General features: G+C 69.4%; 54 protein-coding genes and 1 tRNA gene (2 of these 55 only partly in view). 8 read left to right on the top strand and 47 right to left on the bottom strand.

Annotation, left to right across the window (positions count from 1 at the left end; translation table 11 throughout):
* The 18 genes from RUR49_RS12545 to RUR49_RS12460 all read right to left on the bottom strand — a co-directional run.
* Positions 1–541, bottom strand: the 5' portion of a protein-coding gene (locus RUR49_RS12545) for an ABC transporter ATP-binding protein (RefSeq protein WP_409146718.1). It extends 212 nt beyond the left edge of the window; the window shows 541 of its 753 coding nt (coding positions 1–541); its start codon is at positions 539–541; its stop codon lies off the left edge, out of view.
* A 10-nt stretch (positions 542–551) separates the two neighbouring features.
* Entirely contained in the window at positions 552–1,328 is a 777-nt protein-coding gene (locus RUR49_RS12540) for an ABC transporter ATP-binding protein (RefSeq protein ID WP_409146717.1), read from the bottom strand.
* A 76-nt stretch (positions 1,329–1,404) separates the two neighbouring features.
* Positions 1,405–2,604: an ABC transporter substrate-binding protein gene (locus RUR49_RS12535; RefSeq protein WP_409146716.1), complete on the bottom strand. Its 1,200-nt coding sequence runs from the start codon at positions 2,602–2,604 to the stop codon at positions 1,405–1,407.
* 172 nt (positions 2,605–2,776) lie between these two features.
* Positions 2,777–2,974, bottom strand: coding sequence for a hypothetical protein (locus RUR49_RS12530; protein WP_409146715.1), 198 nt, complete (start codon positions 2,972–2,974; stop codon positions 2,777–2,779).
* A complete protein-coding gene (locus RUR49_RS12525) occupies positions 2,971–3,738 on the bottom strand; it encodes a GntR family transcriptional regulator (RefSeq protein WP_409146714.1) in 768 nt (255 codons plus the stop codon). Before RUR49_RS12525 ends, RUR49_RS12530 begins: the two co-directional genes overlap by 4 nt.
* A 295-nt stretch (positions 3,739–4,033) precedes the next feature.
* Positions 4,034–6,025: a hydantoinase B/oxoprolinase family protein gene (locus tag RUR49_RS12520; RefSeq protein ID WP_409146713.1), complete on the bottom strand. Its 1,992-nt coding sequence runs from the start codon at positions 6,023–6,025 to the stop codon at positions 4,034–4,036.
* 6 nt (positions 6,026–6,031) lie between these two features.
* Positions 6,032–8,059, bottom strand: a complete 2,028-nt coding sequence (locus RUR49_RS12515; protein ID WP_409146712.1) for a hydantoinase/oxoprolinase family protein — start codon at positions 8,057–8,059, stop codon at positions 6,032–6,034.
* A 22-nt stretch (positions 8,060–8,081) separates the two neighbouring features.
* Positions 8,082–9,167 carry a helix-turn-helix domain-containing protein gene (locus RUR49_RS12510; protein WP_409146711.1) on the bottom strand — a complete coding sequence of 362 codons (1,086 nt, stop codon included), beginning with the start codon at positions 9,165–9,167 and terminating at the stop codon, positions 8,082–8,084.
* 162 nt (positions 9,168–9,329) lie between these two features.
* A complete protein-coding gene (locus tag RUR49_RS12505) occupies positions 9,330–10,298 on the bottom strand; it encodes a cyclase family protein (RefSeq protein WP_409146710.1) in 969 nt (322 codons plus the stop codon).
* A 283-nt stretch (positions 10,299–10,581) separates the two neighbouring features.
* Positions 10,582–11,151, bottom strand: a complete 570-nt coding sequence (locus RUR49_RS12500; RefSeq protein WP_409146709.1) for a chromate transporter — start codon at positions 11,149–11,151, stop codon at positions 10,582–10,584.
* Entirely contained in the window at positions 11,144–11,728 is a 585-nt protein-coding gene (locus RUR49_RS12495) for a chromate transporter (protein WP_409146708.1), read from the bottom strand. Before RUR49_RS12495 ends, RUR49_RS12500 begins: the two co-directional genes overlap by 8 nt.
* Before the next feature lie 215 nt (positions 11,729–11,943).
* Positions 11,944–12,726, bottom strand: coding sequence for an exodeoxyribonuclease III (gene xth / locus RUR49_RS12490; protein ID WP_409147136.1), 783 nt, complete (start codon positions 12,724–12,726; stop codon positions 11,944–11,946).
* Positions 12,727–12,739: 13 nt separating this feature from the next.
* Positions 12,740–12,916: a hypothetical protein gene (locus RUR49_RS12485; RefSeq protein WP_409146707.1), complete on the bottom strand. Its 177-nt coding sequence runs from the start codon at positions 12,914–12,916 to the stop codon at positions 12,740–12,742.
* Between the two features lie 151 nt (positions 12,917–13,067).
* Positions 13,068–14,804 carry a hydantoinase B/oxoprolinase family protein gene (locus RUR49_RS12480; protein WP_409146706.1) on the bottom strand — a complete coding sequence of 579 codons (1,737 nt, stop codon included), beginning with the start codon at positions 14,802–14,804 and terminating at the stop codon, positions 13,068–13,070.
* 11 nt (positions 14,805–14,815) lie between these two features.
* Entirely contained in the window at positions 14,816–16,900 is a 2,085-nt protein-coding gene (locus RUR49_RS12475) for a hydantoinase/oxoprolinase family protein (protein WP_409146705.1), read from the bottom strand.
* Positions 16,901–16,937: 37 nt separating this feature from the next.
* Entirely contained in the window at positions 16,938–18,581 is a 1,644-nt protein-coding gene (locus RUR49_RS12470; RefSeq protein ID WP_409146704.1) for an ATP-binding cassette domain-containing protein, read from the bottom strand.
* Positions 18,581–20,458 carry an ABC transporter permease gene (locus RUR49_RS12465; protein ID WP_409146703.1) on the bottom strand — a complete coding sequence of 626 codons (1,878 nt, stop codon included), beginning with the start codon at positions 20,456–20,458 and terminating at the stop codon, positions 18,581–18,583. Before RUR49_RS12465 ends, RUR49_RS12470 begins: the two co-directional genes overlap by 1 nt.
* Before the next feature lie 103 nt (positions 20,459–20,561).
* A complete protein-coding gene (locus RUR49_RS12460) occupies positions 20,562–21,695 on the bottom strand; it encodes an ABC transporter substrate-binding protein (protein ID WP_409146702.1) in 1,134 nt (377 codons plus the stop codon).
* Between the two features lie 314 nt (positions 21,696–22,009).
* Here RUR49_RS12460 and RUR49_RS12455 point away from each other — a divergent pair, with 314 nt between their 5' ends.
* The 3 genes from RUR49_RS12455 to RUR49_RS12445 are packed head-to-tail and all read left to right on the top strand — an operon-like array spanning position 22,010 to position 24,056.
* A complete protein-coding gene (locus RUR49_RS12455) occupies positions 22,010–22,558 on the top strand; it encodes a hypothetical protein (RefSeq protein ID WP_409146701.1) in 549 nt (182 codons plus the stop codon).
* Complete coding sequence (locus tag RUR49_RS12450; protein WP_409146700.1) at positions 22,555–23,331, top strand: DUF1028 domain-containing protein; 777 nt, start codon at positions 22,555–22,557, stop codon at positions 23,329–23,331. The genes RUR49_RS12455 and RUR49_RS12450 overlap by 4 nt, the downstream gene beginning before the upstream one ends.
* Positions 23,328–24,056, top strand: coding sequence for a DUF1028 domain-containing protein (locus RUR49_RS12445; protein ID WP_409146699.1), 729 nt, complete (start codon positions 23,328–23,330; stop codon positions 24,054–24,056). Before RUR49_RS12450 ends, RUR49_RS12445 begins: the two co-directional genes overlap by 4 nt.
* 367 nt (positions 24,057–24,423) lie before the next feature.
* Here RUR49_RS12445 and RUR49_RS12440 read toward each other — a convergent pair whose 3' ends face one another.
* From RUR49_RS12440 to RUR49_RS12355, 18 genes are all read right to left on the bottom strand, one after another.
* Entirely contained in the window at positions 24,424–25,653 is a 1,230-nt protein-coding gene (locus RUR49_RS12440) for a tyrosine-type recombinase/integrase (RefSeq protein ID WP_409146698.1), read from the bottom strand.
* A gap of 303 nt (positions 25,654–25,956) precedes the next feature.
* Positions 25,957–26,154 (bottom strand): hypothetical protein, encoded by a 198-nt coding sequence (locus tag RUR49_RS12435; RefSeq protein WP_409146697.1) that lies wholly within the window; start codon positions 26,152–26,154, stop codon positions 25,957–25,959.
* 50 nt (positions 26,155–26,204) lie between these two features.
* A complete protein-coding gene (locus RUR49_RS12430; protein ID WP_409146696.1) occupies positions 26,205–26,582 on the bottom strand; it encodes a hypothetical protein in 378 nt (125 codons plus the stop codon).
* Positions 26,583–27,182: 600 nt separating this feature from the next.
* The gene (locus RUR49_RS12425) at positions 27,183–27,479 is read right to left on the bottom strand and encodes a hypothetical protein (RefSeq protein WP_409146695.1); all 297 of its coding nucleotides are present in this window, start codon (positions 27,477–27,479) and stop codon (positions 27,183–27,185) included.
* Entirely contained in the window at positions 27,479–28,183 is a 705-nt protein-coding gene (locus RUR49_RS12420; RefSeq protein WP_409146694.1) for a hypothetical protein, read from the bottom strand. Before RUR49_RS12420 ends, RUR49_RS12425 begins: the two co-directional genes overlap by 1 nt.
* Before the next feature lie 13 nt (positions 28,184–28,196).
* Complete coding sequence (locus tag RUR49_RS12415; protein WP_409146693.1) at positions 28,197–28,406, bottom strand: hypothetical protein; 210 nt, start codon at positions 28,404–28,406, stop codon at positions 28,197–28,199.
* A complete protein-coding gene (locus RUR49_RS12410; RefSeq protein WP_409146692.1) occupies positions 28,406–28,738 on the bottom strand; it encodes a hypothetical protein in 333 nt (110 codons plus the stop codon). The genes RUR49_RS12415 and RUR49_RS12410 overlap by 1 nt, the downstream gene beginning before the upstream one ends.
* A 4-nt stretch (positions 28,739–28,742) precedes the next feature.
* Positions 28,743–29,798 (bottom strand): phage major capsid protein, encoded by a 1,056-nt coding sequence (locus RUR49_RS12405; protein ID WP_409146691.1) that lies wholly within the window; start codon positions 29,796–29,798, stop codon positions 28,743–28,745.
* Between the two features lie 58 nt (positions 29,799–29,856).
* Positions 29,857–30,075, bottom strand: a complete 219-nt coding sequence (locus RUR49_RS12400; protein ID WP_409146690.1) for a hypothetical protein — start codon at positions 30,073–30,075, stop codon at positions 29,857–29,859.
* A 447-nt stretch (positions 30,076–30,522) separates the two neighbouring features.
* A complete protein-coding gene (locus tag RUR49_RS12395; protein ID WP_409146689.1) occupies positions 30,523–30,891 on the bottom strand; it encodes a hypothetical protein in 369 nt (122 codons plus the stop codon).
* A gap of 2 nt (positions 30,892–30,893) precedes the next feature.
* On the bottom strand, positions 30,894–32,402 hold the full coding sequence (locus RUR49_RS12390) for a YfjI family protein (protein WP_409147135.1): 1,509 nt from the start codon (positions 32,400–32,402) through the stop codon (positions 30,894–30,896).
* 687 nt (positions 32,403–33,089) lie between these two features.
* Positions 33,090–33,398, bottom strand: a complete 309-nt coding sequence (locus RUR49_RS12385; protein WP_409146688.1) for a hypothetical protein — start codon at positions 33,396–33,398, stop codon at positions 33,090–33,092.
* Positions 33,399–33,403: 5 nt separating this feature from the next.
* Entirely contained in the window at positions 33,404–33,607 is a 204-nt protein-coding gene (locus RUR49_RS12380) for a hypothetical protein (protein WP_409146687.1), read from the bottom strand.
* A gap of 11 nt (positions 33,608–33,618) precedes the next feature.
* Entirely contained in the window at positions 33,619–34,182 is a 564-nt protein-coding gene (locus tag RUR49_RS12375) for a hypothetical protein (RefSeq protein WP_409146686.1), read from the bottom strand.
* Positions 34,183–34,327: 145 nt separating this feature from the next.
* Positions 34,328–34,403 (bottom strand) — tRNA-Phe (locus RUR49_RS12370).
* A gap of 327 nt (positions 34,404–34,730) precedes the next feature.
* Positions 34,731–36,296: a 4-hydroxyphenylacetate 3-hydroxylase family protein gene (locus tag RUR49_RS12365; RefSeq protein ID WP_409146685.1), complete on the bottom strand. Its 1,566-nt coding sequence runs from the start codon at positions 36,294–36,296 to the stop codon at positions 34,731–34,733.
* A 46-nt stretch (positions 36,297–36,342) separates the two neighbouring features.
* Positions 36,343–37,320, bottom strand: a complete 978-nt coding sequence (locus tag RUR49_RS12360) for an acetamidase/formamidase family protein (protein WP_409146684.1) — start codon at positions 37,318–37,320, stop codon at positions 36,343–36,345.
* Positions 37,321–37,451: 131 nt separating this feature from the next.
* Positions 37,452–38,942 carry a 4-hydroxyphenylacetate 3-hydroxylase family protein gene (locus tag RUR49_RS12355; RefSeq protein WP_409146683.1) on the bottom strand — a complete coding sequence of 497 codons (1,491 nt, stop codon included), beginning with the start codon at positions 38,940–38,942 and terminating at the stop codon, positions 37,452–37,454.
* A gap of 229 nt (positions 38,943–39,171) precedes the next feature.
* Here RUR49_RS12355 and RUR49_RS12350 point away from each other — a divergent pair, with 229 nt between their 5' ends.
* From RUR49_RS12350 to RUR49_RS12340, 3 genes are read left to right on the top strand one after another with little or no spacing between them, the layout of a single operon-like run.
* Positions 39,172–40,047, top strand: coding sequence for an FAD binding domain-containing protein (locus RUR49_RS12350; protein WP_409146682.1), 876 nt, complete (start codon positions 39,172–39,174; stop codon positions 40,045–40,047).
* Positions 40,044–40,526: a (2Fe-2S)-binding protein gene (locus tag RUR49_RS12345; RefSeq protein ID WP_409146681.1), complete on the top strand. Its 483-nt coding sequence runs from the start codon at positions 40,044–40,046 to the stop codon at positions 40,524–40,526. The genes RUR49_RS12350 and RUR49_RS12345 overlap by 4 nt, the downstream gene beginning before the upstream one ends.
* A 10-nt stretch (positions 40,527–40,536) precedes the next feature.
* A complete protein-coding gene (locus RUR49_RS12340) occupies positions 40,537–42,915 on the top strand; it encodes a xanthine dehydrogenase family protein molybdopterin-binding subunit (protein ID WP_409146680.1) in 2,379 nt (792 codons plus the stop codon).
* 42 nt (positions 42,916–42,957) lie between these two features.
* Here RUR49_RS12340 and RUR49_RS12335 read toward each other — a convergent pair whose 3' ends face one another.
* Positions 42,958–43,584: a cupin domain-containing protein gene (locus tag RUR49_RS12335; protein WP_409146679.1), complete on the bottom strand. Its 627-nt coding sequence runs from the start codon at positions 43,582–43,584 to the stop codon at positions 42,958–42,960.
* 240 nt (positions 43,585–43,824) lie between these two features.
* Between RUR49_RS12335 and RUR49_RS12330 the strand changes: the two genes are divergently transcribed.
* Entirely contained in the window at positions 43,825–45,180 is a 1,356-nt protein-coding gene (locus RUR49_RS12330; RefSeq protein ID WP_409146678.1) for a glycoside hydrolase family 5 protein, read from the top strand.
* Here the strand turns inward: RUR49_RS12330 and RUR49_RS12325 are convergent.
* The 10 genes from RUR49_RS12325 to RUR49_RS12280 form a co-directional block, all read right to left on the bottom strand.
* A complete protein-coding gene (locus RUR49_RS12325) occupies positions 45,149–45,847 on the bottom strand; it encodes a TetR/AcrR family transcriptional regulator (RefSeq protein WP_409147134.1) in 699 nt (232 codons plus the stop codon). The two genes, RUR49_RS12330 and RUR49_RS12325, sit on opposite strands and share 32 nt — an antisense overlap.
* The gene (locus RUR49_RS12320; RefSeq protein ID WP_409146677.1) at positions 45,834–47,357 is read right to left on the bottom strand and encodes a tripartite tricarboxylate transporter permease; all 1,524 of its coding nucleotides are present in this window, start codon (positions 47,355–47,357) and stop codon (positions 45,834–45,836) included. The genes RUR49_RS12325 and RUR49_RS12320 overlap by 14 nt, the downstream gene beginning before the upstream one ends.
* Positions 47,358–47,385: 28 nt before the next feature.
* Positions 47,386–47,874 carry a tripartite tricarboxylate transporter TctB family protein gene (locus RUR49_RS12315; RefSeq protein WP_409146676.1) on the bottom strand — a complete coding sequence of 163 codons (489 nt, stop codon included), beginning with the start codon at positions 47,872–47,874 and terminating at the stop codon, positions 47,386–47,388.
* A gap of 77 nt (positions 47,875–47,951) precedes the next feature.
* Positions 47,952–48,980: a Bug family tripartite tricarboxylate transporter substrate binding protein gene (locus RUR49_RS12310; RefSeq protein WP_409146675.1), complete on the bottom strand. Its 1,029-nt coding sequence runs from the start codon at positions 48,978–48,980 to the stop codon at positions 47,952–47,954.
* A gap of 141 nt (positions 48,981–49,121) precedes the next feature.
* Positions 49,122–49,961 (bottom strand): sugar phosphate isomerase/epimerase family protein, encoded by an 840-nt coding sequence (locus tag RUR49_RS12305; RefSeq protein WP_409146674.1) that lies wholly within the window; start codon positions 49,959–49,961, stop codon positions 49,122–49,124.
* Positions 49,958–51,121, bottom strand: coding sequence for a dihydrodipicolinate synthase family protein (locus RUR49_RS12300; RefSeq protein WP_409146673.1), 1,164 nt, complete (start codon positions 51,119–51,121; stop codon positions 49,958–49,960). Before RUR49_RS12300 ends, RUR49_RS12305 begins: the two co-directional genes overlap by 4 nt.
* 3 nt (positions 51,122–51,124) lie before the next feature.
* On the bottom strand, positions 51,125–52,276 hold the full coding sequence (locus RUR49_RS12295) for a Gfo/Idh/MocA family protein (RefSeq protein WP_409146672.1): 1,152 nt from the start codon (positions 52,274–52,276) through the stop codon (positions 51,125–51,127).
* A gap of 6 nt (positions 52,277–52,282) precedes the next feature.
* A complete protein-coding gene (locus RUR49_RS12290) occupies positions 52,283–53,713 on the bottom strand; it encodes an enolase C-terminal domain-like protein (RefSeq protein WP_409146671.1) in 1,431 nt (476 codons plus the stop codon).
* The gene (locus RUR49_RS12285; protein WP_409146670.1) at positions 53,710–54,546 is read right to left on the bottom strand and encodes a sugar phosphate isomerase/epimerase family protein; all 837 of its coding nucleotides are present in this window, start codon (positions 54,544–54,546) and stop codon (positions 53,710–53,712) included. The genes RUR49_RS12290 and RUR49_RS12285 overlap by 4 nt, the downstream gene beginning before the upstream one ends.
* 169 nt (positions 54,547–54,715) lie before the next feature.
* Entirely contained in the window at positions 54,716–55,471 is a 756-nt protein-coding gene (locus RUR49_RS12280; protein WP_409146669.1) for a hypothetical protein, read from the bottom strand.
* A 213-nt stretch (positions 55,472–55,684) separates the two neighbouring features.
* On the opposite strand from RUR49_RS12280, the gene RUR49_RS12275 reads away from it, so the two are divergent.
* Positions 55,685–56,003: the 5' end (the start) of a response regulator gene (locus tag RUR49_RS12275; RefSeq protein ID WP_409146668.1), read on the top strand. The gene runs 455 nt beyond the window's last position; the window shows 319 of its 774 coding nt (coding positions 1–319); it begins with the start codon at positions 55,685–55,687; the stop codon falls past the right edge of the window.

Raw genomic sequence — 56,003 nt, 5'->3', positions numbered from 1 at the left:
GCAGCATCTCGTAGATCTGGTCGACGATGCGCGGGGCGAGGCCGAGGGAGGGCTCGTCGACGAGGAGGAGCCGCGGCCGCGTCATCACGGCGCGCGCCACCACCAGCATCTGCTGCTCGCCGCCGGAGAGCCGGCCGGCGGGCATGTGGCGGCGCTCGGCGAGCCGCGGGAAGAGGGTGAGCATGCGCTCGAGGTCGGCCTTGGCGGCGGAGCGGTCGCCCTGCACGAAGCCGCCGATCTTGAGGTTCTCCTCGACCGTCAGCGTACCGAAGACGTGGCGGCCCTCGGGCACCAGCGACAGGCCGAGACGGGCGATCTGCTCGGGCTGCCGGCCGAGGATCGACTCGCCGGACAGGCGGATGTCGCCGGAGAAGGGGGTGACGCCGCCGGCGATGGCGGCGAGCGTCGTCGACTTGCCGGCACCGTTCGGGCCGATGATGCAGACGACTTCGCCCTCGGCGACGGTGAGGGAGACGTCGCGCAGCGCGACGAGGTTGCCGTAGCGGACGTTGATGCGATCGATCTCGAGGAGCGTGGTCATCGGGGCCGCCTCACGCGTCCATGCCGAGATAGGCGGCGAGCACCGCCTCGTGGCGCTGAATTTCCTCCGGCGTGCCCTCGGCGATGGTCTTGCCGCCGTCGAGCACATGGATGCGGTGGCTGATGCCCATGACGACGCGCATGTTGTGCTCGATGAGCAGCACGCCGCAGGTGAACAGCTGCGGAATGGCGGCGACGAGCTCGTTCAGATCCTCGCACTCGGCGTCGGACATGCCGGCGGCCGGCTCGTCGAGGAGGATGAAGGCGGGCGACAGTACGAGCGCCCGGGCGATGCCGAGGCGGCGCTGATCGGTGTAGGCGAGCGCGCCGGCGGGGAGCTGCATCTTGTCGGAGAGGCCGATCCAGTCGAGCAGGGCACGGGCGTGCTCGCGCGCCGAGCGCAGACCGAGCCCGAGGCCGGTGCCGGTGACCTCGACGTTCTCCGAGACTGTCATGTCCTTGAACAGGCGGCCGGCCTGGAAGGTGCGGGCGACGCCGCGCTCGCGAAAGCGGGCGGCGGGCCAGCCGGAGGTGTCCTCGCCGCCAATCAGAATCCGGCCGGAGGTCGGGCGCTGGAAGCCGGTGAGGCAGTTGACGAGGGTGGTCTTGCCGGCGCCGTTCGGGCCGATCAGGCCGAAGACCTCGTGCCGGTTGACGGTGAGGCTGACGTCGGAGATGGCGGCGAGGCCCTGGAAGAGCACCGAGACGCCTTCCACCGCCAGCGTCGCGGCATTGGTGCGGCTGCGGTCGATGGAGTGGGCTGCGGGCTCGACGTAGGACTGGATCATCGCGCGCCTTTCGGCCAGGAACGGGAGCACAGGCGAGGCGCCGGCCGGGCGGTCTGCCCGGCCGGCGCCGTTTCGGCTACTGCTTCAGGCGGTAGAGGACGGCCTCGGGGATCGTCTCCTTGATCCGCCACTCCTCGACCGGCAGGCGCTTGTCGTCGCCATAGGAGACGACGATCATCGGCATGTCGGTCTGCACGTGCAGCTTCGGCGAGAAGGTGCGCGGGCCGAGGATGGTGGGGGCGTTGGTGTAGGTGTTGAGCTCCGCCACGACCGGGCCCGCGTCGGTGGTGCCGGCCTTGGTGACGGCCTGCGCCCAGAGCTGCAGGAAGGCGTAGATCGGGTAGGCGTACTGGGTGGTCGGCGGCTTGCCGAACTTCTTCTCGAAGGCGGCGGTGAGCTCGTTCACCTCCGCGCGCGTGTCGTCGACGGTCAGCGCCTGGACGGGCAGGTAGAAGTCCTTCAGGCCGGGGGTGGAGTTCAGCCAGTAGGTCCCGTCCATGGCGGTGGCGGCGAAGACCGGCAGATCGATGCCGGCGGCGCGCAGCTGGCGCAAAGAGCTGGCAGCGCCCGGATTGGTCGAGCACAGCATGATGTGATCGACGCCACCGGTGCGGATCGCGTCGCTCAGGCGCGTGATCTGCGAGGAGATGGTCGGATCGAGACCCTTGAAGGTGTCCTTGCCGACGATCTCGCCGCCCTTGATCGGGAAGATCCACTCGTAGCCAGCGCAGACCGACTTGTTGTATTCGATCGTCTCGTCGAGAAGAACGTAGCCCTTGCGAACGCCCTTCTTCTCGTAGCCCCAGTCGCCCATCGTGGCGCCTTCGAGCTGGCCGGCGTTGTTGGCGGTGAACGACAACGGCCCGACGCCGAGCACGCCCGCCTTCGGATCCGAGGCGCCGAGGAAGACGGAGACGACGCCCGCCTTCTGGGCCTGCAGCGCCGCCGGCGCGCCGTAGTCGTAGTCGGCGGAGACGAGCAGGAGGTTGGCACCCTCGTCGATCAGCTGCTTGCCCGCCTTGGCGCCCTCGACGCGGTCCGTCTTGGTGTCGGCGGTGATGACCTTGATCTGCTTGCCGAGCAGGCCGCCGGCGGCGTTGGTCTGCTCGATCCACAGCTCGGCCATCTTCGCGGCCTCGCCGTCATAGGCCTCCATCCAGCCGGAATAGGCGACCGCCATGCCGATGGTGATGTCGTCCGCGGCCGTTGCCGCCCGCGGTGCGCCGAGGGCCAGGGCCCCGCACAGCATGGCACTGAGGAATAGGCTCTTCTTCACGGTCCCCTCCAGATCGAAGCACGCAGGTCGCCCGATTGCGGCCTGCGGCGGTGGTCCTCCGGCGCCCGGCCACCATCGGTCGGACGCACCTCACCTGTCGCGGACATGGCACGCCACGCCGCGCATCGGCCGGATCCTGCACGTAGCTCGCGGCGGCCGAGGCCGCCGGTCTTCAGGAGGCGGTCGCCCCGAGACCGCGCCGTGCCGCGCGATCCACCTCCCAGTCAACGCACCACTGCGAACAGTAGGTCTTGCCGTTGAACTGAACAGTTTCCGACGTCGCGTTCGCAGGCTTCTCGTAAAGGAGAATCCCGCAGTTCGGGCACTTGTTGTAGGCCTCGATATACATGCGGTTCGGCGCGAACTTCATGAGGTGACCTTCCCCTGAGCGGCGGCGGCCGAAGAGGACCGGGCGCGGCTCGAAACGGCGGTGATGGCAGCGACAGAGCCGGCGAGGCCGCGTTCGGCCTGTCCGGCGGCGGCGGCGAGGCCGCTGTCCTCATAGAGGGCGAGCACGCGGGCCCAGGTCTGGCGCGAATGCTGCTCGATTGCCCGGGCGGCCCGCTCGACATCGCGCGCGGCGATCGCCTCGATGATCGGCTCATGGGAGAGCGCGGCGGCCATCGGCGTCTCCTGGTCGAGGTCCACGAAGGCCACCAGCATCTGCACCTCGGTGTCGATCCCCGCGTGGGCGCGCAGCGTCTGCCGGTTGCCCGAAAGCTCGCAGATGCGCCGGTGCAGAGCCATGTCCGCCTGGCGCAGCTCCGAAAGGCGCTCGGCCCGGGCCGCTGCGATCATCTGATCCACCAGGTCGATCAACCCGGCGACATCCGATCGCGTCATCTGCGCCATCGCCTGCCGGACCGCGAAGGTCTCGACGCAGATGCGAAACGAGAACACGTCGTTGACGTCGTCCGGCGTGAACACCCGCATGAAGTGCCCACGCCGTGGCGCCGCCACCAGAAACCCCTGCTGCGCCAGCCCCGAGATCGCTTCTCGGATCGGGTTGCGGCTGATGCCGAGCATACGCGCGAGCTCGGCCTCGTTGATCCTGTCGCCCGGTCGGAGCCGCCCGGATGTCAGGCCCTCCAGCAAGTAGTCCCGAACCTGGTCTGCGAGGCTGACGGTCTCCAAAAGCCGCTCCCCCGCCGTTCTTCTGCGGCCGCCACGCGTGACCGGCTGACGGTCAGTAAAAGTGCGGCGACGGCCCGAGAACGGGACCTCTATTGCAGACAGTAGACAGTTTAGCGGTCCCCCAAGGCCTGTCAATGCGGGCTGTGCGTAAAGATTGTCCAGAAAGCTGCACGATTCTTGGGCGCTGCTCCGAAATTGACGTCTCCCTGCGACAGGTGCAACTGCGACGAGAGTCGATTTATCGCGCGGGATCACGGCCGCCCCGTCCGGCTTGCGATCGGGGCGCCGCGTCGGGTCATTGTGCGGCGTTCAGGCCGGCGTCCGCCGCCGTGCCCGCCCAGTGCGCCGCGGCCCGCTTCCAGAACATCTCGCGGAACTGTCCCGTCGACTTCGGCAGCAGTTCGCCGGTGTCCCAGTCGAGGATGACGGCGTAGCGGCGCACGACGTCGTGGGTGTCGATCTCGCCGGCGCGGTAGCGGGCGGCGACCGTCTCGGGGTCCTCGCCGAGCCAGCCCAGTCGCTCCGAGCGGATCTTCTGCCGAGCCACCTCGGTTGCCGCCGTGTCGATCTCGTAGGCGCAGATATCGGGATCGACCGGCGTGATGACGACGCCGTAGTCCTTCGCCGCGCGCTCGACCGAGACGTAGTCGTCGATGACGTCCTCCAGCACCGCCTTCGGGTCGCGCTCCAGCGGATCGCCGAAGCCGCCGCCGCCGGCGGTCGGGCGCGAGAACACGTCGCCTTCTCCCATCGCCACGTCGGAGAAGATCGCGCCGAGCCACTCGGGACGCTCGGCGCCGGCGCGGGTGAGCGTCAGTCCGTGCGGGATCGACGGCAGGCCGCCCTCGATGCCCCAGACCAGCGCCCGCTCGCGGTCGCAGATGTAGGAGATCACCGTCTTCTCGGCTTCGAGCAGCAGCGAGGTCTTGCGGACGCCGGCGCCGCCCCGCCATTTGCCCGGCCCGGCGGAGTCCTTGAGGATCTCGAACTCGGTGGTGAGGATCGGGTTGGAGCGCTCCTGGCCCTCCACCGGCTGGGACATCAGGCCGGTGCCGAAGCAGGCGGTGGTGACGTTGCAGCCGTCCTTGCCGTTGCGCCCGCCCCAGCCGCCCGGCAGCCAGTCGTAGAACATGAAGATCGGCTTTTCCTCGCGCCGTGCGTCGAGGCCGCCGGTCAGCAGGTATTCGAGGTTGAAGGCGCAGGCGATCGCCCGATGTGGCATGATCTTCGACCACATCTCGTAGATGGCGTTCATGATCTTTTCGAACGGCATCAGGAAGCCGGTGACGGCGACCGGCCAGCGCGCATCGACGATCGAGTCCTTCGGCGCAATGATCTCGAACGGTCGGTAGAAGCCGCTGTTGAGCGGCAGGTCCGGGAAGAAGGTCTTCATCCCGGCGGCGACCGCCGAGAAGGTGGCGCCGAAGGCCGAGTTGTAGATCGAGGCGATGGTCGGATGGCTGCCGGTGAAGTCGTAGATCGCCCGGTCGCCCTTGATCGTCAGCTTGACCTTGATCGGGATCAGGCCCTCGCCGCCGGCCGGATCGCAGTCGATGAAGTCCTGCGTCTCCCACTCGCCGTCGGGCAGCGCGGCGAGGCGCTGGCGGACGGCACGCTCGACATAGTCCTGCACGGCGGTGAGGCCGGTCGTGACGGTATCGCGGCCGTACTTGTCGACGAGGCGCAGGATCTCGCGCTCGCAGACCTGCGTCGCCTGCGCCTGGGCGTGGATGTCGCCGATGATGGAGACGGGATCGCGGGTGTTGGAGGCGATCAGGTGGGCGACGTCCTTGCAGAAGCGCCCCTTGTCGAAGAGGCGCACCGGCGTGATGCGAAGGCCTTCGCGGAACATGTCGCGGGCGGCGACGTCGAAGGAGCCCGGCACGCTGCCGCCGACGTCCGACCAGTGGCCGTTCGACTGGCTGAAGGCGATGATCTTGCCGTCGGAGAAGATCGGCCGGATCAGGCGCACGTCGGAGAAGTGGGTGCCGCCGGCGTAGGGGTCGTTGATCGCGTAGACGTCGCCGGGATGCATGTCGCCCTCGAAGGCGCGCATCACGTCCTTGCAGGTGAAGTGCAGTGTGCCGACGTGGACGGCGATATCCTGGTTGCCCTGCGCGGCGGAATTGCCCTCCGCGTCGTGCAGCGCGCTCGAGAAGTCGCGGTTGTAGATGACGAAGGAATAGCAGGTCCGGAGGATCTGCTCGCCCATCTGGTCGACGCTGGTGATGAAGGCGTTCTTCAGGACCTCGAAGGTCACCGGATCGAGCGCGGGTTTCTCGGCCATGGGTGATTACTCCGAGACGCGGATGATGATGTTGAGGAAGCGGTCGACCTCGGCGGTCGTGCCGGGCGGCACGACGACGGTGGAGTCGACCTGTTCGACGATCGCCGGCCCGGCGAAGCGGAAGCCGGCTGGGAGGTCGGTGCGGGTGTAGACGGGGGTGTCGACCGGGGCGCCGGCCTCGAACCACACCGGCCTGCGGCTGGTCGGCTCCGGCGTCACGCCCGTCGGCTCGTGGGAGGCGAGCGTCGCCTTCGGCACCATGCCGACGGCCTTGAGGTTGAGGCGGAACAGGCCGACGGGCTGTTCGTCGCGGCGGAAGTTGTATTCGCGCTTGTGGCTCGCGTGGAACGCCTCGACGAGCTCGTCGACGGAGGTCAGCGGGCGGGGCGCCGGCACGGCGAGCGAGCGCCACTGGCCCTGGTACATCATGTCGACGGTGCGCTGCAGGACGATGTCCTCGCTCGCCACGCCCTCGTGGGCGAGGCGCTCCATCGCCTCCGCCTCGAGGCGGACGAAGGCGGACTCGATCTTCGCCGGGTCGCAGTCGGCGGCGGCTGCGAGGAAGCTCTCGGAGAAGTCGTGCTGGATGTCGACGAGCAGGCAGCCGAGCGCGGAGGTGACGCCGGGGTTCGGCGGCACGATCACCGCGGGGATCGCGAGTTCGCGGGCGACGGCGGCCCCATGCAGGGCGCCGGCGCCGCCGAAGGCGACGAGGGCGAAGTCGCGCGGGTCGTAGCCGCGGCTGATCGAGATCAGCCGCACGGCGTCGGCCATGTTGGCGTTGGCGACGCGGATGATGGCGTCGGCGGCGGCGTGCAGCTCGAGGCCGAAGGGTTCGGCGACGGCGGTGCGTACCGCCTCGGCGGCGAGCGCCGGGTCGAGCGTGACCTTGCCGCCGGCGAGGCTGGTGCCGAGGCGGCCGAGCACGACGTTGGCGTCGGTGTTGGTCGGCTGGGTGCCACCGGTGCCGTAGCAGGCGGGGCCGGGGATGGCGCCGGCCGACTGCGGGCCGTTGCGCAGCGAGCCGGCCTCGTCGGTCCAGGCGAGCGAGCCGCCGCCGGCGCCGATCGTCATCACCTCGATCGAGGCGAAGCGGATCGGGTAGCCGAACTCGATGTGCCAGTCCTTGGTGACGCGCGACTGGCCGTCATAGGCGAGCGAGACGTCGGTCGACGTGCCGCCGATGTCGAGGCCGATCGAATTGCGGTAGCCGCACAGCATGGCGATGTGGCGGCTGGCGATGGCGCCGGCGGCGATGCCGGAGCCGGCGAGGCGGGCGGCGAAGTCCTTGACGCTCGCTGGCGTCATCACGCCGCCGCCGGTGTGCAGCAGCAGCAGGTCGCGGGTGTAGCCGTCGCGGCGAAGCCGGTCGCCGAGGCGCGTGGTGTAGTCGACCACCACCGGTGACAGCGCGGCGTTCACCACCGTCGTCGAGAAGCGCTCGTGCTCGAAGATCTCGGGCAGCACGGCCGACGAGGTCGAGATCGGGATGCCCGGGAGCTCCTCCATCAGGATCTCCTTCATCCGCCGCTCGTTCTCGCCGTTGACGTAGGCGTTCATGAAGCAGACGGCGACGGCGGCGACACCGCGGCGGGCGAGGATGCGGGCCACCTTGCGGGCCTCGTCCTCGTCGAGCGGCGTCAGCACGGTGCCGGAGGCGTCGATGCGCTCGGGCACCGTCAGCCGGTCACGGCGGGGGATGTAGGGACGGACGACGTCCTTGTAGGTGTCCCAGAGTTCTTCCTTGTTGGCGCGGCGGATCTCGATGACGTCGCGGAAGCCCTGCGTGCACACCATCGCCGTGCGCGGCAGGCGGCGGGTGATCAGCGCATTGGTGGCGATCGTCGTGCCGTGGGAGAACAGGCCGACCTTGGCGAGGTCGATGCCGGCGCGCTCGACGCCGTACATGATGCCGTCGATCGGATCGGCGGACGAGGCCGTCTTCTCGATTCGGATGAGGCCGGTCTCCTCGTCCATGATGCAGATGTCGGTGAAGGTGCCGCCGACATCGACGGCTACGCGCAAGGTTTGCAAGGAGGCGGTCTCCACTTCGGTCTCAGGCGGGGCCGCTGCCGCGGCCGCGACCGGCGGTCGTGGCGGCGCGGGCCGGCGGCGGGGTATCGGGGGTGGCGGTCGGATGGCCGGGGCGAATGGCGCCCCGCCGCAGCGGCGCCTCGGCGCGAAGCGGGCCGGCGGTGAAGGCGGCGGCGCGTGTGTCGCTCGGTGTGCGGCCGAAATGGGCGCGGTAGCTGCGGCTGAACTGCGCCTGATCGCCGAAGCCCCACTGGTAGGCGATCTCGGTGATCGAGCGGCGGTCGGCGACGTTGCGCAGCGCCTCGTCGCACATCAGCAGACGCTGGTGGCGGATCCAGCCGCAGACGGTGCGCTCCTGGCTCTCGAACAGCTGGTGCAGGTAGCGCACCGAGACGCCGCAGCCCTCGGCGATCATCTGCGGGGCGAGGTGCAGGTCGGCGAGATGGGCACGGATGAACTGCTCGACGCGGCGAAGGTGGGCGTCGCGGACGGAGGAGGCCGACCCCGCGAGGATGCGGTCGTCGGCCTCGATGGCGAGCGCAAGCAGGTCGACCAGCTGGCGGCCGACGAGCTCGCGGCCGGCGTTGTCGAGTTCATCGAGCCGACCGGCGCTGAGGCGGATCATGTCGACGAAGAGGGCGCCGATGCCGCGGCTCGAATCGAAGCGCAGCGTCGCCAGCCGCTCAGGCTCGCCGACGCGCGCCCGGAGCACCGCGCTCGGCACCTTCAGCACCCACAGGGCGTTGGTCTCGGCGTAGCTGAACTCGTAGGGCAGGTGGCTGCGCTCGACGAGGAAGGCGCCGGGGTGGCAGCTGACGTCCTTTCCGTCCTGCACGAAGCGGATGTCCGAGAGCTCCGGCACGGTGATGAGATAGCTCTCCTCGCGCTCCTGCACGAGGTCGCGCTCGCGGCGGCGATAGCGCATGCCGTCGGAGGCGTTGCGCGACAGCGAGACGTGACCGAGCGACCAGACGTCGAGTTCGCCGGAGAAGTCGGGGGCGCTGCGGAAGGTGATGTCGAGCGGGAAATAGGTGCGCGCGACGGCCTCACTCCAGACGCGCTTGCGGGCGGCCGGGGCGGCTTGGGCTGTCGTGTAGCGGACACGCACGGCTTCACCCTCCGAGTCTACGGACCGTCCGCCGGCGCGGAGCGAGGCTCCCGCCGGAGGGCCGTTCCACCCGGCGCCGCGAAGACCCGCGGCGCCTCCCCCAACCTCGTCGCCCTTGTTCTCCCTGGGGCCGTCGGCGTCTCCCGCGCCGGCGGCCGGATTTCAGTTGAGCGGCATCGCCACCGGGCGCATCGGCGCCCCGGTGGCGCCGCGCAGCTTGATGCACGCGCCGAAGAAGGCGAACTCGTGGACGCCCTCCGCGGCGAGTTCCTCGAGCCAGGCCATCTCCAGGATCGGCACGCCCGCCTCGGCGAGGAGGTAGGTGTGCACCGGAAAGAAGTTCAGCGGCTCCGCCGCCGGCGTCTGTTCCAGCGTCAGGTTGTCGGCACCGATCATGATGGCACCGGACTTGGCGAGGAACTCGGCACCCGCGCGGTTGAGGCCGGGGGTGTTGTTGACGAAGGCGATGTCCGGCCACAGCCGCATCTGGCCGGTGCGGATCAGCACGACGTCGCCGAGGCGGACCTCGAGGCCCTGCCGCTTCAGGCAGCCCTGCAGGTCGGCGGGCCCGATCGCGTGGCTCGGCGGCAGCGTGTCGACGCCGTGCAGCGCGGCGACGTCGAGCAGGATGCCGCGGGCGAAGATCGGCGGGTGCTTCTCCGCGCCACACTTGTCCCAGGCGCGGCTGCCGAGATGTTCGGCTGCCGAGAAGTCGTTGAAGATACGGCCGTTGTAGCCGAAGTGATTGAAGGTATCGATGTGTGTTCCACAGTGAGTGTACATCGAGATGGCGTCGCCGGAATAGGCGACCAGCGTGTTCGCCTCGAGGTTGACGCCCATGGTGTTGGCGACGATCTCGCCCGCCGGGGTGTGCGTCATCCAGATCTGGTAGGGCTGGTCACCGGCACCGAACCATCCGGGCATGCCGACGAAGTGGTCGACCGAGAGGTCGAAGACCTTCGATGGGTCGGCGCGGGACAGGATGGCGGCGCGGGACTGCGCGTCGATCACCGACAGCATGCCGATCTCGTCGTCGCTTCCGAACGGGCTCTTGGTGACGCGGTGGAACTCCGCCCGGTAGGCGATGATCCGGTCCTTGGTCTGTTCGTCGACGACACAGGCCATGCACATGCCGACCTCCAGGGTCCGGAATAGCGGTCCGTCCGATCGTGACGCCGCCGCTCGCGGACGGACCGATCGATCCGCCGCCGGGAGGGTCCGACGGGGACAGTAAAGCCCCTCCGGGACAACCGCACTTGTCTCAGAGTGCATCAATCCATGCGCGACAGCGCGAATCGGTTGGCGTAGCTGCCTCGGAATAGGGCTTGGCGAAAGAGTAGGCGTTTGCCGGCGAGGCGGGCCGGCATCCATGGTTGGAGTGGGGCCGTCCATGGCCGCTACCCGTGCTTCTCCGTCACAGTCCGAGGTCGGGGGCGCCGGCCGCCGCGAGCAGGAACAGCGCCCCGACGAAGATCACCGTGCCGACGGCGAGCAGCAGGATCTGGCTGACCCGGCTCCTGAACGCGACGATCCCCACGCCGGCGGCGACCAGCCAGGCGACAGGGTGGGCGCCCGGATAGGCGAGGAGGCGGAAGACGCTCGCGATGATGAGGCCGGCGGCAATCGGCGCGAGGCCGCGACTGAGCGCCTTCTGCCAGCGGGTGCGCCGGCCGGAGTGCCAGACGTGCGCGAGCGCGTAGATCAGCACGGACGACGGCAGGATGATCGCCATCGTCGAGACCACGGCGCCGAGCCAGCCGGCGACGTGCCATCCGATCAGCGTCACGATCAGGATGCCCGGTCCCGGCGACACCCGCGAGATGGCGAAGGCCTCCTGGAACTCCTGCGCCGTCATCCAGCCGTAGTGGACGACGACCTGCTGCTGGATGTCGCCGAGCAGGCTGCCGCCGCCGCCGATCGCCAGCAGAGAGAGCGGCGCGAAGACCAGCACCAGGGCGACGAGGGGGCTGGTGTCGTCATTCATCCGGGGTGTTCCGGTAGGCGAGCACGATGCTCACCGGCGCGAGGATGGCGACCAGCAGGACGATCGAGCCGAAAACGGCGGCGCCGATCAGCGCGATGGCGAAGATGACGAGGCTCGTACGGTCGACCAGCGCGAACTTGGCGGTGCGCAGTCCCATCGCCAGCGTCAGCCCGAGCGCCGCTGCGGCGACGCCGGCGAGTGCGCTCGCGCCGAGCGGCGTCTTCGCCAGCTCGTGCAGCAGCGCGCCGACGCCGATGATCAGGAGCGCCGCCGGCACCAGAGCCCCGAGGCAGGCGACGACGGCCCCGGCGGGGCCGCGCAACTGGCTGCCGAGCCAGATCGCCAGGTTGGTGACGTTCACGCCCGGCATCGCCTGCGCCAGAGCGAGGCCGGACATGAAGTCGCCCTCCGCGACCCAGCGCCGGCCGATGACGAACTCGCGGTACATCAGCGCCGTGACGCCGCCGCCGAAGCTGACGAGGCTGATCTTGCCGAAGGCGAGGAAGAGCTGCAGCAGGCTGGGGGGAGTGGGCGGCGGCGGCTCGAGGTCGACGACGACGGGCTGCGGCGCCGTCATCGCGGTTGCCACATCGTCGATCGGGCCGAGCACCGCAATAGGACAAACGGGGGAAGACGCGACGCTCCGGGCTCGGACATCACTTGCTCCCGAGGGATCGCTTCAAGCGATTCTCGTTTGGTTTCAGCAGGGCTGGAGGATAGGCGAACGCGCAAAGGTCGCAACGGGTGGCAGCGATGTGGAGAGGTGCGGCCCGAGCCACACACATCCCCCGCTCAGCCATCGGGCGCCTCCACCATGACCCACGTCGGCGCATGGTCGCTCGCCTTCTCCCAACCCCGGACGTGGCGGTCCACGCCGGCGTCGAGAAGGCGGCCGGAGAGGTGCCGGCCGAGCAGCAGATGGTCGAGGCGCAGGCCGGCGTCGCGGCCGAAGGCATTCCGGAAATAGTCCCAGAACGTATAGAGGCGCTCGTCCGGGTGCAGCGTGCGCAAGGCGTCCGTCCAGCCGGCGGCGGTGAGGCGCTGGAAGGCGTCGCGGACCTCCGGGCGGAATAGCGCGTCATCCCGCCACCGCTCGGGCTTGTAGACGTCGAGGTCGGTCGGGATGACATTGTAGTCGCCGACGAGCGCGACCGGCACGTCGTGGGCGGCGAGGTCGGCGGCGTAGGCGAGGAAGCGCTCGAACCAAGCGAGCTTGGCGTCGAACTTCGGCCCCGGCGCCGGGTTGCCGTTCGGGGCATAGAGGCAGCCGACGAGGACGCCCTGGACGGCGGCCTCGATGTAGCGGCTCGGCGCATCGGCCGCTTCACCCGGGAGCCCGCGTCGCGTCTCGATCGGCTGGCGGCCCCGGGCGAGGATCGCGACGCCGTTCCAGCTCTTCTGCCCATGCCAGACGGCGCCGTATCCCGCCGCCTCGATGGCGTCGAGCGGGAACCGGCAGTCCTCGGCCTTCAATTCCTGCAGACAGACGATGTCCGGCGCGCGCTCGGCGAGCCAGCGCAGCAGCACCGCAAGCCGACCGTTGACGCCGTTGACGTTGAAGGTGGCGATCGTCAGGGAGGCGGGCGACTTACTTCTTCTGGTCACCCTTGTCGCCCTGCCCGGACTTCACCGTCGTCTTCGCCGACTTGCGCACGTCCTGCGCGAGCGAGCGGCCGACGTCGTCGGACTCCTTGAAGCGGCCGGCCTCGTCGCGGCGCACATAGCGCTTGTCGGTGCCGGTATCGATGAGCTCACGCTTGGCCATCACGGTTCCTCCTCGCGCCCGGACCAGACGCCCGGCGAGCGTCACCCCACAACGAGGGCCGATCGGAAGAGTTGCAGCGGTTGCCTTCACGATCGCCGGCGTTCGAGTTGAGCCCTTCGGGCGGCTTGACCGCTGCGCCGCTCCGATCTGCCTACGAGACGGGCGTGAGGGTCCCGGCGCGCTCGCGCACCGTTGCCTCGACGTCCACCGCGAGGGGGCGCTCGCGCACGACGACGCCGTAGAGCTCGCGGGCGGCGAGCACCGAGACGAGGCCGGCGCGCACGTCGTCCAGCACCCGCTGCGGGTCGCGGGCCCGCGGGTCGCCGTAGCCGCCTCCGGAGGCGGTCTGCATGCTCAGAACGTCGCCCTTCTTCAGGTCGTAGGTGCCCTTCGATTCGAGCTCGCGCTCGCCCGCCGTGCCCGGGTTGAGGATCGCCCTGGCGCGGATGCCCGGCAGGCCGTCGTCGAGGCCGTAGGGCACGCTCTTCTGGCGGTCGCCGAGATTGGTGACGCGGCCGACGTCGGCGACGAGCCGGACGTCCTTGCGCAGCGACATGCCGCCGCGGAACTTGCCGGCGCCGCCGGTGTCGGGGATCAGCTCCATGCATTCGACGAACACCGGCGCATTCATCTCCTGCACCTCTACCGGCGTGTTGGTGCCGTTCGTCGGCGAGGTCGTCACCTCGTTGCCGTCGCGGTGGAAGTGGGCCCCCATGCCGCCGACCGCCGACATCCAGGCGAGATAGGGCTTGCCGGTGAACGGGCTCGCGGCGCCGAAGATCTTCGGGTTGTGGAAGCCGGACGAGGCGGCGATGACGCGCTTCGGCACGATCTGCGCCATGCAGCCCATCACCACCTCGTAGATGCGGTTGGCGTTGACCGACCGTGCCCCGCTCGCCGCGCCCGGCCGCGGGTTGACGTAGGAGCCGAGCGGCGCGCGGATCTCGATGCACTTGATGATGCCGAAGTTCTGCGGCGCGCGCGGCAGCGTCACGCCCTTGATGGCGGCGATGCAGTAGGAGCGCGTGTACTGCATGTAGCAGTTGAGCCCCGCCTCGCGCTGCTCGCCGGTGCCGGTCCAGTCGCAGATGATCCTGTCGTCGGTGACGGTGAGGGCAAGCTTGAAGGGGACGGGGTCCGTGCCGGGGCCGACGTCGTCGAGCCGGTCCTCGAAGTGCCAGGTGCCGTTCGGCAGCGCCTGGATGGCGCTGATCATGCCCTCATGGCTCTTCTCGAGGATCTCCGCCATGACGTCGGCGAGCACGTCCGGACCGTACTGCTCGGCGAGCGCGCGCATCCGCGCGGCGCCGACGAGGTTCGCCGCATACTGCGCCCGGAGGTCGCCCAGCACGTCCTTGATGCGGACATTGCCCTCGATGATGCGCAAGATCTCCGCAACCGGCTCGCCCTTCCGGTAGAGCCGGACGGGGAGGAGACGGATGCCCTCCTGGCAGGTCTCGCGGACGCCGACGACCTCCTCCGACCCCGGAGCGGACCCGCCGACGTCGATGTGGTGGGCAATGTTGACGGCGTAGCCGATCAGGCGCTCGCCGAGAAACACCGGCATCACCATGAAGATGTCCGGCAGGTGGCCGGAGCCGATCGAGGGATCGTTGCAGATCACCGCGTCGCCGGGAGAGAGCGTCTCGGCGGGGTACCACTCCAGCATCTGGCGGACGGTGAAGGCCATCGAGCCGAGGTGGCCGGGACTGTAGTCGCCCTGGGCGATCATGTTGCCCTCGGCGTCGAAGACCCCGGTGGAGAAGTCGGAGCCCTCGCGGACCGTCATCGAATAGGCGGCGCGCAGCAGGGTAGAGCCCATCTCCGCCGCCGTGGAGATCAGGCCGCCCCAGATGACCGAGAGAGTGACGGGATCGATCGCAGGCATCGTTTCGCGCCTCAACGCAGTTCGGTGATCAGGTTGCCGTGGGTATCGGCGGTGGTGCGGCTGGCGGGCGGCAGGACGATGGTCGATTCCCGCTCCTCGACGATGGCCGGTCCCTCGATGACGTCGCCGGCGGCGAGCGCGTAGCGGTCGTAGACGGGGCAGTCGGCGAAGCCGTCCGTCTCGGGGAACCAGACCGGCCGCACGCCCTTGAAGGCCCGCCGGGGATCGCCGTCCCCCGCCTCGCTGATCGCCTCCATCTTCAGCACCGCACCGGCGGCGCTCGCGCGCAGGCGCCATTGCACGCCGACGATCGGCCAGTCCGGCTCGAAGGTGCGCTCGCCATAGGCGACGGTGTAGGCGGCGAAGAAGGCCTCGCGCAGCGCCGGCAGGTCGGCGGCGCGGTAGGGCGGCAGCGGCAGCTCTACGGCGATCTCGTAGCCCTGGCCGGCGAAGCGCATGTCGGCGCTGACGCTGAGGCGGTGCATCTCGGGCGGCACGTTGCTCTCCGCAAGCTGCTGTCGTGCGCGGGCCTCGAGATCGGCGAACACGGCGTTGATGATGCCGAGCGTCTCCTCGGTGAGGTCGACGACCTGCGTCCGGGCGAGGTCGAGCGAGGGCTCGGCCATCAGCAGCCCGACAGCGGATTCGACGCCGGCGGCGCGGGGGAACACGACCTTGGGGCATCCGAGCATGCGGGCGAGCCTGGCGCCGTGGACGGGCCCGGCGCCGCCGAACGGCACGAGGGCGAACAGCCGGGGGTCCTTGCCGGCGCTGATGGTGACGGCGCGGGCCGCCTGCGCCATCTGGGCCGTGACGATCTCGTGGATGCCCCAGGCGGCCGCCATTGCGTCGATGCCGAGCGGCTGGGCGACCTCGCGCTCGATGGCAGCCTTCGCGGCGGCCGTGTCGAGGGCCATCTCGCCGCCGAGGAAGTAGCCGGGATTGAGGTAGCCGAGCACGAGATCGGCGTCGGTGACGGTCGGCCGCGTGCCGCCGCGGCCGTAGCAGACGGGGCCTGGCTCCGAGCCGGCGCTCTGCGGGCCGACGACGATCGCGCCGAGCTCCGGACGGGCGATCGAGCCGCCGCCCGAGCCGATCTCGATGAGATCGACCGCCGGGATCGAGATCGGCAGGCCGCTGCCCTTCTTGAGATGCGTCATGTCGACTTCGAACTGGCTCGTCAGCATCGGCCGACCGTTCTCGACGAGGCAGAGCTTGGCCGTGGTGCCGCCCATGTCGAACGAGATGAGCTTGTCGGTGCCGGCGGCCGGGGCGAAGCGTGCGGCCGTCAGGGCGCCCGCCGCCGGACCGCTCTCGATGATGCGGATCGGAAAGCGCTTGACGAGGTCGGAGGTGGCGACGCCGCCGTTCGACTGCATGATGAGCATCGGCGAGACGGTGCCGAGCCGGCGCAGTTCGTTGTCCAGGCTTTCCACGTAGTGCGTTACGCTCGGCATCACGTAGGCGTTCATCACGGTGGTCGAGGCGCGCTCGAACTCGCGGTAGACCGGCGACACGTCCGAGGAGAGCGACACCAGCAGGTCCGGTGCCTCCTCGATGAGGATCTCCTCGATGCGCCGCTCGTGGGCCGGGTTGGCATAGGCGTGCAGCAGGCACACGGCCACGGCGACGATGCCTTCCGCCTTCATCTCCCGGGCGATCTGGCGAACCGCGGCCTCGTCGAGGGCGGTTTCCACGGAGCCGTCCCAGCGCATCCGCTCCGGCACGCCCCAGACGTGATGGCGCGGCACCAGCGGGGTGGGGCGGGTGGCCTCGTTGTCGTAGAGCTCGTAGCGCTTCTGCCGACCGATGATCAGCAGGTCCCGGAAGCCCGTCGTCGTCAGCAGCGCGGTTGGCTGGCCCTTGCGCTCCAGCACCGTGTTGGTGGCGATGGTGGTGGCATGGATCACCGCCTCGATCTCGCGCGACGCGAAACGCTCCGAGGCGAGCATCGCCGACAGGCCGTTCAGTACGGCCAAAGATGGATCCGCCGGCGTCGACAAGGTCTTGCCGATCTCGAACTGACCGGTCTCGCCATCGAACACGACGAAATCCGTGAAAGTGCCGCCGATATCAATGCCGACACGCAAACCCATGACGGGGGATCCTCCTGGTGATGGACGGGGCAGGCGCTCAGGCGCCGGCGGGCACCGGCTTCTGGCGGGCGCCGAGGTAGGCTTCCTGGATGGCGGGATCGCTCTTGAGGGCAGCAGCGGTGCCTTCGAGCATCAGCGTGCCGTTGCGCAGCACGTACGCCCGGTCGACGAGCTCCAGCGCCTGGTTGGCGCTCTGCTCGACCATCAGGATGGTAAGCCCCTGCGCCTTCCAGCGCTGGAGGATCTCGTAGACGCGCTCCACCATCATCGGCGACAGGCCCATCGACGGCTCGTCGATGCACAGGAGGCTCGGTTTCCTGAGCCAGGCGCGGCCGAGCGCGACCATCTGCTGCTCGCCGCCCGACAGCGTGCCCGCCAGCTGGTCCAGACGACCGGAGAGCCACGGGAACTCCGCCAGCACCTTGTCGAGGTCGCGGGCGAGCCCCGCCTTGTCCTCGCGCCGGCGGGCATAGGCGCCCATTAAGAGGTTGTCGCGGACCGTGAGCTCCGCGAACATCCGCCGGCCTTCGGGGATGGAGGCGACGCCCTTGCCGATGACGCCGGCGGTGCTGGTGGGCGGTGCCTCGCCGAACAGGCGGTATTCGCCGGCCTTGGGCGTGACGAGCCCGAGGACCGTCTTGACGGTTGTCGACTTGCCCGAGGCGTTGCCGCCGAGAACGGCAACGGCCTCGCCCTGCGCGACGTGCAAAGTGAGACCGAACAGCGCCTGCACGGGGCCGTAGAAGATGTCGACGCCCTTCATCTCCACGGCCGGCACCGCCGACGGCTTCAGCGTGGCGCCCTCGTGGTGGATGTGGCCGGCCGAGATCGTGGCGGGGGCGCCGTGCGCGCGGCCGAGATATGCGACGGCCACCTCCGGATCGGCGAAGGCGATGTCCGGCTTGTCGTCGACGATCACCCGGCCGGCGGCCATGACCACGGCGCGCTCGGCGAGGCGGCGGACGATGTCGAGCTTGTGCTCGATCATCACGATGCCCATCGCCGGGAAGCGCTGGCGCAGGTCGAGCAGGAGATCGGCGAGCTCGTGGCTCTCGGTCGGGTTCATGCCGGCCGTCGGCTCGTCCAGCAGCAGGAGATCCGGCTCGGCAACGAGGGCGCGGGCGATGTCGAGCCGCCGGCGGTTGGCGTAGGACAGGCTGTGCGCCGGCCGGTCGCGGCGCGAGGCGAGACGGTCGCCGAACAGCTTCAGCACCGCTTCCACCCGTTCCTGCGCCTCGTCCTGCGCCGCCCGGTAGGATTTCAGGCCGAGGAGGGCGGCCAAGGGCTCTCCCAGCGCCCCGAAACGGCTCGGCCGGCGTCCGCCGCCGATCAGGCCGCGCTGCAGCCCGACCTTGACGCTTTCCTCGATCGTCAGGGCCGGAAAGACACGGCTCGTCTGGAAGGTCCGCGCGATGCCGAGCGCGGCGACGCCCTCGGGAGGTCTGCCGTCGATGCGCTGGCCGCGGAAGCTGATCGTGCCGATGGTCGGCTTGACGAAGCCGGTGACGGTCTGGATCAGCGTCGACTTGCCGGCGCCGTTCGGTCCGACGATGCCGACGAACTCACCCCGGGCGATCTGCAGGGTGAGCCGGTCGAGCGCCTTCAGGCCGCCGAAGCCGACCGTCACGTCGGCGATGTCGAGCATGGCCGGCTCGGTGCCGGGCGTGTTGGGGGCGAGCATCAGCGCACTCCCGCGATGCCCTGCGGGCGGAACCGCAGCACGGCGTAGAGGATCAGGCCGAAGAAGATCATCCGGTAGTCCGAGAAGCCGCGCAGGGCTTCGGGCAGCGTCATGAGCAGCACCGCCCCGATCAGCGCGCCGGCCATGTTGCCGAGGCCGCCCAGCACGACGATCGCCACCATCAGGAAGGAGGTGTCGAGACGGAAGCTGTCGGGACTGATGAAGCGGTGGAGGAAGGCGAACGCCGCGCCGGCCATGCCCGCGCAGGCGCCGGCAAGTGCGAAGGCGGTGACGAGGTAGCGCCGCACCGGCAGGCCCGCCGCATGGGCGGCGATCCGGTCCTCGCGGATCGCCCGCCAACTGCGGCCGATCGGCGAGGCCAGCAGCCGGCCGGCCACGAGGATGGCGATCGCGAGCACGACGAGGACCTGCCAGTACTGCGCCGCGAGGCTGGTCATCGGCACGTCGGGCAGAAGCGCGAGCGAAGGGCGGGGGATGCCGAAGATCCCATTCGGCCCGCCCGTCACGTCCTGCCAGTTCAGCAGCACCAGCCAGATGAGGACGCCGAGAGCCAGCGTCGCGAGACCGACGACATGGCCCGTGAGGGAGGCGCACAGGAGCCCGATGATACCGGCGAGCACGGCCGTGAAGAGAGCGGCCAGCAGGAAGCTTAATTCGGCCGGGGCGCCATAGGTCTTCGCCGCCAGGGCGGCCACGTAGGCGCCGACGCCGAAGAAGCCGGCGAAGCCGAGATACATGATGCCGGCCGCGCCGGACAGGACCGTCAGTCCCGTCGCCAGCAGTGCGAAGATGGCGATGACGAGCGCGACCTGCAGCACGTAGTTGGAGGTGCCGAGGAACGGCAGCAGCGCCAGCACCGCGACCGCGGCCAGAAGCCACGCGTAGTGCACGCTCAGCACCCGGGCGTGCGCCAGCGGCTGGCCGCCCTGGCCGATCACGATGCTGGTCGAGGGCATGATCCCCGAGGCCCCGCGTGACCCGCCGAGCGCGTCGAGCCGGCGATCGCCGAGCAGTCCCTGCGGGCGCAGCATCAGGATGACGAACAACAGGCCGAAGGCCACCATGTCGCGGAAGCCCTCGCCGACATAGCCGACGGCCAGCGCCTCCAGCACGCCGAGCAGCAGTCCGCCGACGACGGCACCCGGAATGCTCGCGAGCCCGCCGAGCAGCGCCGCCGTGAAGCCCTTCAGGCCGAACGGTATGCCCATCTGCGGATAGACGTTCTGGTAGTACATCGCGACCATGACGCCGGCGATGGCGGCGAGAGCGGCGCCGAGGCCGAAGGCGAGCTGGCGAAGCTGATCGGTGGAGACGCCCATCTGCCGGCAGGCGTCGGGATCCTGCGACATTGCCCGGAGCGCGCGGCCGGTCCAGCTGCGGGTCAGGAACAGCCAGAGCCCGACCATGATGGCGAGCGACGAGGCGAGGATCATCAGATCGACGCCGGTGACGTAGGCGGCGCCGATCACCCAGGTGGTGTCGGCGAAGGGGCTCGGAAAGCGGTGCGCCTCCGGCGTCCAGATGATCTCCGCCGCCTGATCGAGCACGAACGTAATCGCCAGTGTCGAGAGCAGCGGCGCGATCCAGGGCGCGTTCTCGAGCGGGCGCAGGGCCAGCTTCTCGATGAGCATGCCGAGGATCGTGGTCGCCGCCACGGAGACCGGAATGGCGACCAGCAAGGGCAGCCCGGCCTGTGTCGCCGAGTACGCGATCAGCGCGCCCAGCATGAGCAGCGAGCCCTGGGCGAAGTTGATGAGGTTCGTCACGCCGAAGATCAGCGAGAAGCCGATCGCCACGATGGCATAGACGTTGCCGAGGACCAGACCATTGAGGATCTGGCTGAGCAATTCGACCATTCCAGGCCTCCCCCGAACCCGGGCGCTGTGCGGAGTGGGGACGGACCGTCCCGGCGGACAGGTCCGTCCCGCGCGACTTCGCAGGTGGTTGGGCGCTACTCGGTCAGTACGGTGCGTAGGCGCCGTCCTTGACGATGATGTAGTTGACCTCGCGGGGGCCGAGGTCGCCGCTGCCCTGGTATTTCAGGGTGCCGCTGACCCCCTCGATCGCCGGGCCGTCGGCGATCTGGGCGCGCAGCGCGTCGCGCGTGATCGGCTCGCCCTTGGCCGCCAGCGCCTCCATCGCCGATGTGGCGATCAGCATCGCGTCATAGGTGAAGGCCGAGTAGTAGTTCGGCAGCTTGCCGAAGCGCTTCTCGTAGGCCTCCGTGAAGGCCTTGGCCTGCGGCGCCAGCGGCTGGAACGGCGTCGGCATGACGACCCCTTCGGACGCCGGGCCGGCGAGTTCGATGAACTTCGGATCGTTGAGCGTATCGGTCGCGGCCACCTTCAGCGCCGGATCCGCCTGCCGGAGCTGCTGCATGAACAGGGCCGACTCGGCATAGTGGCTGGCGAGGAAGACGCCATCGGCGCCCGACGCCTTGATCTTGGTGATCAGCGGGCGGAAGTCGCGCGTCTCCGGGATCATCGCCTCCGACAGCACCACGTCGATGCCCATTTCCTTCAGGCGCTTCGACACCATCTCGTTGGTGATGAGGCCCCAGTCGTCCTTGAAGTAGACGATGGCGATCTTCGTCATTCCCAACCGGTCGACCAGCATCTTCACGTGCGGCTCGACCATCGAGGGATGCGTCGGCGTCGTGCGGAACTGGTAGGGGCTGATCTTCACATAGTCTGGGTGGCCGGCGGTGGGCGCGATCTGCGGAATGTGCGCCTCGGCCAGGATCGGGCCCGCCGCCATTGATTCCGTCGACGTCTGGCCGCCGATCACCACCAGCAGATCCGGGTTGTCGGCGAATTTCTGGGCGATGTTCGCCGCCTCGCGCGGCACGCCGCGGCTGTCCTCGATCAGCGCCTCGAGCGGCCGGCCGGCAATGCCGCCGGCGGCGTTCTTCTCGTCGATGAACATCTCCACCGCTTCCCGGAAGCGCAGGCCGAGCGCCGAGCGCTCGCCGGTCATCGGCCCGAACACGCCGATCACGAGCGGGTCGGCCGCGAAGGCCGGCAGCGGGCCGAGGGTGGATGCCAGCACCGCGGCGCCGACCCCTGCGAGAATGCTTCGTCTGCTGTGCGTCATCCGAATCTCCCCATCACACGGAGCCTGGCGGCCCACGCCCTCCCAAGGGCTGAAAAAAGTTAAGCTGATAAACAAATCTTGTGAAGCTCATTTTTTGAGCGTGGCGAGCGCATGGGCTTCTGCTGCGAGTGGCCATCCGGAAAGCGGCTGGAGTCAATCGTTTACGGCGACTTGAGACGGGTTCGGTGCGGCTTTCCGCCGGGGCTGCTCCCGCACCCGATGCAGGTTTTGCCCGATCCCTTGGCAGCACGATCCCATCTGCTAAACTTCTCCCGGTTGCGCCGTCCGCCGAAAACCGTTCAATGAGCACTGCCATGAGCAAGACACCTCCTTCCCCCGCGCGCGAGGCGCGGCCCTCCGTTCGGGAGGCGCGGCGCGCCCGCGAAACCGGACCGCGCGAGTTCGAGCTGTTCGACGACCTGATGCCGGTGCGCCGCTACAAGCTGCTGCTGCAGACCTTCCTGAAGCGGCGCGGCTCCGGCAGCCGTCAGGTGATCGCCGAGGCGCTCGGCAACACCCGCTCCTTCGTCACGCAGATCACCAGCCCGGCCTACGATCTCGCGATACCGGCCCAGCACGTGCTGCGGATCGTCGAGCTCGCGCGCCTCGATCCCGACGAGCGCCGGATGTTCCTCGACGCCTACATCGAGGCGCACCCCGAGCGCGGCCCGGAGATCCTCGGGCCGTCCGCCTCCGAGGGCGGCCGCACCATCGTGATCGAGGTGCCGGCGCTGTCGAATGCGACCGCGCAGCGCCACCTCGAGCAGGCGATCCGCCGGGTCGCGGACGAGATCGTCGCCACCTTTGTCGCCATGGATGGCGGGCCGCGCGACGACGACAGCGGGCCGGAGCGGGCAGCATGAGCGACACCCATGACCGCTGGCCGTCTCCGGACGGCGGCTGGACGATCAGCATCCTGGCGCGCGAGCGCGACAGCGGCCGGCTCGGCATCGCCATCGCGGCGAGTTCCATCGCCATCGGCGCCCGATGCCCGCTCATTTCGGTCGGCAAGGCCGTCATCACCAGCCAGGGCTTCACCAACCTCAAGCTCGGCCCGCTGGCGATCGATCTTCTCCGCCGCGGCCTCGCCGCCGAAGAGGTGATGGTGGCGCTGCGCCGCCACGACCGCTGGGTCGACTTCCGCCAGATCGCCATCGTCGCCGAGGACGGCGACATCCAGGCCCACACCGGCGTCATGAACCAGAGCTGGGCCGGGCACCGTGTCGAGGGCGACGCGGTCAGCCTCGGCAACGGCCTCGCCGACGAGGCGCCGCTTCAAGCGATGTCGGCCGCCTATGCGCGTCATGACAGGCTGCCGATGGCGGAGCGGTTGCTCGTGGCCCTGAAGCAGGGTGCGGCGGTCAACGTCATCCGCGGCGTCCGCCAGGGCGCGGTGTCGAGTGCGCTGCTCGTGCGGGCGCCGAGCGACCTCGTGCAGATCGACCTGCGCGTCGACCTCGCCCGCGCCCCGCCGAATGCGGGAGGCGACGCGGTCGCCGATCTCGACCGCGTGTTCAAGACCTACGTGCCGCTCGTCGAGACCTACGAGCGCCGTTCGATGGCGCCGGAGCCCGGCCTCGTCCCGGCCTCCGGTCCTGACGATGGTGTCCCCCCCTTCCTGGAGACGCAGGAATGACCTTCAGCCTTGTCGCCCGTTGCCCCGAGACCCGCGATCTCGGCATCTGCCTCGCCACCAGCCCGCTCGGCGTCGCCTCGCGCTGTCCCCACGTCCGCCCGGGCGTCGCGGCGATCTCCTCGCAATGCCACTCGAACTGGCGCCTCGCGCACATCGGGCTCGACCTCGCCGACAACGGCCTGTCGCCCGATCAGATCCTCGCGATGCTGAAGACCTATGACCCGCACTTCGACTATCGCCAGATCGGCATCGTCATGGCGGACGGCAGCGTCGGCGTGCACAGCCCCGGCCACGGCGCCGCCTATACCGGCCACAAGACCGGCGACGGCTTCGTCGCCATGGGCAACGGCCTCAAGGATCGCGGCGTCGTCGAGGCGATCCACGCGAGCTTCGACAGCACCGCCGGTGTGCCCTTCGCCGAGCGCCTGGTGCGCGCCATCGAGGCCGGCTACGAGGCCGGCGGCGAGGTGGTCGGGCAGATGTCGGCGGGGCTCCTCGTCGCCTCCGAGCGCTTCGCCCGGCCGCTGCTCGACATCCGCATCGACATGGCGAACCCCGGCCCGGCGGACGGCGGCGACGCCGTCGAGGACCTGCGCCGCACCTTCGACGCCCTCGGCCCGCTCGCCGACTACTACGCCGAAGACTGGCTCGACCAGCCGACGGTGAAGTGGAAGGACTGGCTCGCAGCGCGCGCGGCGGCACCCGCGGGAGCGTCGGTGGCCTAGCAGCGCCGCGACGATCGAGGCCTCCGATCTGACGCCGAAGAGGCCGGCAACGGGTGCCAACGTCCAGGACCATCGGTGCCAAAGATCGCCGCGCTCTCGACCAAAGGGCATCGCGGTCTGTCGGCATCGGCGCGTGCCAACGACGGGCCAACAGATTCGCTGAATGCCGACAGCCCTGACGGACGCAGGTTGACGCCCAAGCGACGGAAACGCAGGACTTTCCTGGTGTTCTTGGCGCTGATGGACGGGTGCGGAGGGGGAAATGGTGCCCAGGGGCGGATTCGAACCACCGACACGCGGATTTTCAATCCGCCGTTGAAGGCTGAAATCACTCAGTGTTTCGCCGCCATGTCGCGTTTGTGTCGCGTCAGCCTAGAAGCGCTCGCTCGGCTGCGGCCAGTTCCCCGGCGTCGTCGCCGCGCGGGAACAGGTGCGCATAGACGTTCATCGTCAAGGCGATCGACGAATGGCCGAGCCGGTCCTGAACGACTTTCGGCGGGAGCTCCAAGCCGCCGGCGGACCGCGGATTGATGCACCACGAGGCATAGAAGTGCCGCAAGGCGTGCATCCCGGTGTACCGCGCCGCCACCACCGGCCGGCCCTCGGTGTCCGTCCGCTTCTCGACGATGCCCGCGGCGATCTGTGGGGGGATCAAGCCGCGGTTGATGATGTTTGCCAGCGACTCCACCTTGCCGCGACCGTTGGGGAAGACGAGCTCGAGCGCGCCGTCGCGGCGAGGGCAGATCAGTCGCCATTGGCGGAGCGCGTTGACGAGGATCGGGGGGAGGGGGATCGTTCGGTTGCCCGCGTCTGACTTCGGCTTGCCGATGCTGTTGAAGCGGTCCGCGCGCTGGCGGACGTGCAATTCCGCGGCGTCCAGATCCACGTCGCGCCACGTCAGGCCGCGAAGCTCTGACGCTCGCAGGCCGGTGAAGACGGCCGCCAGAATGAGCGGGCGCCAGCGGCCCTCCAGGTGTTCCACAATCGCTCTGATCTCCGCCGGGGCGGGAATGTCGGTCCCGACCTTCAATCGGCCGCGCTGGCGCCTCTCCGAGCGGCTGTCGGCGCCACGGGTCCGCCGGGCTCGCACCTCCCGCACGACGTTGCGGGCGACCTTGCCGCGCTCCTGAGCGTCGGCGACGATCGACGATAGGCTGACCATCACCTTGCGCGTCAAAGCGGGCGAGCGCGGCTTGCCAGTCTCGGCGCCAGGCGGGGGCGTGCCGAGCTTCAAGTCATCCTCGAGCTTGCGCACCGTCGCGGGCGTGATGTTCGCCAGAAGCACGGCGCCGAGGTACGGCTCGATGTGGAGCCGCAGATGCTGGCGGTACTGCGCAAGCGTCGCCGCCTCGAGCCCGTTCGCGGCCGCCGCCTCCAACCACGCCTCCCCTGCCGCCTTCACGGTGATGCTGCCGCGCTCGTGCGCGTGAACGCCTTCCATCACCTCGACGTTGACAGCGGCGTGGTAGCGGTCCGCGTCCTTCTTCCGATCGAAGGTCTTGATGTGCCGGGCGCCGTGCTGGTCGACATAGTCGACCGTCCACGCCTCGCGCGCCTCGCCCTTGCTGGTCTTCCATTGGCGCTTGCGGACGGCCATCGGTCGCGCCCTCGTTTCCGGTTCGGCAGTATGTCGCGCGCGATCCGCCAGTCAACGAAAAGGGCGGCCCTCGCGGACCGCCCCCCAATCTCGGTTTTGCCACAACCTGTGTCGAAACCCTCTCCGCGGGAAACTTGGGCAGATTGCCCACCTTTCGCGTCTCGCCGATCTCACTGCCGACGAGGTAGCACCCACGTCGCGAGGCTGATCAGCTTGCGAGCGAGCCACATGCGGATCGTCTCGGCAGCCGCCCGGCGGAGCTGCCGCCAGCCGTCGCGGCGACGCGGGCGGACCGTGGGAACGCTATGCGGCATCGCGCGGCACCCGTCGCTCGTCGGCAGCGTCAACGGGGTGCCGATCGCGGTCCGCCTTCTCGATTGCATCATTCGCGCGACGAAGCATCATCATGCCCTCGCCGAGCACGGTGTTGATGGCTTCCAGTTCGTGGCCGTCGAGTTCGCCCCGCTCGCTTGAACAGGTCGTGAGGAAGACGACGGTCACGAAGTGCTCGGCTCGGCGGAGTAGTTCGTGCGGGTGAGGTTCTGACCACTTCATGCTGCAGCCCTCCGAAGGTACTCGTGGACGCGCTCCAACAACGCGTTTTCGTTGTCCTGGCTGAGCGGGTTCCACCGCTCCCGGGCGAGGTCCATCGCCAGAACCGCATCGGAGGGTGACGCGAGGTCGATTGTGCTCATCGCCTCCTCCAGCGGATCGATGATCGACGTCATCGCGGCGTCGAAAGCGTCCTCTTCCAGTGTGCTTGCGTTGAGCTCGGCGAGCGCCTGCCGGTAGCGCTCCACAGCGCTGCGGAAGTGGGAACCCGCCCCGCTCGCGCCCGCCGGCAGCGTGGCGACGGGGGCGGCCGCGGCCGCCATGCCGGCGAGGAACGCTCGGCGGGATGTGGTAGTCGTCTGGATAGCCGTGGGCATGGGTCTCTCCGTGCCTGGGGTTAGGGCCGGAGTGGAAGTTGGCGCTTTCCTCCGGCCTGCATTTTCTGTATAACCCTTAACCCATGACGTCAATATCTGTTGCACCTAAAAAGCGCGGCCGCCCGGCCACCGGGAAGGATCCCATCGTCGGCTTCCGCTCGCCGGAAGCTGTCACGTCCGCGCTGGACGCGGCTGCAGCGGCCGAGCCGGACGCACCGAGCCGGTCGGAGATGATCCGGCGGATCGTGGTCGAATGGCTGCGGGGGAGAGGATACCTCGAACGTTAGGACGCCTGCGTTGAACTGTGGGGGGTGACAATGTCAGAAGACTTCGTGCGATATCGCCGAATTAGTGGTGTGACGATCCTCCAGGAAGGTCGCCGAATAGGGATTGAGCTTGAGGCGCCAGATAGACGCGTCTCCCTGATATCTTTGCCATCAGCTGCGCTTGCCAGTGCAATTCCGGACCTCGAGAAGTCAGTTCGAATTGCAGAAGACAAAGAAGGGTCCGTCGCTGCCCTGAGGATAAAAGATATTGACGTGTCTGTCGATGGTGAAGGGTCTGTTCTGCTCGATATTGCTTTTCTAGGTGGTGAGGTGTCTACAATTGTTCTGACAAACGTCCAATCCAGCGGATTGGTCGAGTTGCTAAATACGGCTCTAGGGAAGGTCGAGACCATAAAAGGTATGAAGAACTAGCCCCACCAGTGCTCTGCTCATCCTTGATGGTGCAGTCGATCGCCGCGATCTGCGCCTGTATGTCGGCAATCAGAGCGACGTTTCCCGCGCCATAGCCGTTGGCCACGCTCGCTGCGTCGGCTGCTGCGATCTCGCGACGCCTATCGACGAGGCGGGCGCGGATCGCCTGCAGGTTCCGGATGTGGACGGTGTCGGCCATCAGTATTGCAGCCCGTGCCGCTCGTGCCGGTGCTTGAACCACTCATAGACCGCCCGGAACCCGCCCTCGTTGAGCGCACGGCCCCAGATACCGGCGCCGCACGCCACGAACGGGCTGTCCGTCAACGTGGTGGGGTTGCCGGTGCCGATGCGCAGGTTCGCAGTGGATAGCCCTCTCGAGTGGATGGTCGCGCGCTTGGTGTAGAACCTGCTGCGGTAGCCGACCGTTGCCGTCACGCTCGACAGCGTGAACGATGCGGCGAAGAAGAACGGCGCGCCCTGCGGACACGGGTTGTCCAAATCGAGGGTGAATGTGAAAACATCCAAGCCGAGGACTTCAGTGGAGCGGAAGCGCGTCACGCCCCCGGTTGTTTCGACGAGCGAGTCGCCATAGCCGCTAGCGTTGTGATTGCCCAGGTAGGCGGTCGAGGGATCGCGGAAGAACACGCCGAGCAGCGTCATTTCCTCCATGCCGCCGCTGATCGAAGTGCCGAGCGAGTTGTCGGCGTCGAGGGTGACGCCCGGCCGGCGCCAGGTCGGCGAGCCGATGTCGGCGGCTTCGATGTCGCCCACCAGCGACTTGCGGGCGGAGGCGGCATTGCCACCCGTCAGATCCCAGATGGCAAGGCATCCGGAAGGCTGCGGCGAGCGGGCGAGCAGTCCAAAGTTCCGGAACGACGCGCCTTGCGAAACGATGACGGGCATATGGGCGTCCCTTTCACTGCAACCGCGTCGTCGGCGCGTTTGGCTCGATTGCCGCGACAAGAGCCTGGACGATCAGATGGGTTTCGGAGCGGGACGGGGCGCGGCGCCATTTGTCGACGAATGCGTCCACAACTCGCTCGAAGCCGTCGGCGAAACGGATCGCCTCGTCTCCGAAGCGGGCGTGCGCCTCGGCCGCCTCGGCGGCTTCCACGGCGGACGCCATCACGACACCGCCCGCGGACTGTGCGACACCAATCGCACTCGCCCGGCTTTCAGCGGTGCGGCCGCAGCCTCCAGCGCGGCTATGCGATCCTCGAGCTCGGCCCGTCTCTCCGCATGGACGATCGCCGCGGCGGCCATCTCGTGAAGGATGATGTCGAAGGCGTCGCGCGTCTTGCCGGCTCGCAGCTTCGCGGCGATCTCTTCGCCCACCCGACGTGCGTGCTCACCGGCGAGCTCAGAGCGCTCGCGCCTCGTCAGAGGGTCGCCGCGATCGGCCTTGTCTCGAATTGCCGCCAGCATGCGGCGCCGGTCCTGTTCAGCGAGGAAATCCATGTCATCACCACGAGGCATCGTTGATGAAGGCGACCGCATCGGAGCGGCGCTTGGCGAAGGCAATCTCCGCGATGATGCGGATTGCGATGCCGTCGGTCTGGTAGATGGACCGCACCGGATCTGCCGTGGTCGGCCCCGTGTCGCTCACGATCTCTAGCGGCACGTCGCTCATGTGCAGGACGGCATCCCGCGAAACCACGATGTCCGGCGCCGGGTCGGTGCTGTGCAGGACGCTCACCGGGTCGACGGCGATGATGCGGGTGTTCGCGACAGCATGGCTCGGCAGGACCGTGATGCGCCCGGCTATCTCAGGCACCCGGATCGGCAGCCTTGCGGCATTCTTCGGCGACATGATGTAGACGACTGCCCCGGAGCCGTTTTCGGAGACGGCCGCGGCCAGGGCCTCGAGGTCAGCCGCCATGGCGACAGCGTCGGCGCCGGGCGTTCCCGACAGCGCGCTGACGCCATTGAGCAGGCCGGCGTTCGCGGCGTCGCTGGCGGCTGCCGTCGAGAAGTAGGCGGCATCCAAGCCGGCGGCCACGTCCTCCCGCAGCACTCGCGTCACCACGGCTTCACCGTCCGCCCGTTTGGCGAGCTCGCGGGTGATGGCGGAAATCAGCGCGATCTTCTTGGCCGGGCCGATCGTCACGCCGTCGAAGGTGCGAGACACCACCGGGATCGGATCACCTTGGCCAACCCATGGCGCGGCAGTGGGGGCGCCACTGCGGAATGGGAAGCGCGCGAGCGAGGAGCGGCCGATGTCGATGCGGACGCCGCGGCGGATCAGTTCCGCCGCTGCGCTCTCCGGCGCCAGCGACACGAGGAAGGACCGCAGCGCGGACTCGGCGAGCGCCGCCTGATTGCCCGTCGTCGAGAGGTCGACATTCGCCCGATTGAGCACTGCCCGCGAGATTTTGTCGGTCGGGTAGCGTTCCTGCAGGAAGGCGTCGGAGCCATCGTGGTAGAGGCCGGCGTGCGCCATGACTTCGGCGAAGACGGCGCGCTCCACATAGGCACTCTGCTTTGGGAATTGGTTGTCGAGGTCGGCGACGACGCGCATGGTGATCTCCTGATTTGCGTCGATCGTGACACAAGCCGACAAGGCGTGGCGTGACGTGTCACGCTTCCAGCCGGAACGCCTCAATGAGACCTTCCAGCGCTCTGCGTATGCTGTCGCGATCGTCCGCCGCTGACGGGTGAAGCCGACGCGACGCGATCAGCACGTCCACGAGCCTGCCCTCGTCGACTTCCACGGGGAGCACGATGCGCCCGGCCGCGCGACGCTGGCGTAGCTGCCGCATCCGGTCCGCGCCCCGCTGTCGGCCCACTCTACTCATGGCGCGAGCCTCCAGGCGCAGCAGTGCGCACCCCTGCCGCGAACAAGCACCGCGAACAACGAGGGTGCGCACCACGAGAACGGCGGATTTGCTGGAGTGCGGCGAGGTTCGCAGCACGGTTCGCAGGGGAGTGCGCACCCCCAAAGTGCGCATGGGGGATAAAATCTGCGCGTGACCCCCAGCACGGCACCGCGGCCCATCCGGTCCGGATTTCCGACCCTCCCGCCCCGGGGGCGGACCTGCGAAATCTGACGAGGTAGGGGTGGGACCGTCCGGTGTCCTTCGTTCGCACTGCGATGTGTTTCAGACGGAAAAGTTGGGCCACCCCTACGGGGTGATCTGCACGAAAGTTTAATTCGCGGCCGGGTGTCGAAGTGGCCCTGACCGGTCCGCCTCCCGTGCTCCGCCCCGATTGTTCCCCTCCGCCCCCGTCCACACGCGCACCCATCAGTGCAGCACCCGCCGACGCTCGGCGATCTCGGCCCCGGCTACCCGCTCGGCGTCCTCTCGGGACAGGCCTTCATCAAACTCGAGGATCCCGGCGCGCTCGTCGAAGGCCGCGCGCCAGTCCTCCATGTCCCAGGCGTGACCGTGCTGAAAATTCTCGTCAGCCTCGCAATGGCCACTGACAAAACTGACGGAACCGCTGCCGCCCCGAATGCGACCGCTGCGAAAATTCTCGGTTATGGCTCCCGGCGAAACTGACGAAACTGACGAAACCTCGTTTGCGGGGGTTGTGTCAGTTCTGTCAGTGCCTCCTCTGGCGTCCGCGCGGATTTTCTCGGCCTTGCGGAGTGATGCGAGCCAGCGCCCCATCGCTAGCCTCCCACCTGCAGGAGGGGGTTCCACCGATACGTGACCGTCGGCCGGCCACCCTGCGGGCCAGATCCTTCGGAGGTGTCGCGGCAGTGATGCGTGGCGAGAAGCGCCTCGATTGAGGAGACGACAGCATCTCGGTCGGCGAGGCCGGCCCATTGGCGGCGCTGCACGTCGCGGACGGTGAAGGGGTCGGGCAACTGGGCCCGCCGTTCTATCATCAGCCGAGCGCCATCCTCTGCCATCGTGGCGCCGGCGGCGTAAAGACGGTTCGCGTGACTGCGCAGGTAGTCCGCCCAATCCAGCGCGCGGGCCGTGGCGATGGCGCCGACAGCGGTGCGGCCGCCCTCCACCAATTCGAAGATCAGCGCTAGGCTGGCGACCGTCTTCGGCATCTTGAGGATGTGGCTTTCCAGCGTCGTCGGGAGGGTGCCGCCGCGCGCTTCCGTCTGGATCTCCATCATCCATTCGCGGAACATGCCTTGCGCTTCCGGGGTGAAGCGCAGCACCGTCGGGTTGCCCTGGTCGTCGAGGCTGATCGCTCGCAGGTCGGTGAACGCGCGGTCGTAGTCGAGCCGCTCCAACACCCTCGGGATGCGGTCCACCCACCGCCACTCGGCGATGTCGTCGGGCCACACCGCCATCTGGAGACGCTGGATCAAGCCGTCGTTGGAGGCGCCAGTGATCGCGCCGCGGACGATCGGGGCAATTCGGCTCGGCTGCACACCGCCAATGAGGCTCAGCGTGCAATTCTTGATCTCGATCGTGCCGCGCCCGATGCGGTCGTAGGTGAAGCGGCCGTCACCGTTGAACGCCTCGAGATAGAAAGCGCGCTCGCTCTGGTACTCCTCGCTTTCCATTCGGGCGAGGAAGCCGGGCAGCTCGTCGCGGACGAGCAGCAAGCCGCGCTCGTTTTCATTCAGCAGTTCGCCAGCCTTCTCGACCGTGGCGTCATTGATGATGAGGCGGGGACACGGCTGGCGTTCGTCCTCGTCGCCCGCTGCACTGAGAATGGCGCTGCGGGCAGCGTCCCGGTCTCCGTCCTTGAGCAGCTTGGCGGCGCGTTTTTTCGCCTCCTTCACATCCAGGCCGGCGAGCGCGTCGTTGACCGCGTCTTCCTTGCAGTCCGCCTCCCACTGCCGCCGCATCTCGTCCTGCAGCGCATAGACGGGCGCCAGCGCAGCGGCCATCGCCGGGGATTTCATCGCACTCGGCCGGCCGATGATCGCGCCCCAAAGGTTCGGCGTGACGGTCCAGTCGTCCTGGGCTTTCGGCGCGATCTTCACGGTGTTGCCGAGGACCGCGGCGAGGCCGCAAAGGGCGGCAACCGCGGCGAAGTCGGGCGGCGCCTGCTGGCGGTCCGCTACATCCATCACGTAGTGCCGCACCCTCTCGGGCAGGAGCTCGGGATCGAACGGCGGCACCGGCGGCAGGGTCGACGTGATCGGCAGAGGATGCGGCCAGTCGTTGCCAGCATCCTTGATGCTCGCAGTCGTCCCGCAAATCAGCACCGCCTCGGCGAGCACGCGGTCGAAGTCGACTTCAACGTCGATCGGCAGAGGGTCTGCAATGTCCCACCCATCGGGGACATCGGCAGGCCAAGAGACGATGCGCACGGACGTTGCACCAGCAGCGAGGGCGAGGCGTGCGACGTCATCGGCATAGCGCCGGCCCGCCGCGTTGTTGTCGGGCAGGATGACAATGCGCCGGCCGCGGACCGGGGACCAATCAGTCTTCTCGGCCGCATTAGCACCACCGCTCGAAGTGATGGCGACGAAGTCGGGATACATCTCCTCGGCGGCGCCGCACTTCTTCTCGCCCTCGGCCACGATGACGTCGGCGTTCGGACGCTTCGCCAGGCGGTCGAGGCCAAAAAGGGGGCGCGGATCGGGAAAGCCCCGCGACGTCCACCGACCCTCGCCCTTGCTCTCGACGTAGACGATCGGGCGATAGGATTTGCCGCCGTCCGGCATCTGGAAGCGCGCGACGCAGCCCATCAATCGACCCGCAGCGTCGTGATACCGCCAGCCTGTGACCAGCCGGGCACCCGCGGGCGTGAGCCGCCTCATGTCCGCGCCGGTGAGGTCCGCTCCGGCGGGTGCCGGCATCACCGTCCGCTCGTCGGCGACAGGCCGGGGCGGCGCCGCGACGTAGCCGGTCACGGCGTCAGCGATGCGAGCGAATGGGCTTTCGATCATTCAGGTGCCCTCATAAGGGTCGATGCCGAGTGCGCCGGCCAGTTGCCGCGCCGCCTCGCCCTGGTCGACGCCAGCGACGAAAGCGGCCAGCGCCACGAGGTCTCCACCCTTGTCGCCGGTTGCGAAGTCCGCCCATTTGCCGGAGACGAGGCTGACGCTGAACGAGCCGACGTGGCGGTCCGCCCGGCGGGGATTGCGCGCCAACCATTCGTTTCCGCGCCTGCGTCCGTCCGGTAGCAGTGCCGGCGCAATGCGATCTGCAGCCAGCAGCGCGGCCGCTGCGATGCGATCGAAGGCGATGCGACGCATTGCGATCACTCCGCCTCGAAAAGCTCGCGGAGCCGGGCGCGGGTGATCGCCCACCGCCCGGCCACCTTCTTGGCACCGGGGATGGCTCCGGTTTCGAGCATGTAGAAGGCGCGCCGCTCCGACACGCCAAGCGGCTGCGCGATCGAGCGCGCGCCCCACAGCACCTCAAGGTCGTCGGCCTTAACGTCTATTCCTGATTTGACATTCATTGTGTTGAACCTCACGACGTGGCGCGGAGTGCTTCGCGGCAGTTGCGGATGAGCGTGGTGCAGTTGATGACGAGGTTAAAGTAGCCTTCCTCTTTCCGGAGGTAAGCCAGCACCCGTCCCCCAATATCCAAATGAAAGAATATGTCATCTGAGGAGAAGATAGGGCCGGGGCCATTCGGGAAAAAGCAAAGAAAGACGTCTTCTCCCGTCTCCGATCCCAGCACGGTTACCCGCTCGATCCAGTCGGGGTAGTCGTCTCTCAGCCGCCCGATCAGCATTGCAATCCGGGTCGGCGGGAGCCCGATCTCCGCCATGCGAAGACCCAAGCTCGCCTCGACGAGGTCGGCAAAGCTGTACTCGATCCTCGAACCCTTGCCAGGCATCGGTGCAGCCGGAACGCCTTCATACCGGAGCACGCGGATGCGCGCCCGGAAGGCTTTTCCCTCGTGCTCCTCGACCCTGTGGATATGGGCGAGAGTGGCTTCGTATGTTCCATACTCCATCGGCGCAAAGTGGAGTGCTTCGGAGACAATGTCAATTCCTGAATACGATTGGCGGACCATGTCGCGTTTCATGTCGCGTGGAGGCGCCGTCAGTCTATCGGAGCCGCCGGAATCTCCCGGAAATGCTGGCACCCGCTTGCAACATGGACGCGACACGGTCCGGGCTCCGGCTGGTGCCGCCGTTCCGGTAAGTCGCTGATTTTTAAGGAGAAAGGGATGGTGCCCAGGGGCGGATTCGAACCACCGACACGCGGATTTTCAATCCGCTGCTCTACCAACTGAGCTACCTGGGCGCTCGGGGCGGGCCGGTGAGGGCTCGCCGTGCGAGGGCGTGGCGCTTATAGGCACTCCAGCGGCCGGTGTCCAGACGCCTTGCGTGTCCGCTGACCGAGGTCTGGGCCACAGCCGCTGAGCGGCTCTTCCGCGTCCGGAACGCTCTGGGGGCGGGCAGTATGCGGCGGCCCGCACACGATGGCCGGTCGCGTGGGGGTTGCCTCGAAGCAGGTCCTGTGGCTCTGGTGCGGCGGCGTACCGAGCGAGGGCCTGCGGCACTGGTGCGCCAGCCGGCTGGCATGGCGGCAGGCCGGAAGATCGTCAGCGAGCCTGCCACGCCGCGTGGGTCAGACTGCCTTTGCGGCCGCGTCGGCCACCGCCCGAGCCGGTGCGTCGGCCAGTTGGGCGGGGGCGCCACCGCCACCGCCGCCGCCGCTGCCGCCCGCCAGCCCCCGGTTCAGCAGCGGCCCCGGGCCGTAGCTCGCAAGAAGCGCGTCGATGTCGGCCTCGATGCCGGCCCAGCCGCATTCGCGGCTGGCGTGGGCGCGCACGACGAAGGCGGGGCCCATGTAGAAGCGCTCGTACTGCAAATGGCGGCCGGCGAAGTCCGAGCCGAGGATGTCCCAGGCGAGCTTGAACAGCTGGAACTTATCGAGCGCCGATTGCTGCGGCGTCGACCACAGCGCCTCGAACAGCGGCCGCGTCACCGGGTTCTCCAGCACGGACACGTCGGCCGGCATCTGCAGCACGCTGCCACCGGAGAGCTCGCGCACCTTGGCGCAGATCTCGTCATAGTGCTGGGTGGCGAAGTAGATCGCCGAATTCATGACGTGGCGGTCGTAGTTGACGAAGCCACCCGCTAGCCGCTCATGGCCCTGGATTTGGCCGGCGATCATGCCGCTCATCATGCCGTAGAGGGCGGCGAGGTGGCCGAGGTCGTCGGCCACCGCCGGCACGCCGGCGATCCCCATCGACTGGGTGATGCGGCGGGCAAGGCCCAGCAGCAGGCGCATCTTCTCAAGGTAGCGCACGCCCGCCTGGTGGTTCGACAAGGTATGGGCCGGCGTCTCGAAATAGATCGCTCGCGACAGCGCGATGTCGTCGATGGTGAAGACCCGGCTCCACGGCACCTTCACGTCCTCGCAGACGACGACGCAGTCGCTCTCGTCGAAGTGGCTGGTGAAGTAGTTGTCGAACTCGCTGACGGCGTAGCGCTCGTAGGGCTTGCGCGACCACAAGGTCAGGCCGGGCGCGTTCGGCGGCACGATGCAGGTGACGGATTCGTCCTCGTGGCCGGGGGCGAGCGGCAGGATGTTGCCGATCCAGATCTCGTCGCTGAAGGCGGCCGAGGTGGCGAGCATCTTCATGCCGGCAATGGTGATGCCCTCGGCGTCGCGCGCCACGACGGACAGGCTCGGCACCCGTGCCGCCTCGCGGCCGTACATCGCCTTGTCGCGCGTCCCCTGCGGCGGCGCCACCGCGTGCGAGAGGAACACGTCGCGCCGGCGGCAGTCCCGGTAGAAGGCGGTCACATGATCGGCGAAGTGCGCGCCGCCGCGGGCGAAGACCTCCGGGTGCATCGCCGCCCCGGTGATGTAGCCGCCGACGAAATCCGGCGAGCGGCCCATCATGCCGTGGGTGAGGGCGGCGATGCGGGCGCTGCAGCGGGTGCGCCTTTCGAGGTCCTCGCGGCCGCGCGGCTGCAGGAAGTAGGCGGCAAAGCGCTCGCCGTCCTCCTCCACCCACAGGTCCTCGCCGCCCGGCTCGAAGCGCGCGTCGTAGAGGCGGGCATAGGAGCGGGCAGCGTTGCGGAAGCCCGGGTGGACGGTGACGTCGTCGACGCGCTCGCCGCCGACATAGAGGACGCGACCGTCGCGCAGTCCCTCGAGGTATTCGGCGCCGGTCTTCAGCATCGGAGGTTCCTCGCGGGTCGTGGCGACGCTGCTGCGGTCGGTGGGGTCAGGCGGGTGGGCCCGCGGCGAAGGCGGCGTCGTCGATCGGCGGCAGCAGCGAGCGCTTCAGGACGGCGTGGACGCCCTTGTTGCCGTCGACGATCTGGGTGATGCGCAGGTCGCCGGCGAGGCTCATCAGGGCGTAGGCGTCGGCTTCGGCGAGATCGGTGCAGGCGACGAGAGCGTCGATCATGTCCTCGAGCGCCCGTGTCGCGGCGTCGTCGAGGTCGGGATCGAAGGCCATGGTGATGAGGGTGTCGGGGGTGGTGGCGCGGGGGCGTGCGAGCGGGCGCCGCTTGTGCAGCACGAGGGTGAAGGTGCCCGTCAGCGCCGTCTCGAGGGCCGTCAGATTGACTTCGCCGTCGCCCTGGCAGCCGTGGCCGTCGCCGGCGGAGAACAGTGCACCGGCGACGAACACCGGCAGGAACAGCTTCGTGCCGGCGACGAGGTCGCGGTTGTCGATATTGCCCCCGAATTCACGCGGCTCGATGGAGGAAACGCGGCCCCACGCCGGCGGCGGAGCCACCGCCATCACCCCGAAGAACGGCGCGAGCGGCAGCACCGTCCCCCACGGGCAGGCGGCGGTGCGGTGGGCGATGTCGATCGGGATGTGCTGGATGCGGCGGCCGGGGAAGCGCGCCGGCAGGGCGCCCTTCAGCGGGCGGTGGAAGTTGTAGCCCCAGCCTTGCGCGAGTTCGACCGCCTCGATGCGGACCTCGAGCACATCGCCGGGCTCGGCGCCCTCGACGGCGATCGGGCCGGTGAGGATGTGGGGGCCGAGCTCGGGCTTCAGGGCGGCGAGGATCGCCCGGTGCGCGGCCGAGACGGGGAAGCGCTCCTCGTCCGCCGGCAGTTCGGCCGGCCCGCCGGACACGGCGGCGAGCACGATCGTCTCGCCGGAGCGGACGCGCGCCACCGGTCGGAGGGTGGCGTCGAGATAGCCCCAGTGGACAGTTTCGGGGGTCGGGTCGAGCGTCAGCGGCACGGCGGCATCCTCCTCCCGCGTCCGTCAGGGGTCGCGCGGCGCGGACGCATGCCGGCAGGATGACATGGATCGCCGCCGTCGTGCTCGTGTGCGGCGCTCAGCCAAAATGGTCGCGGCGGCCACCGTCGTCCTCAGCGTCCCTCGCCGGCGGCGCGCAGCGGCGGGGCCGGCGGAGCGAGGTCGTATGAGGCCTCGAGGCGGTCGACCATGCCGGTGGCCTGGTCCCAGTCGAAGGTGCGGTAGGCATTCGCCGAGGTGACGTGGCCGGCGCCGGAATAGAACATCTCGTACTGCACGTGCCGCGAGGCGAACTCCGAGCCGATGGCGTCCCAGGCGAGGCGGAAGAGCTTCACCCGCCCGACGGCGTCGCGCACCGGCGAAGACTGCGTCGCGGCAATGATGGCGGAGAGCTCGGGGTCGGCGAAGTCGGCGAAGGAGGAAGGCAGCATGACGACGCCGCCACCGGCGAGGTCGCGCAGTGCCGTGATCGCCTGCGGATACATCTCCTGGGTCAGCACCTGCGCGGCATAGAGGTGCTGCGGCGAGGGCAGATAGTAGCGGCCGCGGCGGTAGCCGCCTGCCTCCATGGCGTGCACCATCGCCTCCACCATCGAGGCCTGCGCCGACAGGTGGCCGAGCTTTGCGCGCACCGGCGGCATGTCGACGGTGCCGTTCGTCTCGGCGATGCGGCGGCCGAGGCCGGCGAGGAAGCGCATCTTCACCATCAGCCGCACCTGCGACTGGTAGTTCTGGTAGACGTGCGTCGGCGCGTCGTGCCACTGCGCCCGTGCCACGTCGGTGTCTCGATAGACGAACACCCGCTCCCACGGCACCTTCACATCGTCGAAGTACACGACGGCGTCGTTCTCGTCGTAGCGGGCGCTCAGCGGGTAATCGAATTCGTCGCGCACCTCGGCCTCGTAGGACTTGCGCGACAGCAGCCTGAGGCCGCGGGTGGCGATCGGCATGGCGAAGGAGACGGCATAGTCCTCCTCGCCGCGCACCATCGGCTGGATGTTCGCCGCGAACAGCTCGTCCGACATGATCGCCGACGTGCCCAGCATCTTGGCGCCGCGGATGGTGATGCCTGTGGTGTCCTCGTCGACGACGGAGGCGACGAGGTGGCGGTTCGCCTGCAGGCCGGCGGACTTGGAGCGGTCGGCCTGCGGGTTCTGGATGACATAGCTGACGAACAGGTCGCGCTCGCGGGCATGGTGGAAGAAGTCGCGCACCGCACCGGCGCGGGCGGCGCCGTGCCGCTCGAACACTTCGATACCCATCATCATGCCGCCGAGTGTCGAGGCGACGTGGTCGGGAGAGCGGCCGAGCATGCCGAAATTCTCGGCCGACCAGGCCTCCAGCGCGCGGCGGCGGATGAGGAGGTCGTCGTAGCTCTCCGGCAGCTGCCAGGCGCGGTTGACCCGCCGCCCGCCGCCGATGTCGAAGGTCATCGTCTCGCGGTTCTCGGGTGCGGCCTGGAAGTCATAGAGGTGCGCGAAGGAGGAGACCGCGTTGCGGAAGGCCGGATGGGTCCGCACGTCCGGGACAGCGGTGCCGTCGATGGTGACCGCCCTGCCATCGCCGAGCCCCGCGCGATAGGCCTTGCCGTCCCTGATCGTCATCGCCGTTTCCGTCGAAAGGGGCAGGGCGCTGCAGGATGGCGGCGCCGCGGCTCGCGGCTTGCATGGCCTCGAGCAGACCGACCGTGGCACAGGTTTGATCCGTGTTCAAGAACTTGAACAACGGTTCGGTCGGGAGCCGAACTTGACAGCCGGACCCCCCAGCAGCAGCTTCAAGAACATGAACAGCGCGCAAGCAGGTGCAAGCGCGCCGGTCAGGACCGCCAGCCCGATGCCATTCCGCCCGATCGACTTCCACGAGCCGGCGAGCCTCGACGAGGCGGTGGCGCTGTTGGCCTCCGCCGGCGCGCGGTGCCTTGCAGGCGGCGCCTCGTTGGTGCCGCTGATGACGGCCGGTACCGTGCGACCGGAGCGCCTGGTCAGCCTGCGCCGCATCCCCGGTCTCGATGCCGTCACCGTCGGTGCGGACGGCACCGTCACCATCGGCGCGATGGCGACGCATGCGCGTGTCGCCGCGTGCGATCTCATCGGCGGCGGCAACGCCGCCGTGCGCGAGGCGGCCGGCCAGATCGCCCACCCGGCCATCCGCACGATGGGCACGATGGGCGGCGTCCTCGCCTTCGCCGAGCCGAGCGCCGACTACCCGTGCGCCGTGATGGCGGCGGATGCCACGGTTCTCGTCCGCGGCCCCGCAGGGTCCCGGACGATATCGGCCGATGGCTTCTTCGTGGGCGCAATGGCGACCGTGCTGCAGCCGGGCGAGGTGGTCGAGGCGCTCGCCCTGCCGCCGACCCGCCCCGGCGAGGCAGGCGCCTACCTGAAGTTCTCGCGCGTCGACGGCGACTTCGCCACTGCCTGCGTGGCCGTCCGACTCGCCGTCGCCGACGGCACGGTGACCGCGGTGCGCGTCGCCGTCGGCGGCTGCGCACCGGTGCCATTTCGCGTGCCCGCCGCCGAGAGGGCGCTCGTCGGGTCGCCGCCGACGGACGCTGCCGCCGTCGACAGACTCGGTGCCGCTTATGCCGAGGCGGCCGATCCGCCGTCCGACTTCCGCGGCTCGGCCGATTTCCGACGCATGATCCTCCCCGGCCTGATCGGGCGCGCCGTCGCGCGCGCCGCTGCCAAGCTCGCTGGAGCCGACCGATGAGCGGACCCCTGGTCGCCGTCCAGATGACCGTCAACGGCGAGCCCGTCGCAGTCGCCACCGTGGTCGAACGCACCCTCCTCGACGTACTCCGCGACGATCTCGGTCTCACCGGCACCAAGAATGGCTGCGGCATGGGGGCCTGCGGGGCGTGCAACGTGCTGATCGACGGGGAGGCGCACCGGGCCTGCCTGTCGCTCGCCGTCACCGTCGCCGGCCGCAGCGTCACGACCATCGAGGGACTCGCCGAGGGCGGCCGGCCGTCGGTGGTGCAGCAGGCCTTTCTCGACGCCGGTGCCATCCAGTGCGGCTTCTGCATGCCCGGCATGATCGTCTCGGCGACCGAGCTTCTGGCGAACAACCCGCGCCCGACCCGCGAGGATATCCGCGTCGGCCTGTCCGGCAACCTCTGCCGCTGCTCCGGCTACGTGAAGGTGGTGGAGGCGGTGGAACTCGCCGCCCGCCGCCTGCCGGCCCGCTGAGGAGGCCGCGATGAACGCCCTCGATCCCCTGATCGCCAAGAAAGTCGGCGGCAGCGTCGGCCAGACGATGTCGCGCCTGGAAGCGTGGGAGAAGGCCTGCGGTGCCGCCGTCTACACCGGCGACATGGTGCTGCCCGGCCTCCTGCACGGCGCGGTGCTGACGAGCCCGCACGCCCACGCCCGCATCCGCGGCTACGACCTCACGGCGGCGCTCGCCGTGCCGGGGGTGAAGGCCATCATCACCGGCGACGATTTCGAGGACCGCTACATGGGCCTCTGCGTCAAGGACGAGACGGTGCTCGCCCGTCACAAGGTCCGCTACATCGGCGAGATCGTCGCCGCCGTGGCGGCGACGACACCGGAGATCGCGCGCGCCGCCGCCGACCTCATCCGTGTCGACTACGAGGAACTGCCGGCCGTCTTCTCCGTCGAGGACGCGATGGCGCCCGGCGCGCCGGTGCTGCACGAGGCCTTCGACGCCTACGCCAAGATCTACGACGCCTCGACCCGGACGGCGCCGAACGAGCTGTCGAACGCGCGTCTGGTGAAGGGCGACGTCGCCGCCGGCTTCGCGCGCTCGGACGTCGTGGTGGAGCGCGTCTACGAGACGTCGGCGCAGTACCACGCCTATCTCGAGCCGTCGGTGGCGCTCGCGAGCGTCGACGGCCGCGGCAAGGTGACGGTGTGGTCGTCGACCCAGAGCGTCTTCCGCACCCAGGCGAACCTCAACGAGTGCCTGGGCATCCCGATGGCGAGGATCCGCTGCATCGCCCCGCGCATCGGCGGCGGCTTCGGTGGCAAATCGGAATCGATGGTGCAGCCGCTCGCCGTGGCGCTGGCGCTCAAGGCCGGCCGGCCGGTGCGCGTGGTGCTGTCGCGCGAGGAGGACATGGTCACCCAGCGCGCCCGCCATCCGGCGCGCATCCGCGTCAAGACCGGCGCGCTGGCCGATGGGACCCTCGTCGCCCGCGAGGTCGAGGCCTGGTTCGACGGCGGCGCCTATGCCGACGACAGCCCGGCGGTGATGAACTTCGCGCTGTTCTTCGCCGCCGGCCCCTACCGATTCGACGACATCGATATCCGCGGCCACGCCGTCTACACTAACAAGCTGCGCTCCGGCGCCTTCCGCGGCTTCGGCAACCCGCAGGCGACGTTCGCCGGCGAGTGCCAGATCGACGAGGTCGCCGAGGCGCTCGGCATGGACCCGGTGGCGCTGCGCCTGAAGAACCTCATCGAGCCCGGCGATCGCTGGATCGGCGGCCAGGTGATCACCAACAGCGGCTTGCGCGAGTCTCTCGAGGCGGTGGCGCGCGAGTCCCGCTGGCATGAGCGCAGGGCCGCCGCGAAGACCGGTCCCGCGCCGGCCGCGTCCCACTCCGGCACCCGCCGGGGCCTCGGGGTGGCGCTCACCGCCCACGTCTGCGGCTTCCTGTCGACCGGCGCCGTGGTCCGCCTCGCCCAGGACGGCTCGATCGCGCTCAACACCGGCGCCGTCGACCTCGGCCAGGGCAGCGACACCGTGCTCGCCCAGATGTGCGCCGGGGCGCTGGGTCTGACCGTCGACGACATCAACGTCGTCGCCCCCGACACCGACGCCTCGCCCTACAACTCCGGCACCAACTGCAGCCGCGTCACCTACATGGTCGGCCGCGCCGTTTCGATCGCCGCGGAAAGCGTACGGGCGCAGATGGCGAAGCTCGCCGCCGGCATGCTCGATTGCCCCGAGGAGGAGGTGGAACTCCGCGAGGGCGGCCTGATGGGCGTGCGCGGCGGCAACCGCACGGTCACCTTCGCGCAGATCGCCGCGAAGTCGCTGTGGTTCGCCGACGGCGGCGGCCCGGTGATCGGCGCCGGGTCCGTCATGCACAACGAGCCGCTCGACCCCAAGCACACGCTGCTCTCCGGCATGGTCTCCTTCGACAATGTCGGCGCCTTCGTCTTTGGCGCGCAGGTCGCCGAAATCGAGATCGACGAGGTCACCGGCAAGGTCGAGGTGAGGGAGGCCTGGTGCGCCCACGATGTCGGCCGGGCGATCAACCCCGGCGCCGTCGAAGGGCAGATCCAGGGCGGCTTCGTGCAGGGCCTCGGCTGGGCGCTGACCGAGGAGATGGTGTGGGACGGCGGCCGCCTCGCGAACCCCACCTTCCACGACTACAAGCTGCCGAGCAGCCTCGACGTGCCACACGACATCCACTCGATCGTGCTGGAGGTGCCCGAGCCGACGCACCCCTTCGGGGCGAAGGGCATCGGCGAGCCGCCGCTGGTCGGCGCCGGCGCGGTGATCGCCAATGCCGTCGCCGCGGTGGCTCCCCGGGTGCGCAAGCTGCCGATGCTGCCGGAGCGGATGCTGAGGGCGCTGCGCTTCGGCGAGGACGGCGTCGGTGCCTGAGTATCCGCGTAGCTCCTGCTGACCGGTCGGCACCATGCCGCCTCAGAGCGACGGCGGCGTATTGATCCAGACGATCTCCGTCGGCACGGCCCCGGGGTTCGAGAAGCTGTGCGGCTGCGTCGACGGGAAGAAGAACGAGTCGCCCGCCTTCAGGTGATGGATCTCGCCGTTGACGGTGAGCACCAGTTCGCCGCAGCGCACGAAGCCGACCTCCTCGCCGTCGTGGTGACGCTCACCGCCGCTGCTGCCGCCGGGCTGCACGCGGACGAGGAAGGCCTCCAGCATGGTGCTGGCGCCGAAGGGGATCATCACCTCCGCCTCCGTGCCGTCGCTGTCGGAGGTGCCGGGAACATCGTCGGCGATGATCCTCGGCCGCTGGTCCGGCGTCATCACGACGTTCGCCGCGCCCCCGCCGTCGCTCAGGAGCGCCGCCATCGAGGTGTCGAGGACGCGTGCGATGCGGTGCAGCGTGTTGATCGACGGCATCGCCTTGTTGTTCTCGATCTTCGAGATCAGGCTCTCCGAATAGCCGGCCCGGTCGGCGACGTCCTTGAGGCGCAGACCCTTCACGAGCCGCGCGTGGCGCAACTGCACGCCGATGCGGACCGGCTTCTCGCCGCCATGATCGGCGTGCGGCGCCGCCGCGGTGGCCTTGTTCGTCACGCGCATCGCACCTCACAGTCACGCAGCTGTCCGGTACCGGTGCGGCCGACCCACGGGCGCCGGCGGGCACGAGATCCACGTCTTGACCCGGAGCTGAAGAACTGTCGCCAAAGTCAAGTTCTGGCAAGAGCCTTGTGGCGGTCTCGGCCGATCCAGTCGCCGTGCGCGCAGCGCGGCTGCCGTGCTAGCGTACCGCGACGCGCCGGGCTGATCCGCGCGCCACCGCTGACGGAGCCCGACCGCACCGTGCCCGCCTCGATCCTTCGTGCCGTCGCTGCCCGTGCCCCGCGTTCGGCCCCGCGCCGCAACCTCGCAGCCGCACTGCTGGCGGCCATCGCGGTGCTCCTTCCCATGCTGGGCGCCCCCGCCCGTGCCGACGGCTTCATCCGCGCCGAGGGCACGCGGCTCGTGTCGCCCGATGGCACGACCTTCGCCATCAAGGGCATCAGCCTCGGCAACTGGCTGATGCAGGAAGGCTACATGTTCCGCTTCGTGCGGGCGAAGTCGCCGCGCCAGATCGAGGCGCTGGTCGAGCGGCTGGTCGGGCCCGACGAGGCGGACCGTTTCTGGGCCGCCTTCCGCGACCGCTACGTGACGAAGGCCGATGTTGACTTCATCGCCGCCGCCGGCTTCACGACCATCCGCGTGCCGCTGCATTTCAAGCTGTTCGTCGACCCCACGGACCCGACCCGCTTCGAGGGGCCCGGCTGGGCGCTGCTCGACCGGCTGATCGGCTGGTGCCGCGAGGCCGGCCTCAAGGTCATCATCGACCTGCACGCCGCGCCCGGCGGCCAGACCGGCGTCAACCACGACGACGGGCCGGGCTATCCGGTGATGTTCTACGTGCCGGCGCACAAGCGCCTGACGGTGGCGCTGTGGACCGAGATCGCCCGGCGCTACCGCGACGAGCCGGCGGTGCTGGGCTTTGACCTGCTGAACGAGCCGATCTCGCCCTACCACGACACCGGCTATCTCAACCCGCGGCTGGAGCCCTTCTACCGCGAGCTCGTCGAGGCGATCCGCGCGGTCGATCCGAACCACGTCGTCATCCTGGCGGGCGCGCAGTGGAGCACGTCGTTCGCGATGCTCGGCCCGCCGGTCGCCGACAACCTCGCCTTCACCTACCACAAGTTCTGGGCGAGCACGGAGCGCGACGGCGTCCAGGAATACGTGAACTTCATGGCCGTCCACGACGTGCCGGTGTTCGTCGGCGAGACCGGCGAACTGACGGATGAGTGGAACGAGCGCTTCCGCAAGCTCAACGAGCGCTTCGGCATCGGCTGGAGCTTCTGGCCCTACAAGTACATGGACTCCGGCTCCACCGTGATCTCGGTGTCGCGTCCCGCCGGATGGGAGGCGATCGCCGCCGCCTCGGCGCTGCCACCGTCGGCGTGGACCGACGCGGCGCTGCCATCGCCTGAGGTCGCCCGCGCCGCCCTCGACGCCTATCTGGAGGCGATCCTGCTGCAGAACGGCCACGTCAATGCGGGCTACCTGCGCTCGCTCGGCCTCTCCGTGCCGCCGCTGCCCGGGCAGGAGCCGAAGACGGAGTCTGAGGAGATGATCCCCGTCAGCTCCGGCGCGCCCGCAGGAAGTCCATGACGACGGCGACGCAGTGCGCCTCGCGCTCCTGCACCATGGCGAAGTCGCGGAGGTCGCGGTCGAAGATCACCGACAGCGTCGCCATGTTGGAGACGTAGAACCACCCGAGCGCGGCAATCGTGATGTAGAGCTGGATCGGGTCGACGTCGGAGCGGAAGACCCCCTTCTCGGCGCCGCGCTCGATCAGCGTCTCGAGCTGGCCGACGAGCGGCGAGTGCAGGGCCGGAATGTCCTTCAGCGTCTTCAGGAAGCGGGCGCCGTGCAGGTTCTCGGTCGTCAAGAGCGAGATGAACCAGGGCTTTTCGAGGAAGTGGCGGAAGGTGAAGCGGATGAGGCGGTCCATCGCCTCCTCCGGCTCGCTGCGGTCGAGCGACAGCCCGCGCTCGCCCTCGCGGATCTCCCGGTAGGCCGCCTCCAGCACGGCACAATAGAGCGCCTCCTTGTTGCCGAAGTAGTGGTAGAGCAGCCGCTTGTTGGCGCCCGCCCGCTCGGCGATCGCGTCGACGCGCGCGCCGTCGAAGCCCTTTTCGCAGAACTCCGCCCGTGCCGCCTTGAGGATCTGGCGCTGCGTCTCCTCGGGGTTGCGCGGCCGGGTGGCCGGCCCCGCCGAAGCGGCCGCAGCGGTGCCCGCCGGCCGCGCCCGCCGGCGCGGCTCAGCCGCCGGCACGACGGGGGCGGAGGCCGGCGAGAGCTTGTCGGACAAGGCGTTGCACCAGGGGAATGCTGAAGAGGATGGTGAGGACCGTCGCCGTGCAGAGGATCAGGCTGATCGGTCGCGTGAAGAAGGGCGTGGGGTCGCCATTTGTCAAGACGAGGCCGCGGCGGAGGTTGGTGTCGAGCAGGTCGCCGAGGATGATGCCGAGTACCAGCGGCGCCATCGGATACTTCATCTGCCGGAGCGCGAAGCCGAGGATGCCGAAGGCCACCATCACCCAGACGTCGAACATGCGCTGGGTGATGGCGTAGGGGCCGATGACGCAGAGCACGTAGATCACCGGCATCAGCTTTTCGCGCGGGATGAGCAGCACCCGCACCAAGAGCTTCGTCAGCGACAGGCCGTAGACCAGGATCGCTACCGTCGCGAGCAGCAGGATCGCCACCACCTCGTAGACGAAGGTCGGGTTCTCGATCATCAGCATCGGGCCGGGCCGGACGCCGTGGATGAACAGGGCCGCGATCAGCACGGCGGCCGGAGCGGAGCCGGGGATGGCGAGCGTCAGCGCCGGGATCAGGGCGCCGGGCACCACGGCGCTGTTGCCGGTCTCCGCCGCCGTCAGCCCTTCGACGGAGCCCTTGCCGAACAGCTCCTTCTCCTTGCTGGCGCGTCGCGCCGCCGCATAGGAGGCCCAGGCGCCGATGTCCTCGCCGACGCCCGGGATGATGCCGACGATCGTTCCGATGATGCCGGAGCGGACGATCGTCCGCTTGTACTGCCAGACGTCGGCAAAGCGCGGGATCACCCGGTCGGAGGTGGTGATGGGCTTGGCGCCCAGCTTCTCCTTCATGACGTTGAGGATCTCGGCGAAGCCGAAGGCGCCGACCATCGCCGGGATGAGGTCGATGCCGGCGCCGAGCTCGGAGATGCCGAAGGTGAAGCGCTGGTAGGCATGGATGCCCTCCATGCCGACCATGGCGATGAGCAGGCCGAGGATGCCGGCGATGTAGCCCTTCAGCGGGTCATCGAGGGAGGTCAGCTGGCCGGAGATGACGACGCCGAAGACGGCGAGCCAGAAGAACTCGTAGGAGCCGAAGCGCAGCGCGAGCTCCGCCAGCGCGGGGGCGACCGCGGCGAGCAGGACGATGCCGACGACGGTGCCGAGCGCCGAGCTCGTCGTGGCGACGCCCATGGCGTAGCCGGCGCGCCCCTGCAGGGCGAGCGGGAAGCCGTCGAGCGTGGTGGCCGCACTCGCCGGCGTGCCGGGGATGTTGATCAGGATGGCGCTGCGGCTGCCGCCATAGATCGCGCCGACATAGAGGCAGAGCAGGCAGAGGATCGCCTGGTTCGGGTCCATCTTGTAGGTGAGGGTGACGAGGAGCGCGACGCCCATCGTCGCCGTCAGGCCGGGCAGCGCGCCGACGATGATGCCGAGCAGCGTCGACCAGGCGACGTTGAGAAGGGATTCCAGCGTAAGGATCCCGACGATCCCCTGGCCCAGGTGTGCAAGTCCGTCCAGCATCGGTTTTCCCGGTCCGCTCGTCGAAGCCTCACGGGAGGCGGACGAGGAAGCCCTTCTCGAAGACGAGGGTGACGATCGCGCCGGCCGCCACCGCGACGATGGCCGCGAGCACGAGCGTGCGCACCAGAGGCTTCGGCGCCTCGGTGACGAGGCAGTCGAAGACGACGATGAAGGCGAAGACGAAGATCGCCGTCGCCAGCCAGAACGGCACGGTGCCGACCAGCCCGAAGGTGAAGCCGAGCGTCAGAAGCAGCACGACGGCGAGGCGCTTCGCCTCGAAGCCGCGCAGCACCGGCTCGTCTTCCGCGACCGCCTGATGGCGGCGCACCGCGAGCAGGATGCCGCACAGCACCAGCGCGACGCCGAGGATGCCCGGCACCAGGCCCGGCACACTGGAGGGATGCACGCCGCGGTTTTCCAGCCGCGGCATGATCCACGATCCCCAGGTGACGGCGGCGCCGGCGATGATGAAGACGACCGCGGTGATGCGGTCGGCACGGGTCATCGAAGATGTCATGGATCAGTCCCGATCGGCCCGGCCCGCGAGGCGGGCCGGGCGCAGGGCGAGCCGTTGCGGCTCAGCTCAGTTCAGACTCAGTTCTTGATCTCGGTGTGCGTCGCGCAGTCGATGCCGATGGTCTTCGGATCGACCTGCGCCTCGTTGCGCTCGACGCGGCCACACGCCTCCTCGATCACGATCGGCATCGCCTTGGCGCGGGCTTCCGCGCCGTGCGAGGGGGCGAAGACCGCGCCCTGCTTGGCGGCGTAGTCCTTGATCGCCTGCGAGTTCGAGACCTTCTCCGCCCAGATCTTGTCCATCGTGGCGATCACCTCGTCGGGCACGCCGGCGGGGATGAAGATGCCGAAATAGTCCGGCGCCACCGGCATGTCCGGCAGCCACTGCGTCACCGGCGGGATCGGGTCGACGCCTTCCAGCACCAGCGGGTCGGAGCCCAGAACCGCGAGCGCGCGCAGGCGCTTGCCGCGGATCATCTCGGCCTGTTCGACGGCGAGCTGCGTCGTCACCATCGCCTCGCCAGAGGCGGTGGCGATGACGGCCGGGTTGCCGCCGTCATAGGTGACCATGCGGTACTTGAAGCCGCCGGCCGCGCCCGACAGCGACGCGATCGCCGTGCCGCCCGACGAGGTGACGCCGGCGGTGGCGACCGTGATGTCGTCGCCGCGCGTCTTGAAGGCCTCGAGCAGCTGGCCGAAGTCCTGGAACTCGCTGTCGACCGGCACGCTCACAACCGGCACGTTGGCGACCGACAGGTAGATGTGCCAGTCGTCGATGTCGGTGCCCTCGATCAGGCCCGTCACCGCATAGGTGGCGTTGTTGGCGATGGCGTTCGCCGTCCAGGTGTAGCCGTCCTTCGGAGCGCCGAGCACCGCTTGGGTGCCGATCGCGCCCGAGGCGCCCGGCTGGTTGACGACGACGACGCTCTGGCCGAGCGCCTCTTCCAGGATCGGCGCGGTGACGCGGGTGATCTGGTCGGTCGAGCCGCCGGCGCCCCACGGCACGATGATGTTGATCGGCTTCTCCGGCTTCCAGTCGGCGAGCGCCGGTCCAACGGCGAGCAGAACGGCCGCGGCGGCCGAGATCAAGACACTGTGTGAACGCATCGGTTCCTCCCAATTTTCTTCCGAGTGAAGCCAAAACTCACGCGTTTCCGCCAAGGCTGCGGCGAGATCGCCGCACGGTCAAGGTGTTTGTAACGAACCGGTTCAGCCGCAGGCGCAGTTCGCCGGCAGCATGGCCGTCCCTCAGACGGCCGTCAGGTAGCGCTCCTTGCAGACGGCCACGACCTCCTCGGCCGGCCGCTTCCACCAGTTCTCCGAGGAGAAGATCTCGACCTCGTGGAAGCCGTCGTAGCCGGCCTCCTCCGCCCAGCCACGGATTTGGGGGATGTCGATGACGCCGTCGCCCATCATGCCGCGGTCGAGCAGCAGGTCGCGCGTCGGCACCAGCCAGTCGCAGATGTGGAAGGCGAGCAGGCGCTCCTTGCCGGCGCGGGCGATCTCGCGCTCGAGATCCGGGTCCCACCAGACGTGATAGACGTCGAGCGCGATACCGAGGCCGGGGCCGAGGGCGTCGCAGAGGTCGTTCGCCTGGCCCATCGTGTTCACGCAGGCGCGGTCGGCGGCGTACATCGGATGCAGCGGCTCGATGGCGAGCGGCACCCTGGCGGCCCGTGCGTGCTCGAGCACCGCGGCGATGCCGTCGTGGACCATGCCGCGCGCGGCGCCGATGTCCTTCGAGCCCTGCGGCAGCCCGCCGACGACGAGCACCAGGCACGCGGCCCCGATCGTAGCGGCGTCGTCGATGGCGCGGCGGTTGTCGTCGATCGCCGCCTGCCGGCCGGCGGCCGTGTCGGACGGGAACATGCCGCCGCGGCAGAGGCCGGTCACCGTCATGCCGTGCTCGGCCAGCATCCGCGCCGCCTTGGCGACGCCGCAGGCGGCGAGCTTGTCGCGCCAGATCGAGATGCCGTGGACGCCAAGCGCCGAATAGCCGGCGATCTCTTCTTCCAGCGTCCACTGCACCTTGGTGGTGGCGTCGTTGATCGACAGCCGCGCGTGGTCGCTGAGCGGGCGCGCCGTCATGCGACGCCCCGCACGCCCATGACGAGGGCCATCCGCTTCGCCGCCAGCTCCGGATCGGCGAGCAGGCCCGCTGCGTCGGCGAGGCGGAACAACTCGGCCAGATGCACCGTCGAGCGGGTGCTCTCCTGGCCACCGATCATCGTGAAGTGGTCCTGGTGGCCGTTGAGGTAGGCCATGAAGACGACGCCGGTCTTGTAGAAGCGCGTCGGCGCCTTGAAGACGTGGCGCGACAGCGGCACCGTCGGCGCGAGCAGCCGGTCGTAGTCGTCGCGACGGTCCTCCGAGAGCGCCACCAGGGCGGCGGCGGCCGCCGGTGCGATGGCGTCGAAGATGCCGAGCAGGGCGTGGCTGTAGCCGTGCTCGTCGCCCGCGATCAGGTCCGGGAAGTTGAAGTCGTCGCCCGTGTACATCTTGACGCCCGCCGGCAGCCGGCGGCGCATCGCCACCTCCTTGGCGTCGTCGAGGAGCGAGATCTTGATGCCGTCGACCTTGTCGGCGTTCGCGGCGATGACCTGGAGGCAGACGTCCATCGCCTTGTCGAGGTCGGCGTGGCCCCAGTAGCCCGACAGCGCCGGGTCGAACATGTCGCCGAGCCAGTGCAGGATCACCGGCTCCTTCACCTGGGAGAGGATGCGGCCGTAGACGGCGGCATAGTCGTCCGGCGACCGGGCGTTCGCCGCCAGAGCCCGGCTCGCCATCAGGATCAGTCTGCCGCCCAGCCCCTCGATCGCCTCCGCCTGCGCCTCGTAGGCGGCGATGACGTCATTGATCGAGCGCACCTCGGAGGCCGGCAACTGGTCGGTGCCGCAGCCGCTGGCGACGACGGCGCCGGGCACGTCCTTCGCCGCATCGAGGGAGCGGCGGATCAGTTCCAGGCTGGTCGGCCAGTCGAGGCCCATGCCGCGCTGCGCCGTGTCCATCGCCTCGGCGACGCCGAAGCCGTGCCGCCACAGATGCTGCCGGAAGGCGATGGTGCGGTCCCAGTCGACAGCGGCCGTCAGCCACGGGTCGACGTCGGCGAAGGGGTCGGCGACGACGTGCGCCGCCGCATAGGCGACGCGGTTGAGGGCGCCGCCCTTGGGCATCTCGAAGGCGATCGGCGCCCGCAGCTCGAAGCGCTCGGTGCCGCCGCTGGCGCGCGGAAGAACGACGCTCGCCATGCCTCAGCCCTCCAGCTTCGGCACGTCGACGAAGCGGCGCTCGGCCCAGCTCTGCAGCGCAAGCTCGGCGAACTGCACGCCCTTCGCCGCCTCGCGCAGCGTCCACGGGAACGGCCCGTCCTCGGCGACGTGCTTGAGGAACAGCACCCACTGCGCCTTGAAGGCGTTCTCCATCGGCTCGCGGTCTGGCACGAGCTGCCAGTCGTCGAAGAAGTCGTGGGTCTGCTTCTGGTCGGGGTTCCAGACCGGCTTCGGCGTCGCAGCGCGAGGCTGGATGCGGCAGTCGGTGAGGGTCGCCACCGCCGAGCCGAGCGTGCCGTCGACGTGGAAGGTCACGAGGTCGTCGCGGCGCACGCGGGTGCACCAGCTCGAATTGATCTGCACCACCGCGCCGTTGTCGAGGGTGACGATCGCGTAGGCCGCGTCGTCGGCGGTGGCGTCGTAGCGCTCGCCCTTTTCGTCCCAACGGTCAGGGATATGGGTGACGCCGAGGCAGGTGAGCGAGGTCGGGTTTCCGAACAGGTTGTCGACGACGTAGCGCCAGTGGCACATCATATCGAGGATGATGCCGCCGCCATCCTGCTTGCGGTAGTTCCAGGAGGGCCGCTGGGCCGTCACCCAGTCGCCCTCGAACACCCAGTAGCCGAAGTCGATGCGGGCGGAGAGGATGCGGCCGAAGAAGCCGCCATCGATCAGCTTCTTCAGCTTCAAGAGGCCGGGCAGCCACAGCTTGTCCTGCACGGCGCCGTTCTTCACGCCGGCCGCTTCCGCGGTGCGGGCGATGTCGAGGGCGTCGGCGAGCGTCTCGGCGATCGGCTTCTCGGTGTAGACGTGCTTGCCTGCGGCGACGGCCTTTTTGATCAGCCCGGCGCGCAGCTGCGTCGAGGCGGCGTCAAAGAAGATCTCGTCCTTCGGGTCGGCCAGCGCCGCGTCGAGGTCGGTCGTCCAGCGGTCGACGTTCCACTTCTTCGCCAGCGCCTCGATCTTGTCGGCGTTGCGGCCGACGAGGATCGGGTCGGGCATCAGCCGGTCGCCGTTGGCGAGGGCGACGCCGCCCTCCTGCCGGATCGCCGCGATCGAGCGGATGAGGTGCTGGTTCATCCCCATCCGGCCGGTCACGCCGTTCATGATCACGCCGATCCTACGCGTCGCCATCGGTTGCTATCCTTGCTGTGCGGTCGCGGGCGACCGTCTGTTCGGTGTGCGGAGCGGGTGCATCGACGCAAAGTCCGGCTCGGCGCCCGTCGCAAAGCCCGGACAGGCGAGTGAGCCGAGCGCGATGCGTCCCGCGGTGATCTTGAGGTGCAGGCCGCGTTCGTCGCGGCGGTAGAGGTCGGGATGGGCGCGGGCGAAGCCGTCCATCTCGGCGGCGCCGGCGCCGGCCATGCCGTCGACATAGTGGTGGCCGTTGCGCTCGACGTGCTCGAGGCCGAGCAGGGCGACCAGCGCCAGGTCCTGCTGCACCGACACGCCGGCCTGCGAGGTCAGGTCCTCACCCGACAGCACGTAGGGTCCGCTGGCCCAGTGCCGGCAGCGGGCGGCATTGAGGATGGCGCGGAACACGCCCTTGCAGGTCTTCGAGGAGACGCCGCGGTAACCGAGCCCGCGCGCCGTGGCGAAGCTCGACAGATCCGCGTCGCTCTCGTCGATGATGACGGGGATGCGGGTGCCGAGCGCGCCGAGCGGCTCGGCCAGCGCCGCGGCGCGATGGATCGGCTGCTCGAGATAGAGCACCGAGGCCCGCAGCCGGGCGAGCCGCGGCTCGGCCTCGATACGCTCGAGCAGGGCCGCCGCGGCGGCAGCGTCGGCGAACTGCTCGTTGCCGTCGAGCGTCGCCCGATAGTCCGGCAGCCGGTCGAGGACGGCGGCGATGCGCACCAGCCGGTCGATGTCGGCATCCGCATTGCCGCCGAGCTTCAGCTTGAACCAGGTGAGCCCATAGGTGGCGATCGCCGCTTCCAGGCTTTCCGGCAGGCCGTCGCCGACCCGCTCGCCCACCTCCGCCTCGGTCAGTGCGTCGACCATGCCGACGGTATGGCGGGCGGCGATGGAGGTCCCGGGGGCGAGCGACGCCAGGAACACGGGCAGATCGAAGCCGGCCAGGTCGTCCGGCAGCGGCCCGGCGGCGAGGCCGACAGCGTCGGTGCGGATGGCCTCATAGAAGGAGACGTCCAGCAGCCGGCAGAGCGCGTCGGTGATCGCGCGCGACACCAGTGCCGGGCCGAAGCCCTGCACCAGCCCCGGCTCGTCCGGCAGCCGGTCTGCGAGCTCGCGCTCCAGCCGGGCGGTGTGGCCGGCGACGGTGTTGGCGACGCTCGTCGTAGCCACATCGCGGGCGGCGGCGAGCGAGCGGCGCAGCTGGTCGACGGTGTCGGCCTCGCTCAGCGCCGGCCGCTTGTCGAACCACTTCGGCACCATCAGCTCGGCGGCGACGCCGGTGGCGCGGCGGCCCTCCGGCAGCGCCACCGTCGCCCGCACGAACGCCTGCGGCGCCTCGCGCAGCGTCACGACGCCGAAGCGGAACGGCAGCCGCAGCGTCGTGTCGCGCTCGAATGCCTCGGCGGCTTCGACAATGACGCGCGGCGCGCTCACGACCGTGCCTCCAGCCCGTCGAGCACGCCGCGGAGATAGGCGATCGAGGCGGCGGCCGTGGCGGGGGCATCGGGCAAGTAAACGAACGGTTCAATCGCCACCGGGCGATCCCAGCCGTGACGCCGCAGCGCGGCGAGCACGGCGGCGAAGCGGTCGCCGCCCTGGCCGGGACCGCGGCGATTGCGATCGTTCAGCTGGATGTGGGCGATGCGTCCCGTCGGCAGCCAGCGATCGAGCACGGCGGAGGCCGGCTCCACCTCGCTCGCCGCCGCCGCGGCGGTGTCGAGCATGGTGGCGAGGCCGGGCGTGCCGGCCGCCTCCACCAGCGCCGCCGCCTCGGCGACGGTGTTGATGAAGCCGGTCTCCTCGGGGGAGAGCGGCTCGATGCAGTAGGTGACACCGGCGGCGGTAGCCGCTTCGCCGGCCGCCGCGAAGTGTGCCAGCGCTGTGGCGCGGGCCCGGTCTGCGCCGTTTTCCGGCAGCACGCGCTGCTTGGGCGAGCCGTGCACCAGCACGGTGCCGCCGAGCGTCGCGCACAGTTCGACCAGCGCCAGCAGGACGTCGCGGGTGCGGCTGCCGACGGTCGGATCGGGATCGGTGATGGAGAGCCCGGCGGGGGCAACGAGCAGCCAGTGCAGCCCGGTGACGACGAGGCCGTGGTCGCTCGCCACCGCCTTCAGGCGCGCCGCCTCACGATCGGAAATGCGGGTCGGATCATCGGCGAGCGTGAACGGCGCCACTTCGAGGCCGGCGTAGCCCAGCGCGGCCGCATAGGCGCACTGCCGCTCGAACGGCCACTCCCGCAGCACCTCATTGCACAGACTGAACCGCATTTCCGCCCGACGTTTTTTGTAACCTATTGGTTACTTACATCGCGCAGAGGGCCGCCCGCTGTCAAGCGTCCGGCCGTCGGGGACTGTGAATCCGGTGCCGGAGGAAGGGCGGGTCGTCGGGGAGGCGGCCCGCCGCCGGTGGGGCGGCGGGCCGGTGGAGGCCGCGGGCTCAGTCGCCAGGGGGGACGGGCGGAGCCGCATCGGCCTCCGGGTTCGCCGGGTCCGGATCCGTCATCGGCGACGAGAACTCCGGATGCCGGTCACCGGCGAAGGGCGGGGAGGGGCGGGGCGGGCGGAGCCGCGCCTCGAAGGCGGTGAGACGCTCGGTCTGCTCAGGGGTCAGCACCTCGCGCAGCGTCTCGATCGCCCCCTGCAGGTCTTCGGCGAGACGGCCGCGAGCGATGATCTCGCCGGCGATCCACTCGACGCGGGCGAACGGGTCGGCCGCGTCGTCCGCCGCGCCTTGGCGGTTCGGCGGGGGCGGCGGGGCGGGCGGCTCGAGCAGCGCCACCAGCGTCGAGGAGAAGTCCCGCCAGGCGTCGAGCTGGTCGACACGGATGCCGATCGTCGTCTCGGCGGCGGCCAGCAGCGTCGCGGCCATCGCCGCCGGCGGCGGACCCTTCGGGCCGCGGCCCGGGCCATGCCCCTCGGGTCCGGGACGATGGCGCCCGGCACCCATCATCGGCGGCGGCGGCGGCAGGCCGGGGGCGTCGAAGCGGGCCGGTCGGGGCGCGTCCGGGCCGTGCCATCCGGCGCCCATGCCGGGCAGCGGCGGACGCGGCGTGTCGTCGAAGGCGACCATGCGGTCGCGGCTCTTCCCCGTCGGCGCGGGTCCTGACGCAGGTCCGTCCACCGCGGCGAAGGCCGCCGGTGACAGCGCCGTGGCGACGATGATCGTCGCGGCGAAGAGTTGGGCAGAAGTCATGGCGTGCCTCATGCGTGGCCTCCCAGCCAGAGGACGCTAGCCGCCGCGCTTTGCCCGCCTTCGTCGCTGCATGAGGAAGTGTGTCCGCCGGCGGCCGTGACGTGTCGAAGTGTTGCCACCGTCGGGGCAGACACGTTTCGTGACAAAAATCCGGTCGCCGCGCCGCTCCGCCGGTCCTACTGACGAAAGGCGCCCAACGCCGGACCGACCGCCATGTCGCCACCTTCCGCATCCCAGCCCGATCGAGCGCCATCCGCCGGGGCCGGCTCGTCGTCCCCGCACGTTCTCGTCGTCGACGACGACGCCGAGATCCGCACGCTGCTCGGGCGCTACCTGGCGGGGCAGGGGTTCCGCGTCAGCCTCGCCGCCGACCGCCGCGCGCTGGAGGCCGAGCTCGTCACCGCGGCGATCGACCTCGTCGTGCTCGACGTGCTGCTGCCCGACGGCTCCGGCCTCGACATCTGCCGCGAGCTGAAGCGTCGCCGGCCGGCGCTGCCGATCATCCTGCTCACCGCGCTGAAGGAGGAGGTCG

This window comes from Pseudoxanthobacter sp. M-2 (assembly GCF_046156265.1).
Lineage (GTDB): Bacteria > Pseudomonadota > Alphaproteobacteria > Rhizobiales > Segnochrobactraceae > CAMDHY01.
This window is presented reverse-complemented; position numbering and strand designations above follow the sequence as displayed.

Bases quoted from the DNA above. Each gene is read 5' to 3' on its own strand.
- RUR49_RS12470 (WP_409146704.1), bottom strand. From the start codon at position 18,581: ATGCTCGCCCCCAACACGCCCGGCACCGAGCCGGCCATGCTCGACATC.
- RUR49_RS12310 (WP_409146675.1), bottom strand. From the start codon at position 48,980: ATGCGTTCACACAGTGTCTTGATCTCGGCCGCCGCGGCCGTTCTGCTC.
- RUR49_RS12460 (WP_409146702.1), bottom strand. From the start codon at position 21,695: ATGACGCACAGCAGACGAAGCATTCTCGCAGGGGTCGGCGCCGCGGTG.
- RUR49_RS12340 (WP_409146680.1), top strand. From the start codon at position 40,537: ATGAACGCCCTCGATCCCCTGATCGCCAAGAAAGTCGGCGGCAGCGTC.
- RUR49_RS12420 (WP_409146694.1), bottom strand. From the start codon at position 28,183: ATGCCCGTCATCGTTTCGCAAGGCGCGTCGTTCCGGAACTTTGGACTG.
- RUR49_RS12455 (WP_409146701.1), top strand. From the start codon at position 22,010: ATGAGCAAGACACCTCCTTCCCCCGCGCGCGAGGCGCGGCCCTCCGTT.
- RUR49_RS12295 (WP_409146672.1), bottom strand. From the start codon at position 52,276: ATGGCGACGCGTAGGATCGGCGTGATCATGAACGGCGTGACCGGCCGG.
- RUR49_RS12445 (WP_409146699.1), top strand. From the start codon at position 23,328: ATGACCTTCAGCCTTGTCGCCCGTTGCCCCGAGACCCGCGATCTCGGC.
- RUR49_RS12450 (WP_409146700.1), top strand. From the start codon at position 22,555: ATGAGCGACACCCATGACCGCTGGCCGTCTCCGGACGGCGGCTGGACG.
- RUR49_RS12465 (WP_409146703.1), bottom strand. From the start codon at position 20,458: ATGGTCGAATTGCTCAGCCAGATCCTCAATGGTCTGGTCCTCGGCAAC.
- RUR49_RS12305 (WP_409146674.1), bottom strand. From the start codon at position 49,961: ATGACGGCGCGCCCGCTCAGCGACCACGCGCGGCTGTCGATCAACGAC.
- RUR49_RS12280 (WP_409146669.1), bottom strand. From the start codon at position 55,471: ATGACTTCTGCCCAACTCTTCGCCGCGACGATCATCGTCGCCACGGCG.
- RUR49_RS12335 (WP_409146679.1), bottom strand. From the start codon at position 43,584: ATGCGCGTGACGAACAAGGCCACCGCGGCGGCGCCGCACGCCGATCAT.
- RUR49_RS12300 (WP_409146673.1), bottom strand. From the start codon at position 51,121: ATGGCGAGCGTCGTTCTTCCGCGCGCCAGCGGCGGCACCGAGCGCTTC.
- RUR49_RS12505 (WP_409146710.1), bottom strand. From the start codon at position 10,298: ATGTGCATGGCCTGTGTCGTCGACGAACAGACCAAGGACCGGATCATC.
- RUR49_RS12400 (WP_409146690.1), bottom strand. From the start codon at position 30,075: ATGAGTAGAGTGGGCCGACAGCGGGGCGCGGACCGGATGCGGCAGCTA.
- RUR49_RS12355 (WP_409146683.1), bottom strand. From the start codon at position 38,942: ATGACGATCAGGGACGGCAAGGCCTATCGCGCGGGGCTCGGCGATGGC.
- RUR49_RS12350 (WP_409146682.1), top strand. From the start codon at position 39,172: ATGCCATTCCGCCCGATCGACTTCCACGAGCCGGCGAGCCTCGACGAG.
- RUR49_RS12315 (WP_409146676.1), bottom strand. From the start codon at position 47,874: ATGACATCTTCGATGACCCGTGCCGACCGCATCACCGCGGTCGTCTTC.
- RUR49_RS12320 (WP_409146677.1), bottom strand. From the start codon at position 47,357: ATGCTGGACGGACTTGCACACCTGGGCCAGGGGATCGTCGGGATCCTT.
- RUR49_RS12485 (WP_409146707.1), bottom strand. From the start codon at position 12,916: ATGGCCAAGCGTGAGCTCATCGATACCGGCACCGACAAGCGCTATGTG.
- RUR49_RS12430 (WP_409146696.1), bottom strand. From the start codon at position 26,582: ATGCCCACGGCTATCCAGACGACTACCACATCCCGCCGAGCGTTCCTC.
- RUR49_RS12530 (WP_409146715.1), bottom strand. From the start codon at position 2,974: ATGAAGTTCGCGCCGAACCGCATGTATATCGAGGCCTACAACAAGTGC.
- RUR49_RS12500 (WP_409146709.1), bottom strand. From the start codon at position 11,151: ATGAATGACGACACCAGCCCCCTCGTCGCCCTGGTGCTGGTCTTCGCG.
- RUR49_RS12345 (WP_409146681.1), top strand. From the start codon at position 40,044: ATGAGCGGACCCCTGGTCGCCGTCCAGATGACCGTCAACGGCGAGCCC.
- RUR49_RS12395 (WP_409146689.1), bottom strand. From the start codon at position 30,891: ATGGGGCGCTGGCTCGCATCACTCCGCAAGGCCGAGAAAATCCGCGCG.
- RUR49_RS12375 (WP_409146686.1), bottom strand. From the start codon at position 34,182: ATGAAACGCGACATGGTCCGCCAATCGTATTCAGGAATTGACATTGTC.
- RUR49_RS12410 (WP_409146692.1), bottom strand. From the start codon at position 28,738: ATGGATTTCCTCGCTGAACAGGACCGGCGCCGCATGCTGGCGGCAATT.
- RUR49_RS12520 (WP_409146713.1), bottom strand. From the start codon at position 6,025: ATGGCCGAGAAACCCGCGCTCGATCCGGTGACCTTCGAGGTCCTGAAG.
- RUR49_RS12425 (WP_409146695.1), bottom strand. From the start codon at position 27,479: ATGGCCGACACCGTCCACATCCGGAACCTGCAGGCGATCCGCGCCCGC.
- RUR49_RS12495 (WP_409146708.1), bottom strand. From the start codon at position 11,728: ATGACGGCGCCGCAGCCCGTCGTCGTCGACCTCGAGCCGCCGCCGCCC.
- RUR49_RS12540 (WP_409146717.1), bottom strand. From the start codon at position 1,328: ATGATCCAGTCCTACGTCGAGCCCGCAGCCCACTCCATCGACCGCAGC.
- RUR49_RS12475 (WP_409146705.1), bottom strand. From the start codon at position 16,900: ATGGGTTTGCGTGTCGGCATTGATATCGGCGGCACTTTCACGGATTTC.
- RUR49_RS12385 (WP_409146688.1), bottom strand. From the start codon at position 33,398: ATGCGTCGCATCGCCTTCGATCGCATCGCAGCGGCCGCGCTGCTGGCT.
- RUR49_RS12415 (WP_409146693.1), bottom strand. From the start codon at position 28,406: ATGGCGTCCGCCGTGGAAGCCGCCGAGGCGGCCGAGGCGCACGCCCGC.
- RUR49_RS12285 (WP_409146670.1), bottom strand. From the start codon at position 54,546: ATGCGGTTCAGTCTGTGCAATGAGGTGCTGCGGGAGTGGCCGTTCGAG.
- RUR49_RS12365 (WP_409146685.1), bottom strand. From the start codon at position 36,296: ATGCTGAAGACCGGCGCCGAATACCTCGAGGGACTGCGCGACGGTCGC.
- RUR49_RS12440 (WP_409146698.1), bottom strand. From the start codon at position 25,653: ATGGCCGTCCGCAAGCGCCAATGGAAGACCAGCAAGGGCGAGGCGCGC.
- RUR49_RS12405 (WP_409146691.1), bottom strand. From the start codon at position 29,798: ATGCGCGTCGTCGCCGACCTCGACAACCAATTCCCAAAGCAGAGTGCC.
- RUR49_RS12380 (WP_409146687.1), bottom strand. From the start codon at position 33,607: ATGAATGTCAAATCAGGAATAGACGTTAAGGCCGACGACCTTGAGGTG.
- RUR49_RS12480 (WP_409146706.1), bottom strand. From the start codon at position 14,804: ATGCCTGCGATCGATCCCGTCACTCTCTCGGTCATCTGGGGCGGCCTG.